This is a genomic window from Microbacterium sp. CFBP 8801, assembly GCF_014839455.1.
Classification (GTDB): Bacteria; Actinomycetota; Actinomycetes; order Actinomycetales; family Microbacteriaceae; genus Microbacterium.
In genome coordinates this window covers 1-56,232 of the sequence record NZ_JACYNU010000003.1, presented here as the reverse complement: position 1 = coordinate 56,232, position 56,232 = coordinate 1, and the positions used below count along the sequence as shown (strand labels likewise).

Sequence of the window (56,232 nt, the reverse complement as noted above, 5' to 3'; positions counted from 1 at the left end):
GCGGCGAAGGGCTCGAGGTGCATGCGCATGTCGAACAGCTCCCTCGCGTCGTCGACCGTGAAGCGGTGCACGACGGCCGCACGGCGATGGGCCGACGACACGAACCCCTCGGCCTCGAGCACGTGCAGCGCCTCTCTGACGGGCACCCGCGAAACCCCGAGCTCCTCGGCGATGTCGCGTTCGCCGAGCTTGTCGCCCATGTCGATCTCACCGGTGATGATGCGCTCGCGCAGGATGTGCGCGATGCGCCGGCCGGTCGCGTCGATGTCGTCGTCCACGCCTCCATCCTGACAGGGGTGAGACGTGGGAGGAAACCGTCGTTTGGTATTCCAAACGACGCAATATGGGTCGCTCAAATGGCTTGAATCGCAATTTGGTACTCCAAAGTGACGCCCGCGTAAGGATCACATTGCGTGTTCGTTACATCGCCTTGGTATACCCGTTGCGCGCCGTAGCGTCACCTCCGTGCTCGCCTTCCTCCTCCGCCGCCTCGCCCTGGCCGGCGCCATGGTCTTCCTCGTGGTCACGATCGGCTTCGTCCTCGGTCGCCTCACCGGCGCCCCCGGCGCACTCCTGCTCCCCGACAACGCCAGCAGTGCCGACGTCGACGCGCTCAACGCCAGCCTCGGCTTCGACCGCCCGGTCATGGTGCAGTACCTCGACTTCCTCCGCGGAGTCGTCGTCGGCGACCTCGGCGACTCGTACCGCCTGCACGAGTCCGCGCTCGGGCTCGTGTGGGAACGCCTCCCCGCCACGGTCGAACTCGCCTTCTGGGCGTTCCTGGCCGGCTTCGCCCTCGCGCTCGTGGCAGCCGTCGTCATCCACCTCAGTGGCAGCCGGATCCTGCGCGCCGTCGTCGGCTGGCTCGGCGCCACCCGGCAGGCGGTGCCCGACTTCTTCTTCGCTCTGCTGCTCGTGCTGATCTTCTCGGTCACGCTCGGCCTGCTGCCGTCCTTGGGCCGCACGAGTCCGGCGAGCCTCGTACTCCCGGTCGTGACCCTCGCCACCGGCCAGTTCGTGATGTATCTCCGCCTGCTCGACGCCGCGCTGAGCGATCAAGCCGAGCAGGACTACGTGCGCACGGCCTTCGCGATCGGCCAGTCGCGACCGACCATCCTGTTCACGCAGATGCTCCCCAACGCCCTGCCGCCGGTGCTCGGCATGGCCGGCCTCAACCTCGGCGGTCTGCTCGGCGGCACCGTCGTGGTCGAGGTGGTGTTCGCCTGGCCGGGGCTCGGCAGCCTGCTGACGGCCGCCGTGAGTCAGCGCGACTTCCCGATCGTCCAGGCGGGGCTCCTCTTCGTCGCCGTCGCCTTCGTCGTCGTCAACACCCTCGTCGACCTGCTCGTCGCCCGCATCGACCCCCGAACGGCCACCTCATGACCACCGTCGCCCTGCCCCCGCTCCCCGAGGCCGCGACCTCGGCACCGCCCCCTCGGCCCCGTCGTCGGCGCCTGCGCCCCTCGGCCGTCGTCGGCATCGTGATGCTCGCCGTCGTGGTCGGCGCGACCGCGCTGCGTCCCGTGCTGCCCGGCTTCGACCCGTTCGGGCAGGACCTGTCGCGCGTCCTTCTCCCGCCCTTCGTCGACCCGGCGCACCCGCTGGGCACCGACCCGCTCGGGCGCGACCTGTTCAGCAGGATCGCCCTCGCCTCCGCCGTCACCCTCGGCATCACGGTGGCCATCGTGTGCCTCAACGCGGTGATCGGCACCACGGTCGGCATCCTGGCCGGCTTCTTCGGAGGGCGGATCGAGTCCGCTCTGTCGGTGCTGTCGAACACCGTGCTGGCGATGCCCGTCGTGCTGCTGCTCATCGCCGTCTGCGCCGTCGTCCCGCCCAGCGCGGGGCTTACGATCCTCGTCGTCGGCTGCACCTGGTGGGTGGGCTACGCCCGGGTCACCCGCAACGTCGCCGCGGCCCTTCGGGCGCAGGACTTCGTCGTGGCACCGCGCACACAGGGTGCCGATCGCTTCTGGTCTCTCACCCGACACGTGCTGCCGAACGTCTGGCCGCACACGCTCATCATCGCCGCGACCGACATCGCCACGATCGTGCTCGTCGAGGCATCTCTGGAGTACCTCGGTCTCGGCGTGCAACCGCCCACGCCCAGCTGGGGCGCCATGATCTACGACGGCCAGAAGTACCTGGCCACCGACCCCTGGCTGGTGATCCTGCCCGGGATCGCGATGTTCCTCGCCGTGGGCGGCGTGCAGTTCCTCAGCCAGCAGTTCACCGCCGAGGCGCGTGGCGCCTTCCTGCGCAAGGGAGCCCGACGATGACCCGTCCCGTCCTGTCCGTCGAGAACCTGCGTCTGGATGCCACGACCGACGAGGGCCACCGCACCGTGGTTCACGACGTCTCGTTCGAGGTGGCGCCCTCGTCCGCGCTCGGCGTCGTCGGCGAGTCCGGCTCCGGCAAGAGCCTCACGATGCTCGCCGCCCTCGGCCTGCTGCCCCCGGGCGTGCGCGTCGCCTCGGGGAGCGTCTGCATCGACGGCCGCGACGTGACGTCGATGAGCGAGCGGGAGCTCCGCAGCATGCGCGGCCGGGTGACCGGGATGGTGTTCCAAGACCCGATGTCGGCGCTCAACCCGCTGCGCTCGGTGGGTGCGCAGGTCGCCGCCGCGGTGCGCGCCCACTCCCCCGCCACCTCGCGCACCGCCGCCCGCCGACGCGCGGTCGAGCTGCTGCAATCGGTGGGCGTCCGCGACGCCGCCGACCGCGCGGCGTCGCGGCCCCACCAGTGGTCGGGCGGCATGCGCCAGCGCGCGGTCATCGCCATGGCCATCGCCAACGACCCGCTGCTGCTCATCGCCGACGAGCCCACCACGGCGCTCGACGTCACGGTCCAGGCGCAGGTCATGGCCCTGCTCGACGACGTGCGCGAACGCACCGGGTCGGCGTTGGCGCTCATCAGCCACGACCTGGGCCTCGTGGCTCAGCACACCGACGACCTCGTCGTGATGCGGTCGGGACGAGTCGTCGAGCACGGTGAGACCCGCGCGGTGCTGTCGGCCCCCGCTCACGAGTACACGCGGCGGCTGCTCGCGGCGGCGCCGTCGACCCGCACCGGGGCGGACCGCCCGGCGCTCGTCGAAACCGCCGAGGAGCCCGCCCTGGAGGTGACCGACCTCGTCGTCGAGTACCCCGGTCGACGAGGCCGACGCACCCGGGCGGTCGACGGCGTGTCCCTGCGCATCCGCGCCGGAGAGACCGTCGCCGTCGTCGGGGAGTCCGGATGCGGCAAGTCGTCGCTGCTGCGCGCCATCCTGGGCCTCACCCCGGCGAGCGCGGGCACCATCCGCTTCGAGGGGCGCACCGTGTCCCCCGACATCGCCGGACGTAGCGCCGAGATCCGCTCGCGCGCCCAGGTGGTGTTCCAAGACCCGTCGTCGGCGCTGGACCCGCGCATGAGCGTCGCCCGCTCCGTCGGCGAACCGCTGAAGATCCGCCGGAGCTTCACTTCGGCGCGCGTGCGCACGCTGCTCGACGGGGTCGGCCTCGACAGCTCGTTCGACGACCGTCTTCCCACCCGTCTGTCGGGCGGGCAGCGCCAGCGCGTCGGCATCGCCCGCGCTCTCGCCCTCGACCCGGCGATCGTGCTGCTCGACGAGCCCGTCTCGGCGCTCGACGTCTCGATCCAGGCGCAGGTGCTCGACCTGCTGGGCGGTCTGCAGCGCGAGCAGCGACTCGCCTACCTCTTCGTCTCGCACGACCTCGGCGTCGTCCGCGGCATCGCGGACCGCGTCGTCGTGATGCAGGCCGGACGCATCGTCGAAGAGGGCCCGACCGAGCGCGTCTTCGCCGAGCCGCGGCATCCGTACACCCGCACCCTGCTCGACGCCATCCCGCATCTCTTCTCCGACTCACCCACCCGGCCCGCGTCACCCACCCTCGCCGACTCACCCGCCCTCTCTACGTCGCCCACCCGAAAGGCCCTCTCATGACCCGCTCGACAGCCCGCCGCGCCCTCGCAGGCGCCGCCGCCCTCACCCTCGGCAGCGTGATCCTCGCCGGATGCGCCGGCGGATTCGACTCCCCCACCGGCTCGGGCGAGACCGCCCGCACGAGCCTGACCGCCGCTCTGCCCACCGATCCGAGCTCCATGGACCCCATCCGTTCGGGCGCGCTGGTCGTACTGTCGGTCTTCTTCCACACCCACGATCAGCTGGTGAAGATCGCCGCCGACGGCACCCTCGAGCCGAAGCTCGCGACGGACTGGAAAGCCAACGACGACCTGACCCAGTGGGAGTTCACGCTCACCCCCGACGTGACCGCCAGCAACGGCGAGGCCATCGACGCCGACGACGTGGTCTTCACGTACGAGACGATCCTGGGCGATCCGAGCGGCGAGAACTACGCCTACCTCTCGTCCCTCGACAGCGTCGAGGCGGTGGATGCCACCACCGTGCGCTTCACCCTCAAGCAGCCGTTCTCGGCCTTCCCCCGCAACACCTCGCTCATCTCGATCGTGCCCGCCGACACCTACCAGCAGATGGGGGCCGACGCCTACGCCCGGGAGCCGATCGGATCGGGGCCCTACGTCTTCGACAACATCACCACGGGCGTGTCGTACGACCTGAAGCGCAACGACGACTACCGGGGTCCGGCCCCGGTCATCGAGGAGATCTCGCTGCAGCCGGTGTCGTCCACCGAATCGCGCGCGAACGGCGTGCTCTCGGGCAGCCTCGATGTCGCCCAGATCGGACCGACGCAGGTGGCCTCGGTGCAGGCCGCGCCGTCGGCGCAGACCTTCTCGGCCGCCTCGAACGGGGTCGTCTTCCTCGGCGTGAACTCCACCGCCGGCCCCCTGCAGGACGTGCGCGTGCGCCAGGCGGTGGCCAAGGCCGTCGACACCCAGGCGATCGTCGACTCCCTGCTGTCGGGACTCGCCGAGCCCGCGAAGGCCATGATCGCGCCGGCGGTGGAGGGCTTCTCCGACTCCGTCCAGCCCATCGGCTGGGACCCCGACGGCGCGCGTGCGCTGCTGGCCGAGGCCGGCTACGACGGCACACCGATCCCGTTCGACTACGCCACCGACGGTCGCATCCCTCTCTCGAGCGAGGTGGCCCAGAGCATCCAGGGCTACCTGCAGGCCGTCGGCATCGCCGTCGACATGCGCGGCGCCGACCAGCAGAGCCACACGCTGAAGGTGCGCGGCCGCGAGATGCAGGGCGTCTACCTCAACACCTGGGCCCCCTCCACGCTCGACGGCGACCTGCCCCTCACCGACTTCTACGAGACGGCCGGCAACAACAACTACGCGCAGGATCCCGCCACCGCCGCCTGGGCGGCGGAGCAGCGCGGGGTCGAGGGCGACGCACGCCAGCAGGTCTTCGAGGAGCTGTTGGACTACAGCAACACGCAGGGCTACTTCGTTCCGCTGTACGTGCCCTTCAACAACTTCGCCGCCGTGAGCGGACTGCGCTGGACCCCGCGCGCCGACGGTCTGTACGACTTCACCGGAACGAGCTTCGAATGACCTCCACCGTCCTCACCGACGTCCGCCCCTGGGGCGGTCCCCTCTCCGACGTCGTCCTCGCGGACGGCCTGATCGCCGGCATCCATCCGGCGGGCACGGAACCCATCGACCCCGCGACCGAGACGGTGTCGGGCCGCGGACGCATCCTGCTGCCGTCGTTCGCCGACGTGCACGTGCACCTCGACTCGACGCGCATCGGCCTACCGTTCCGGCCGCACACCGGGGTGCCCGGGGTGTGGGGCATGATGCTGAACGACCGCGACAACTGGCGCCACGCCGAGCGGAGCATGGAGCACCGCGTGGCGACGACGCTCGAGGGCGCGATCGCGCGCGGCACGACCCAGGTGCGCACCTACGCCCAGGTCGACGTCGACGCGGATCTCGAGAGATTGGATGCCGTGCTCGCGGCGCGCGAAGCGAACCTCGACCGGTGCGAGGTCGAGATCATCGCGTTCCCTCAGGCGGGTCTGCTGCGCGAGGCGGGATCGATCGAGGTGCTCGATCGGGCGATGGCCCGCGGGGCCGATGTGGTCGGCGGGATCGATCCGTGCGCCCTCGATCGCGACCCGGTCCGGCATCTCGACGCCGTGTTCTCCATCGCGGAGCGCTACGGCGCCCCCATCGACATCCACCTGCACGAACCGGACCAGCTGGCGAAGTTCTCGGCCGAGCTGATCGTCGAGCGTACCCGCGCCCTCGACATGCGCGGTCGCGTCACGATCTCGCACGGCTACGGCCTGGGGCGCCTGCCCGAGGCGCAACTGCGCGGACTCCTCGAGCAGTTCCGCGACCTCGGCATCTCGATGGCGACAGTGGCGCCGCAGACGCCGCTGCCCACGCGCCTGCTCGACGAGTACGGCATCGCGCTGGGCCTGGGTCAAGACGGCCAGCGCGACTACTGGTCGCCCTACGGCAACACCGACATGCTCGACCGCACCTGGCAGCTGGCCTTCACCAACGGCTTCCGCCGCGACGACCACATCGAGCACTGCGTCGCGATCGCCACGGTGGGGGGTCGCGCGGTGATGGGCCGCGCGGCCATGCCCGCCCTCGGCGCCGACCGCCCCGGCGTCAGGATCGGCGACCCCGCCGACCTCGTGCTGGTCGCCGGCGAGACCGTGACGGCGGCCGTGATGGACCGCCCGAGCGACCGCACCGTGCTCTTCCGCGGTGTCGTCGTCGCCGACGCCCTCGAGCTGACCGACGGGAGCCGCGCCTGATGCTGCTGCTGAGCACGCCCCAGCTGGAGGGTCTCGTCGACCGCGAGGCCATCGCCGAGGCCGTCTCCCGCGGGTTCGCCGAGATCGCCGAGGGCCGCGCCGATCAGCCCGGCCCGACCTCGATGTCGACGCCGGCGGACTCCAACCGCTTCATCCTGATGTCGGCGGTGTCCGAGGCCTCCGACCTCGCGGGCGTCAAGCTCCTCGCCGACGTCCCCGACAACGCGGGGCGCCGGCTGCCGACCCAGCGCTCGATGATCCTCGTCGTCGATCGCGTCGACGGGTCGCCGGTCGCGCTGCTGCACGGCGCCGTGCCGACCCGGGTGCGCACCGCCGCCGCCAGCGCGGTGGCCACCCGCACGCTCTCCCGCCCCGACAGCCGGACCCTCGGCCTGATCGGCGCCGGGGCGTTGGCCCGCGAGCACGCCCTGGCGCTGCGCGACGTGCGGCCCTTCGACCGCGTCGTGGTGTGGTCGCGCACGCGCGAGCGCGCCGAGGGCCTCGCCGCCGAGCTTCGAGACGAGGGATGGCCCACGACGATCGACGTCGTGGCATCCCCTCGCGAGGTGCTCGAGGAGGCCGACGTCGTCTGCACCCTGACCCCGTCGGTGGAGGCGATCGTCGAGGGCGCGTGGCTGCGCCCGGGGCAGCACCTCAACGTCGTCGGAGCCCGCCCGCGCGCGGATGAGCGCGAGGTCGACGGTGCGGCCATGGCCCGATCCTCGATCTGGGTCGACGACCGGGCGACGGCGCGCACGAAGTCGGGCGACCTGCTGCGGGCGATCGCCGAGGGCGCGATCTCCGAGGCCGACGTCGTCGGCACGATCGGAGAGGTCGTCGCCGGTCTGGCGCGGGGCCGCCGGTCGCCGGAGGAGATCACGCTGTTCGACTCGGTGGGGATCGGCGCGCAGGACGTCGCGGTCGCCGACGTCTTCATCCGCGCCGCCCGCGCGCAGGGCCTCGGCACGACGGTCGATCTGAGCGCCTGAGCATCGGTCGCTCGCCGGCTGCGCCCACGCGCGGCGGCGCCCACGCGGCATCCGCGATGCCGATGAACGCTGTTCGTGCGCATAAACGCGGTGACGGAGCGTTTATGCGCTCGAACAGCGTTTATGGACGCATCACACCACCGCGACTCCTCGCCCGCTGGGAGCCGTGCGCCATTGCGGCACCGCGCACCTCGCTCGCGTCGGGCTGGCCCGTCGATCTGTCGTGCGAGCGGTGCACCCGCCCATAAACGCGATTCGTGCCGATAAACGCGGTGACAGAGCGTTTATGCGCACGAACAGCGTTTATGGATGCCGAACGCAGCGCCCCGCGCCGACGGAGGACGCCACGCCCACCGCGGGGCCCCACGACCCCACGCCCACCGCACGACCTCTACCGCCCGAGGAAGCGACCGGAACGCCCCGCTCAGTCCAAGAAGATGTCGGGGTACATCGCGGCATCCGGCGTTCCGGGCACGGCGGCGTAGCCCGAGAAGTCCGTCACCCCGGCGGCCCGCAGCACGTCCTCGACGATCAGCGTCTGCCCGGTCCGCTCGCGCGACGGTGCGGTGAGCACCTCGTACGCCGCGTCGGCGTAGATCTCGGGCGTGCGCGACACGGCCATGAGCCGGTCGCCGCCGATGACGTTCTGCACCGCCGCGGTCGCGATCGTCGTGCGCGGCCACAGGGTGTTGGCGGCGATACCGTCGCCCGCGAACTCCTCGGCGAGGCCCAGCGTCGCCATCGTCATGCCGAACTTCGCGAGGCTGTACCCGGTGTGCGCCCCCAGCCAGCGAGGAGTGACGTTCAGCGGCGGCGAGAGCGACAGGATGTGGGGGTTCTCGGCATCCTTCAGCGAGGGGACCGCGGAGCGCGAGAGCAGAAACGTGCCGCGGACGTTCACGTCCTGCATGAGGTCGTACTTCTTCGTCGCGAGCTCGAGCGAACCCGACAGGTCGATGACGCTGGCGTTGTTCACGACGATGTCGATGCCACCGAACTCCCCCACGGTGCGCCGCACGGCCTCGGTGATCGACTCCTCGTCGCGCACGTCGCCGACGATGGGCAGCGCCTGACCGCCCGCCGCGCGGATCGCCTCGGCGGCGGTGTGCACCGTGCCCTCGAGCTTGGGGTGCGGGGTGTCGGTCTTGGCCAGCAGCGCGATGTTCGCCCCGTCGCGCGCGGCGCGCAGCGCGATGGCGAGGCCGATGCCGCGGCTGCCGCCCGACATGAGGATGGTCTTCCCGGCGAGCGTCACGAGCGTCCTTTCGCGGAGGCAGCGGCGAAGGCGGCGACCCGCGCTTTCGCCTCGGGGGTGTCGAAGGCGGCGCCGATCGTGGCGGCCTCGTCGGCGAGGTTCTCGGCCAGGGTGCGTCCGGCGCCCACGCGCACGAGGCGCGTCGCCTGCCCGAACGCCGCGGTCGCGCCATCGAGCCAGAACCGCGCGATCTCCTCGGCCCGCGACGCCAGATCGCCGGATGCCACGACCTCGGCCACCAGCCCCCAGTCCAGGGCCTCGGCGGCCGAGAGCATGCGGTCCTGCAGCAGCAGCTGCAGCGCACGCCGCTGACCGATCGCCGCGGGCAGCAGGGTGGAGACGCCGAGGTCGGGGGTGAGGCCGATGTTGGCGTAGCGGCTGACGAAGCGGGCGTTCTCGCTCGCGACGACGTAGTCGGCGGTGAGCATGAGGCCGAGGCCGCCACCGGCGACGGCGCCCTGGACGGCGGCGACCATCGGCAGCGGCGCCTCGGCGAAGGTGCGGATGCCGTCGTGGATCGCCTCGGCCGTCTCGGTCACCTCGCGACCCGACGCGCCGGTCGTCGCCATGGCCACGACGTCGCCGCCCGCGCAGAACGCGGGGCCGACGGCATCCAGGATCACCGCTCCGACGGACGCGTCCGACGTCACCTCGTGCGCGACCTCGCGCCAGCGGCGCGCCATCGGGAAGTCCATCGCGTTCAGCGACGCGGCGCGGTCGAAGGTGACGCGCGCGAGCCCGTCCTCGACGTGGAGCAGGATGCCGTCGGTCATTTCGGCGCCATCCGGATCGCGCCGTCGAGGCGGATCGTCTCGCCGTTGAGGTAGCCGTTGTCGGCGATCGCGAGCACGAGACGCGCGTATTCGTCGGGGGTTCCGAGGCGGGAGGGGTAGGGCACCTGCTGGCCGAGCGAGTCCTGCGCCGCCTGCGGGAGGCCCTTCAGCATGGGGGTCTCCATGATGCCGGGGGCGATCGTGACCACCCGGATGCCGTAGCGGGCGAGCTCTCGCGCGAGGGGCAGCGTCATTGCGTGCACGCCGCCTTTGCTCGCCGCGTAGGCGGGCTGGCCGATCTGTCCGTCGAAGGCCGCGACACTCGCCGTGTTCACGATGACGCCGCGATCACCGCTCTCGGTCGCTTCGGTCTTCGCCATGACGGCCGAGGTCTGCGCGACGACGTTGTAGGTGCCGATGAGGTTGACGCGCACGACGCGCTCGAAGTCCTGCAGCGAGGTGGGCGCGCCCTCGCGGTCGAGCACCTTGGCGGGAGGCGCGATGCCGGCGCAGTTCACGACCACGCGCAGGGGGCCGGCTTCGGCGGCGCGGGCGGCGGCGTCCGCGATCTGGTCGGCATCCGTGACGTCGGCCGCGACGAAGGAGCCACCGAGCCCCTCGGCGACGGCGGCGCCGTTCGAGGAGGGCAGGTCGACGATCGTGACGTTCGCGCCCGCTGCGGTGAGGCGGCGGATGGTGGCCAGGCCCAGGCCCGAGGCACCGCCGGTGACGAGGGCGGAGGCTCCTGCGATATCCATGCATTCTCCTTCGAAGCTGAAACCGGGTCCCACCCTAGTCGAGACTCAGGATCGCGACGAGCCCCGCCCGCGTGTGCGCCCGGGGTGGGTGCGGATGGCCGCGGTGGCCGCTCCGTCGACGAGCAGGATGACCTCTTCGGGATTCCAGTCGTACGCGGTGCGCAAGCGTTCACCGAGCGCCGTCGTCGCGTTCGGCACCGACGTCTCCACCCCGCCCGCCACGTCCGCCGCCTCGGGATCGAGGTCGCGTGCGGCGGCGCGCAGGTCGACGAGAAGAGCGCGCATGCGGTCGGGTCCGTACGCCGCGGATGCCAGATCCCAATCGCCGATGACGACGGCGGCGCCGGGTGCGCACCGCGTCGGGGGCTCGGCAACCCGGGGACCGAAGCGCAGACGCACCACCGACGCGCCGTTGAACAGCACGGCGAGCGCGCCCAGCACGGTGGCCGGAGCGAACGAGAAGGCCGTGAGATACAGCGGGGAGTCCCAGCCCGCGCCGAACCCGACCACGACGCGCGCGAGGCTGTACAGCGCGTAGACCGCGGTGACGACGGCGATGACCCGTAGCGGCCCCGACGGTTCCACGCGCGCGCGGATCGCCGCCCACGCGCAGGCCCCGCTGACCACCGTCAACGCCAACGCCTTCACCGCGAGCGACGTCGGCAACGGCACGGTCGCGGTGACCGTGGCCACCAGCAGCGCCAGGGCGAGCGTCGCCATCGAGGTGCGAATGGCCCGGGACCCGTCGAGCACGCGCACCGCCACCAGGAGCAGGGCGGGCGCGAGCACCATCGCCACGTCTCCCGCGACCAGGGTGATCATGCCGCCACCCGTGCCGTAGATGAGGTACATCGCGCTCGAACCGACCGCGCACACTCCCGACACCGCGGCGAAGCGCAGGAAGAGGGTCATCGCCCCGGGGGTCGCGACCCGCGGCAACGCCACGAACAGCACCGCGGCCGCGACCGCGACGCTGACCGCCAACAATCCGATCGACAATTCCATGGCATCCCCCGTGCTCATTCTGCCGCGCTCCGACCCGCCGCACGTACCCCTCGCCCCGCCCCGCTCTCTCCCCGCTCTGTCCCCGCCCGCGCCCCGCCCAGCGCCCCGCCCGCTCCCTCGTCGAGTGTCCAAGACGCGCCGCGCCGCCCGGGCCCACCCCGGCGTGTTCTGGACACTCGACGGCATCGCCGCCGTCCGCGGGTCGCGGGGGTGCGCCGGGCACGCGAGGGTCGTGCGACGAGCATCCCCGTTGTCGGAGAACGGCACGCGACCTGAGCGTTCTCTTCCCCCCTCACCCCCCGTTGAGTGTCCAAAACACGCCGCGCGGGGCCCCCGGGCCGCGGCGTGTCCTGGACACTCAACGGAAGTCGGTCACGTCCCCACGACGCGGAACGCCCCCGTCACCGCCGCCGCCGCCAGCGCGACGGCGATGAGTGCGACCGCGCCGGCGAGGGCCACGGCATCCCGACCCGACAACGTCGACGCGCGCGACCACGTGCGCTCGACGTCGGCGCCGAAGCCGCGGGCCTCCATGGCCGTGGCGAGGGTCGTGCCGCGGCGCACGGCGAAGACCAGCAGCACGAACGCCATCGACAAGAAGCGGCGCACGGCCCCGCGATCGCCCAGACCGCGGGCACGGCGGGCGAGGGTCATCGTGCGCCAGTCGTCGACGAAGAGTCCGACCGTGCGGGCTCCGGCGAGCACGCCCAGCACGAAACGGCTCGGCAGTTTGGCGATCTGGGCGAGGGCGTCGGCGACCTCGGTCGGGTCGGTGCGGGCGAACAGCAGCAGGGTCGGTAGAGCCAGGGCGAACACGCGCAGCAGCACGGCCACCGACAGCGAGAGGGAGTCGTCGCTGATCGTGGCGAAGAGGAACGAGCCGTACACCGTTCCTCCGGGACGGGCGTACAGCAGCATGCTGACCGCAGCGACCGGGGCGAACAGCGCGATCGGCAGCAGGCGTTTCGCGAGCGTGCGGTAGCCCACGCCCGTCAGCGGCACGAGCAGCAGCTCGAGCACGATCGCGGTCGCGGCGCTCACCACGTCGATCGAGGCGAGCAGCGGAACCGACAGCACGAGGGCGATGGCGATCTTCGTGACGGGGTTCACGCCGTCGAGCCAGGCTGTCCTGCGCACCTCGACGGTTGCGCCGGTCACGCCGCGCCCCCGAGCGTGATGCGGTGCTGCCCGAGGTGGCGCACCACGTCGGCGTCGTGCGTGACGGCGACCACCGTGCGCCCGCGCGCGATCTCGCGCTGCAGCAGTCCCACCAGCTCGCTCCAGCCGCGGCGGTCCTGCCCGAACGTCGGCTCGTCGAGCACGATCACCTCCGGAGACGCCGCGAGCACCGTCGCCACCGACAGCCGCCGCTTCTGCCCGCCCGACAGGGTGAAGGGGTTGGCCAGGGCGAGGGATGCTAGATCCAACCGCTCCAACAGCTCGTCGACGATCGCGTCGACCTGGGCCGCCGGCATCCGCAGGGCTCTCGGTCCGACGGCGAGCTCGTCGCGCAGGGTCGCCGCGAGGAACTGGTGCTCGGGCTCCTGGAAGACCGTGCCGATCCGTGTGAGCAACTCGGTCGACCGCCACCGCGAGGGCCGTCGCACCCCGCGGGCGGCGAGCGACTCGGCGGCGACGACCTCGCCCGACAGCTCGGGCAGAAGTCCCGCGAGCGTCAGCGCGAGCGTCGACTTGCCCGCGCCGTTGGGGCCGGTCACGACCGTGCCCGCGCCACGAGGGACGACCACGTCGAGCCCGGATGCGACGACCGTGCGCTTCTCGCGCCCGATCGACAGCGCCGCGGCCGAGAGCACGGCATCCGGGGCCTCGATCGGAGCGAGCACGGGGAGGTCGACCGGGCGACCGGGCACCCAGACGCCCGCCGCGGCGAGCGCGTCGCCGTGGTCGGCGAACACCCGCGCCGGCGGGCCGTCGGCCAGCACGCCGCCGCCGGGGGCGAGCACCACCACCCGCGTCATCAGGTCGGCCCAGACGGCCGTGCGGTGCTCGATGAGCACGACGGTCGTCCCGTCGCTGCGCGCGATGTGCTCGACCGCCCGGCGCACCTCGGCCACGCCGTCGGGATCGAGGTTCGCCGTCGGCTCATCGAGCAGCAGCAGTCCGGGACGCATCGCGAGCACGCCCGCCAGCGCCAGACGTTGCTTCTGCCCGCCCGACAGCGCCTTGGTGGGGCGGTCGAGGGGAACGTCGAGACCCACGGATGCCACGGCCTCGGCCACCCGCGCGGGGATCTCGGCCGCGGGGAGGCCGAGGTTCTCGCACCCGAAGGCGACGTCGTCGCCCACCTTGGACAGCACGATCCCCGCCTCGGGGTCTTGCAGCACCAGGCCGATGCGGCCGCGCTGCGACTCGGGGGCGGCGCCGTCGACGAGGATGCGCCCCGTGCGCTCGCCCTCGTCACTGCCGCCGAGCAGGCCCGCGAGTCCCGCGAGCAGCGTCGACTTACCGGCCCCCGAGGCACCGAGCAGCAGCACGCGTTCGCCGGGCTCGACGATCAGGTCGACGTCGCGGGTGGCGGGGAGCTTGCGGCCGGCGTAGCGCCAGCCCCATCCCTCGACGTCGACGCGGGCGGGGCCCGTCATCAGACGTCGCGGCGCAGTTCCCGCCCCACGGCGAATCGGCTGAGCGCCCCGGTGGCGGCGAGCGCACGCACGAGCAGCCAGCCGACGAGGCCCGCCAGCAGCGCGCCCGAGATCACGAGGGTGCCGAGGTACAGCAGGTTGAACTCGACGGTCTTGGCGATGTTCGGCGAGCTGCCGACGAAGAACTCCAACACCCAGGCGCCGACACCGGCGCCGACGCCCGCGAGCATCGCGACGGGGAGCGTGAAGCGCAGGTAGAGGAAGGCGAGGAAGATCAGCTCCGCACCGAGGCCCTGCGCGAGGCCCGAGAAGATCGTGCCGATGCCCCAGACGTTGCCGATCAGGGCCGACACGACCGCCGCGATCAGCTCGACGAGAAGGGCGGCGCCGGGCTTTCGGATGATGAGCCCGCCGATCACCCCGCCGATCAGCCAGATGCCGACGGCGATGCCGCCGAGGCCGGGGGTGAGGCCGTCCATGGCGGCGAACCACAGCCCTCCGACGGTGTTCCAGCCCCAGAACACGAGACCGATCGCCACGCCCAGCACGGCGGCGACGACGATGTCGACGACGCGCCACTGAAAGCGGTTCGCCGGGGCGACCGCCGAGCGGTTCGCGGGGGCAGACGTAGACGTGTGCATTGTGCTCCTCCCTGCGCCGGCATGATCCGGATCAGGTTCGACGGTCGAAGCGTGGATTCGCTTCCTCTCAGCCCGGCTCACCGGACTCCCGTGGTTGTCGTGACGAGTATAGGGGTGCGCCCGGGGTAGCGTGGGCGGGTGCACGAGCAGACCCCGGAGACACGGCGCGCGCGGCGTGACCCGGCGGACCCCGCGCCCGAGGGCGAAGCGACACCGGATGCCGGGATCCCGCCCGTGACGGCGGACGGCACGGCCACCGCAGGGCCCGGTGCAGAGGCAGCCTCTTCCGGCTCGGACACGTCAGCTCCCGTCGCGGCCGGGGACCCGGCATCCACGCCGCCCTCCGACGCACCGACCTCCGACGCACCGCCCTCCGACGCACCGCCCTCCGACTCACCGGCCGCGGAGCCCACCTCGGCCGCCTTCGCCGCCCTGGGCTGGGTCGATCCCGCCGAGGCCGGCGCCGCGCGACCCGCACCGGCGTTCGTGGTCTCGGGTGCGACCGTGCGTCAGGCCGACCTGCTCGCCGGCACCCGCCGCCGCATCCTGCGACCGGCCACCGTCGTGCCGACGGTGCTGCTGATCCTGCTCGTCGCCGGCTACGCGGCGGCGACCCTGCTGTGGCCGCTGACCGCCGTCGCCCCCACCGTGCGCGCCGTGGCCCTACAGCCCACGGCTGCTCCCTCGGCCGTGCCCGCCTGGCCCGCACAGGGAGAAGCCGCGATCGCCATCGACGGCGTGCCCGAGACGCTGTCGTCGTCGGCGAGCGCACCGGAGTCGATCGCGAGCATCACCAAGGTCGTCACCGCCCTCGTCGTGCTCGACCGACTCCCCCTGGCTCCCGGCGAGCAGGGCAAGTCGTACGCGTTCACTCAGGCCGACAGCGCCGATTACTGGCAGTACCGCGCCCGCGGCGAATCGTCGCTCGACGTTCCCGTCGACGGCAGTCTCACCGAGCTGCAGATGCTGCAGGGCATGCTCATCGCCTCGGCGAACAACTACGCCCAGCGGTTGGCATCCGACCTCTTCCCCTCGGATGCCGAGTTCGCGGCCGCCGCGAACGCGTACCTCGCCGAGCGCGACATCACCGGAGTCACCATCGTGAACCCGACGGGGATCGAGGCGGGCAACACCGCCACCCCCGCCGCCCTCATCGCGCTGGCGGAACGGGCACTGGCCAATCCCGTGATCGCCGAGATCGTGCGGACCCCCGAACTGACGCTCCCCGGTGCGGGCACGTTCAAGAACGGCAATGCACTCTTGGCCGATCCGGGAATCGTCGGGGTGAAGACCGGCACCCTCGACGCGTGGAACCTGCTCACCGCCAAGGACATCGCGGTCGGCGGCACGACGGTGCGCGCCTACGCCGCGGTGCTCGGCCAGCCCGGACCCGACACGCGCAATCAGGCGGCGCGTGACCTGTTCACGCGCATCGAGCAGGAACTGCAGCCCAGCCCCTCGGTGACCGCCGGCACCGTCGTCGGCAAGGTCGAGACACTGTGGGGCCCCGACATCGACGTCGTCACCGACGCCGACGCGACCGTCGTGCTGTGGAACGGCGGCGCCGCGAAGCACACCGTCGACTTCGACCTGGGCGACGCGCGGGAGCCCGGCACCACGATCGGCACGCTGACCGTGACCGGCCCCGTCGACGCCGACACCGTCGACGCGCAGCTCACGGGCGAGATCGAACCACCCGACCCGTGGTGGCGCCTCACCCACCCCCTCGACCTCTTCGGACTGAACGGCTGACGGTCATGGACTTTCGACTGGATGCCGCTTCCCCCACCCCGCCGTTCGAGCAGGTGCGCGCGCAGATCATCGCCGCGATCGACGACGGAACGCTCGTCGCTGGCACCCGGCTGCCTCCGGTGCGCACTCTGGCGGGCGACCTGAACCTCGCGGCGAACACCGTCGCCCGCGCCTACAAGGAGCTGGAAGAAGCGGGGTACGTCGAGACGCGCGGCCGCGCCGGCACGCTCGTCAAGGGCACCGACGCCGCATCGTCGCGCGCCGCCCAGGCGGCACGGACGTACGCCGAGACGGTGCGCCGCCTCGGCGTGGATCCGGGCGACGCGCTGGAACTCGTGCGCGCGGCCCTGCGCGACGGCTGACGGGATCGCGGCGCTCGGCCCCGGGGCGGAGCGTACGCTGCGCGGGGTCTGTTGCCCGGCTCGTTCGCGCGTGAGGACCTGTCGCCCCGCTCCCGCGTGGCGGGGGCTCTGCCGCGCGGCTCGTGTCGTCGTGGCGGTCCCGGAGCGCGCCGAAGGGACCGGACTCGCCCCGGCATCCCGAGGTCCGCGGTGCACCTGAAGCCCGCCTCCTGCGATAGACATCTCCCATGCCCGATCACCACGAGCCCGGGAGCGGCACGGAGCCGGAACGGCGCGCAGAACTGGCGCGCATCGAGCGCCAGCTCTCGGAATCGGTCGAGGCCGCCCTGCGCTATCCCCACAGCCGCCGGTTCGCGATCCACCAGGACGAGCTGCAGGCGCGCGCCAATGTCATCCGGTCGCAACTCGGCGAGCCCGAACGACCCCTGGGGCCCGTGGGGGGACGCCCGGGCCGCTGGCAACGGGCGCTTCTCCTCGCCTCGCTGGCCGCGGCCGTCCTCGTCGTCGTCTGGCTCGTGGCGTCGAGCATGCTCTGACGGCCGCACGAGACGGACGACGCCCCAGCCCGGCCACGCACCTGTCCTCCACAGGCGAGGAAAGTGCAGATCCGTCCCCGGAACGCTCCTCGCGGACCGCCGAATGTCGGAGGTCCGCGCTAGCATGCACACATGCACATCGACACCTCACCGACGGACCCGAAAGGCGGGGCGAAAGCCCTCTCCGCGGTGCTCGCCGAGGTGCTCCGTACCGGTGCCGATCTGGCCGCGGCCGAGGTTCAGCGCACCCGCGCGCTGGCCGAAGCGGGGCACCTCGCGCTCGGCGCCATGGCCGACCGACCCCCGTCGGGGCGGGTGGCCGAGATGGCGTTGCGCGAAGTGGCGTCCGAGCTCGCCGCCGCCGAGAATCTCTCGGACCGCAGCATGCAGACGCAGATCAACGCGGCGATGACCTTGGTCGACGACTACCCCGCCACCCTCGCGGCATGGGAGGCCGGCGCGATCGGTCGACCTCACGTCCGCACGATCCTCGACGCCGGCGAGCCCCTTTCTCCCGACGTCCGCGGCGAGTTCGACGTGCTGGCCGTGGCGACCGCCGAGGGACTGAGCCCCGGGCGCCTGCGTTCGCGTCTTGCTGTTCTCGCCGAGCGGCTGCAGCCGACCACCCTCACCGAGCGCCATCAACGGGGTCGAGAGACGCGGGGCGTGCGCATCGTGACCGGTCGCGACGGCATGTCCGATCTGGTGGCGACCCTGCCGACCGTTCTGGCCGTGGGCGTCTACGACCGGCTCACCCAGCAGAGTCGGGCGCTGATCGACGCGCGCGGCGAGACCACGGTGTCGGTCGCCGACGAACGCACCATGGCGCAGGTGCGGGCCGATGTGCTGGCCGATCTGCTGCTGACCGCCGCACCCGAGGCCGATCCGACGCGGGGCGATGACGGCCCCGGTGTCCTGGGGGCGATCCGCGCTCGGGTGCAGGTCGTCGTGCCCGCGCTCACCATGATCGATCCGGGCAACGAGAACCTCGAGCCCGCCGAACTCGTCGGGCACGGCCCCATCGACGCCGACACGGCACGCGGCCTGGCCGAGTCGACGACCGTTCCGTGGGACCGCCTCATCACGCACCCCGTCACGGGCTCCGTGCTGTGCACCGACACCTACCAGCGCACCTCCGCGATCGACCGGTTCCTGCGGGCCCGCGACCGACACTGCCGCTGGCCCGGGTGCACCGTCCCCGCGGTCCGCTCCGAGGTCGATCACACCCACGACTACGCCCTCGGCGGCGCCACCGAGGTGAGCAACCTCAGTCACCTCTGCCAGCGACATCACACGCAGAAACAGTTCACCCGCTGGACGGTCAGACAACTGGCCGGCGGGGTGCTCGAATGGACGAGTCCGACCGGCCGGGTCTACAGCGACGAACCGCTCCCCTACTCGCCGGCGGTGAGGTTCCTGCCCGACGACCCCTCCCCGCCCGAACGAGAACGCGCCCCCTTCTGAGCCCTCTGGGGTGCACGCCCACTGCCCGCCGGTCTCCGCACCCGAACCGACGAGCCGCACTCCCCAGCGCCCACGCCCCACCCCCGAGTGCTCGCGCACCCCCGAGCACCCGCCCTACGCTCGACTCCATGCCCCTCGCCCTCGTCACCGGCGCCGCGCGCGCGAACAGCATCGCCGCGGGCATCGTCCCACGCCTCGAGGCCGACGGATGGGAGGTCGTCACGAGCGACCTCGCGACCGGCGACTACCCGTGCGATCTGTCGAGCCCCACCGCCCCGACCGACCTGGTCGCCCGGATCTCGAGCGAACGCGGCCCCCTCCACGCGCTCGTGCTCAGCCACGCGCACGACGTGGAGACCGGCATCCTCGACACCACCGCCGAGAGCTTCGACCACCACGTCGCCGTCAACGCCCGCGCCTCACTGCTGCTGATCGCCGCGTTCGCCCGCCAGGTCGATGCCGGCGGCGGCGCGATCGTCGCCTTCACGAGCGACCACACCACGGGCAACCTTCCCTACGGCGCATCGAAGGGCGCCCTGGATCGCATCGTCATCTCGGCCGCCCGCGAGCTCGGACCCCGCAACATCTCGGCCAACGTCGTGAACCCGGGCCCCATCGACACCGGATGGATGGATGCCGAGACCCGAGACGCTCTGACCGGGTACCACCCGCTCGGCCGCATGGGCACCCCGCGAGACGTCGCGGGTGTCACGGCCTTCCTGCTCTCGGAGCCGGGGCGCTGGATCAGCGGTCAACTGCTGCAGACGGACGGCGGGTTCTCGGCGCGATACTGAGCGGCGCGGTACCGACCGTCGCCGTAGTGGCCGTCGCGGTACTGGCCGTCGCGGTACCGACCGTCGCGGTACCGACCGTCGCGGTACCGACCGTCGCGCCTGTGCTAGCGTCACCGGCAGTGACACGGGGTGCCCTTCGGGGCTGAGAACACACCCGTCGAACCTGATCTAGTTCGTACTAGCGAAGGGATGTCGCGAATGGTCGTTCGCACGTCGTCGTCTCCGTCCGCCCCTCTCACCGCCCCCGCACCCGCCGAGGCGCTCGCGGCTCTGCGCGAAGCCGCGCCGCTCACGCAATGCATCACCAATGCGGTGGTGACGGGCTTCACCGCCAACGCCCTGCTGGCCCTCGGCGCCGCCCCCGCGATGTGCGACATCCCGGGCGAGGCGGGCCTGTTCGCCGGCATCGCGGGCGGAGTGCTCGTGAACCTCGGCACCCCCACCGCCGAGCAGCGCGAAGCCGCCCGCGAGGCCGTTCGGGCGGGAACCCCGTGGGTGCTCGATCCGGTCGCGGTCGGTGCGCTGCCCGTGCGCACGGCGCTCGCGCACGAGCTGCTCGACGCACGCCCGGCGATCATCCGCGGCAACGCGTCCGAGATCCTCGCCCTCGCGGGATCCGGCGCCGGCGGGCGGGGCGTCGATGCGACCGACTCCACCGACGACGCCCTCGAGGCCGCTCGCGCGCTCGCCCTCCGCACCGGCGACACGGTCGCCGTCTCGGGAGAGACCGACCTGATCGTGGATGCCGAGCGCACGGCGTCGGTGCCCGGCGGCAGCGTCCTGTTGACCAGGGTCACCGGCGGCGGCTGCGCCCTGGGGGCGGCGATGGCGGCCTTCGTCGCCGTCGTGCCGCCCTTCGACGCGGCCGTGGCGGCGAGCGCGGTCTGGGCCGTCGCGTCGGAACGCGCGGCAACGCTCAGCCGGGGACCCGGGTCGTTCGCGGTGGCGTTCCTCGATGAGCTGGCCGCCGTGCGCCCCGCCGATCTCGACGGCCGGGTGCGACTCTCGTGAGCGACCTGTCGCTCCACCTCGTCACCGACCACCGCGTGCCCTTCGCTCGACTGCGCGACATCGTCGACGCGGCCGTCGACGCGGGCGTCACCGTCGTGCAGCTGCGCGACAAGGTCGCCTCGGGCCGCGAGCTGTTCGCCCGCACCCTCGACCTCGCCGATGTGGTGGCCGGTCGCTGCGCGTTCGTCGTCGACGATCGCCTCGACGTCGTGCTGGCCGCCCGCGACCGCGGCGCCCGGGTCGACGGCATCCACCTCGGCCAGGACGACGTGCCGATCGGTTCGGCGCGCGCCCTGCTGGGAACCGACGCCCTGATCGGATGGACGGCCCACACCCCCGCGCACCTCACCGCCGCGGCCGCGTTGCCCGCGGGCACGGTTGACTACCTCGGCGTCGGCGTCATCCGCGCGACGACGACGAAGCCCGACCATCCGCGACCGCTGGGGGTCGACGGGTTCGCCGAGCTGGCGGCCTCGACCGCGTCGCCGTGCGTCGCGATCGGCGGGATCGACGTCGACGACGTCGCCGCCCTGCGCGCGGCGGGAGCGGCGGGGGTCGCGGTGGTGTCCGCCGTGTGCGCGGCCGACGACCCGGGCGCCGTCGTGCGCCGACTGCGTGCGGCGTGGGGAGCCGAAGGATGAACGGGTCGAGCCCGCGCGTGCTGAGCATCGCCGGCACCGACCCGACGGGCGGCGCCGGCATTCAGGCCGATCTCAAATCGATCGCCGCGTTCGGCGGCTACGGCATGGCGGCGGTGACGGCGCTCGTCGCGCAGAACACCTCGGGCGTCCGCGACGTGCACGTGCCCCCGACGGCGTTCCTCGACGCACAGCTCCGCGCCGTGAGCGACGACGTCGAGATCGACGCGGTAAAGATCGGCATGCTCGGCTCGGCCGAGGTGGTCGCGACGGTCGACGCGTGGCTCGCCGACGTGCGTCCGCCCGTCGTCGTGCTCGACCCCGTCATGATCGCCACCAGCGGCGACCGCCTGCTCGACACCGATGCCGAAGCGGCCGTCCGCGCCCTGTGCCGACGCGCCGACCTCGTCACCCCGAACCTCCCCGAGCTCGCGGTGCTCGTCGACGAGCCCGTCGCGACGACGTGGGAGGCCGCCGTCGTCCAGGCGCAGACGCTCGCCGCCCGCGCCGACACCGCCGTGCTGCTGAAGGGCGGGCACCTCGGCGGTGCGGAGAGCCCGGATGCCATCGTCGACGCCACCGGCGTGCACGTCGTGCCCGGCCCCCGCGTCGCCACCCGCCACACCCACGGCACGGGATGCTCCCTGTCGTCGGCGATGGCGACCCTGGCCGCTCACGGGCTGAGCTGGCCCGAGGCCCTGACGCGGGCGAAGCGGTGGCTCACCGGCGCGCTCGAGCACGCCGAGGCGCTCCACGTCGGCGCGGGGAACGGCCCCATCGACCACCTGCACGAGCTCCGTCCGCACATCGACCTCGGCCGCTCGTGGAGCAGCGAGCGGTGGGAGGCCACGGCCTCGACCCGCGCCGACGTCGACGCGTGCGCGTTCGTGCGGGGCTTGGCATCCGGAGACCTCGACCGCGGCGCCTTCGAGTGGTACCTCGGCCAGGACCTGCTGTACCTGCGCGAGTACGCGCGGGTGCTCGCGCGCGCCGCGGCCCTCGCCCCCACGGTCGACGAGCAACGCTTCTGGGCCACGGCGTCGGTGTCGTGCCTGGTCGAGGAGGCGGCGCTACACCAGTCGCACGTCGACCCCGCGGGTCTCGCTCCCGCTCCCGCGACCTCGGCGTACACGGACCATCTGCACGCGGCATCCACCGCCGGGTCCTACGCGGTGCTGGTCGCCGCGATCCTGCCGTGTTTCGTGCTGTACACCGACATCGGCGTGCGTTGGCGCGGCACGTTCACCGACGGGCATCCCTACGCCGACTGGCTCACGTCGTACGGCGACGAGACGTTCGAGACGTCGTCGGCCGAGGCGTCGCTCATCGTGGATGCCGCGGCCCGCGAGGCCTCCGCCCGCACCCGCGCGGCGATGGCCGCCGCGTACGACCGGTCGATGCTCCTCGAGCTGGCGTTCTTCGAGGCCCCGCTCGCGACGCGGGATGGGATCATCCCCCGCTCTTGCGGCGGAACTCCCTCTTGGTGACGGCTCCGTGCGTTCCCTGCACGGCGGAGTTTCCGTCGAGGTGCGCCTGACCCGAACGGTGCTGGCCGTTCTTCTTCTCGAGCGCTTCTTTGAACTTGCGCTTCATGTCGTCGGATGCCGAGGCGTCCGATGTCTCGTCGGTACTCATGCCTCCACCCTAGGCACGTGCGCGCGGGGTGTCTCGCGGGCCGGGCGAGAACGCCGCGACCGGCGGAGCGGCGGGACAGCCCCGGGAGCCCCTCGGGAGACGCCCCTCAGACGTGACGCACGCGCTGCTGCAACCGCGTGCGGATGTCGAACAGCTCCGTGCCGCCGACCTCGCGCGCCCCGGTGATGCCGCGCCGCAGCAGGGTGGTGAGGGCGCTGCGCGTCACCAGCGCGACGGGCGTTCCGCGCACCTTGCCGAGCTCGGTGATGGCGTCGAGCACGGCGTCGTCGGGCAGCACGACCATCGCGCCGCTGAAGCGCACACCGGCCGCCCGTGCGATCACGCGGGCGCGCGACACGAGCTCGGTCACGGGCGACCCGATGACGTGGGCCCCCGAGATCTCGCCGCGGCGCACCCCGACGGGGCCGCCGAAGTCCTCGCTCAGCAGGGCGTACAGGCCGCTCGGGCCGAGCACGAGATGGTCGAGCTTCTGCTCGGGATCGCGCCCGTCACGATCGGCGAACACGTCGTGCCACACCGTGTAGCCCATGCCGAGCTCCGAGACGAGACGCGCGGTCTCTTCCTCGGCGAGCGCGTCGGCGAGGATGTGCCGGATCTCGGGCGGCGCCGAGCGCACGAGCGCCGGGTCGTACGGGTCGGCGATGTCGACGCCGCGGCCCACCCACTCGCGGATGAGGTCGAGGTACCTCTCGCGCCGCCATCCGCCGGGCTGACCGTGCGATCGGGCGCGCGGGCGCGTGTCGGCGGGGCGGGAGGGACCGGATGCCGAGACCCCGCCGCCCCACTCCCCGGTCACCGTCCCGCGACCGCGGTCGTAGGCGCTTCTGGCCTCGGGCGTGCCGATGAGCTCCCACGCGCGCTGCACCTGCACGAACAGGGCCGCGTCGCCGCCCGTGTCGGGGTGCGTCTCGCGCAGGCGCACGCGATACGCGCGACGCAGGCCTTCGTCGTCGACGTCGGGCGCCACGCGGAGCACCTCGTATGCCGAGGACGACATGGGGCTGTCGAACACGTCCGTCTTCCGTTCCGCCGCGGGCGAGCGGCACCTCTCAGGCTAACCCGCCGAGATCCCCCGGGGTCGCGAGCGCCACCCGCTCGCTCAGCGCCGCCGATCCTTCCGTCGCGCGTACGCCGCCGCATCGCGGCTCGATAGGGCCAGCAGCACGAGCACGTCGAGGCTCAGGGTCGCCAGCGTCGTGCGCACCGTGATCTCCTCCCCCAGCTGCCACCAGCCGGTGAACGCCGCCGAGATCGACACCACCGAGATGAGCATCACGGCCACGCGGGCGAGGTTGCTCCCCCACAGCAGCAGGATGCCGAACACCACCTGCACCACGAAGATCGTCGCGAGCACACCCGCGAACAGACCGAAACCGACGTCGAGGTCGGACAGGGTCAGGGTGTCGGGCTCGATGGCCGAGCCGTTCGCCGCTCCCGCCACCGCCCGCATCCACGAGGGGAGCCCGAACACGACGGTCGCCCCCCAGAGCACCCCGGCCACCGCTCGCAGCAGCACCAGCACCGCACCGGCGACCGTCGCGACGGGGCGACGCATGGCCGGGTCGACGGGCACGGGGGCGGCGAGGGGTTCGAAGGCCGCGCGCTTGCGGGGGTGCCGGGTGATCACGGTCGCACCTCCGTCGGCGCGGCGGGGGTCGCGGCATCCGGGATCTGCACGGCCCGCACGTCGACGATCGGCAGGTCGCCGTCGGTGGTGATGCTGTCGCCGCCGCCGTTGCGCGAGTGGTACCCGGTCGCGAAGTCGCGGATGACGTCGACCGCCACCGCGGGCACGGCGGTGACGCTGGCGACGATGTGGTCGCGCTCGATGTCGGTGTCGGCGTCGATGCGGTGGGTCACCTGCAGCGTGAACAGCGACAGGCCCACGGCCCGGTCGAACGTGCCGGCGGCGAGCCAATCGACCCGGCGCCCTCCCGGCAGCAGCCATCCCTCGGGGCACCTCCACAGGCGCACGTGGTGGCGTTGGGCGGGAGAGCCCGCGACCTCCTGCTGGTAGGCCAGGTCCTGCATGCGTCCGAAGAGGAAGAGCGGGCTGACGGGGGCTCGCGGATAGCTGCGGCGCCGCAGCGTCGAGGCGATGATGCGCCATGACGAACCCAGGCTGACCGGGTCGGCGGGGATCCAGCCGGCCTCGGCCATGACCGCTTCGATGCGCGCCCGGTCGCCCTGGAACGCGAGGTTGACGGGGTCGCCGAGCAGACCGTCGGAGGTGCGGGTGCGGCCCATGAAGTAGTCGGGCACGTAGATCGCGGTGAGGATCCGGTGCAGTCGCGGCAGCACCAGGTAGGCGAGCAGACCCCAGAACGCGATCGCCATGAGCACCCCGCCCCACCCGAGCCGGAACGACTGCGTGAAGCTCAGGTAGGCCAGCCAGATCGCGGCGAGACCGGCGAAGACGAAGAAGAACCCGTCGAGGGCGTGTCCGAACGACCAGCGTCGTCGCGGCGCGGTCATCTCGTCGCCGCCCGCGGGTCGCTCCCCGCGCCGGAGGCCGGGGACACGGCGATCACGGGAACAGAAGACGTCACGGCCGAGGGCACGGCGATCACGGGAGAAAGAGAGATCATGGCCGGGTCACCACAGCGCCGGGTTCGGCTCGTACGCGAAGGCCTCGGCCACGCGGTCGGCGGGGAGATCGTCGAGGCGGGCCGGCGACCACGACGGCGAGCGGTCCTTGTCGACGACCTGCGCGCGGATGCCCTCCACCAGGTCGGGCTGCGTCTGGGCGAACCACATCACGAGGCCGTATTCCTGGGCGAGGGCCGCGCGCAGCGACGGCAGGGCACGCGCCCGACGCACCGCCTCGAGCGTCACGGCGAGCGCGGTCGGCGCCGATGCGGCCAGCAGCTCGGCCGTCTCGCGGGCCTCGGGCTCGGGCCGCGCACGCAGACGGTCCACGATGGCGGGAACGTCGTCGGCCGCGAACGCGTCGTCGATCCATTCCCTCGCCGCGATCAGCCTCGACGGCTCGGGGCTCTCGTCGAACAACAGCACGAGCTCGGTCGGGCTCGACGGGTCGGCGCGGTTCTCGAGGGCTTCGTACAGGGCCTCGAGGTGGGCGGCGGGCACCATGTGGTCGGCGAAGCCGGCGTAGATCGCGTCGGCGGCATCCATCGACCCCCCGGTCAGCCCGAGGTACTCGCCCAGGCGACCGGGCGCGCGACCCAGCAACCAGGAGCCGCCCACGTCGGGAGTGAAGCCGATGCGCGTCTCGGGCATGGCGAGCCGCGAACGTTCGGTGACGACGCGGATGGCCGCGTGGCCGGCGAGGCCGATGCCGCCGCCCATGCACACGCCGTCGGCGATCGCGACGACGGGCTTGGCCGAGGTGGCGATGAGCTGGTCGAGCGCGTACTCCTCGCGGAAGAACGCGTGCACCTCGTCGCCGCGCCCTCCGACGACCATCTCGTGCAGAGCGCGCACGTCGCCGCCGGCGCAGAACCCACGCTCGCCGGCCCCGTCGAGCAGCACGACGTCGACGTCGGTGTCGCGCTGCCACCGGTCGAGGGTGAGGGTCAACGCGCGGATCATGTCGAGGTCGAGCGCGTTGATCGCGCGCGGACGATTCAGCGTCAGACGACCGAGGCCGCGCCTCGACCGCACGAGGACGCTGTCGTCATCGGTTCGCTGAGCGTGCACGGTGCCACGTTACACACGCCCCGAGATGGGTTTTCGGCCTCGGATCGGGGAAGATAGGCGGAACGCCCATCGAACGAGAGGTGCCCGATGCCCGACGGACAGGTGCTCGAGCTCAACGGGCTCACCAAACGCTTCGGAGCCGTCTCGGCGGTCGACGGTCTCGACGCCCGCATCGAGCCCGGCCAGGTCACCGGCTTCCTGGGTCCGAACGGCGCCGGCAAGACCACGTCGCTGCGCATGCTGCTGGGCCTCGTGCAGCCCACCGCGGGCACCGCCACCATCGGCGGCAAGCGCTACGCCGACCTCGCCTCTCCGCTGCAGAGCGTCGGCGCCGCCCTCGAGGCGTCGAGCTTCCACCCCGGCCGCTCGGCCGCCAACCACCTCAAGGTCTATGCGCGCGCGGCGTCGCTGCCCGTCTCGCGCGTCGACGAGGTACTGGGCCTGGTCGGTCTCGCCGACGTCGCCGGGCGCCGCGTGGGCGGCTTCTCGCTCGGCATGCGCCAGCGCCTGGGCCTGGCCACCGCGCTGCTCGGCGACCCCGGCGTGCTCGTACTCGACGAGCCGTCGAACGGCCTCGACCCCGAGGGCATCCGGTGGATGCGTTGGCTGCTGCGTCACCTCGCCGAAGAGGGACGCACGGTGCTCATCTCGTCGCACCTGCTCGCCGAGGTGCAGCAGACCGTCGACGCGCTGCTGATCATCTCGCGCGGTCGCCTGGTGTTCCAGGGCGGGGTCGAAGACCTCGCCGACCCCGAGGAGTACGCCACGGTCGTCGACTCCCCCGACCGCACCGCCCTGTCGAGCGTGCTCGACGAGCGCGGCATCGACTACCAGCTGCTGCGCAACGGCTACACGATCCGCCACCACGAGCCGGTCGAGATCGGCGCCCTCGCCGCGGGCGCCGGTATCGCCCTGTCGAACCTGCAGAGCAAGGGCGCCAGCCTCGAAGACATCTTCCTCGAGCTCGTCAGCGGCGTGCGCGTGCACGCGAGCGCTGCGGCGGGCGGCGCTGCGGCGGCTCCTGCTTCGACTCCGGATGCCGAGACCCCCGCCCCCGCGCCCACGCCGGCGCCCGAGCCCGTGCTCGCACCGACGGCGGCCGCGACGGCGACGACTGCCACAGCCGATGAGGTCTCCCCCCGACCCGACGAGTTCGACGACGACGATCCCCGCCCCTCGACCGCGATGGTCGCCGTCATGGCCCCGCCGCGATCCGCGCGCCTCACGGCGTCCGACGGGGCATCCTCGAGCGACGACTCACCCCGCCGCTCGTACTCCGTCGCCTCGACCGGAGTGATCGACATCGTGCCCACCGCCGACCTCGACCACACGGACCAGACAGACCACACGGGGGTGCAGCGGTGAGCCTCGTCGCAGCGACACGATCCGAGTACACCAAGCAGTTCACCACCGCCGGCTGGTGGGTGCTGGCGATCGTCCTCGTCGCCTACGTCGCCTTCACGGCCGGCGTGCTCGCCTTCGTCTTCGGCGGAGTCGCCTCGGGTCGCCTCGGCGGCGCCACCGGCCCCGCGATGTCGGCCGAGGGCGTTCCGGGCCTCGTCTACAGCTCGGCGAGCGCCGTCGGGTACGTGTTCCCCCTCCTCGTGGGCACGCTCATGGTCACGACCGAGTTCCGTCACAAGACGCTCACGCCGACGTTCCTCGCCACCCCGCGCCGCGGCGTGATCCTGGGCGGCAAGTTCGTCGTGGGCGTGCTGGTGGGCCTGCTCTACGGCATCCTCGGTTCGGCCGCCGCGATCGGGGCGGGCGCCGGAGTGCTGAGCATCTTCGGCATCGACACCGCCCTCGGCTCCGCCGACACCTGGGAGCTCGTGGGCCGCATGCTGCTGGCCTTCGCCCTGTGGGCACTGGTGGGCATCGGCGTGGGCACGGTTGTGCGCAACCAGGTCGCCGCCATCGTCATCGTGCTCGCCATCACCCTCTTCATCGAGCCGATCGTGCGCACCATCGGCGGCGTGGTCGAGGGTTTCGACGACGTCGTGAAGTGGTTCCCCAGCGCCGCGAGCGATGCCCTGGTCGGCCAGACGATCTTCAGCTCGGTGTCGACCACCGGGGCGTCGACGCTCGACTGGTGGGTCGGCGGCCTCGTGCTGCTCGGGTACGCGGTGGTGCTGGTGGTCGTGGGGATGCTGACCACCTGGCGCCGCGACATCGACTGATCGGCGATCGCCCGGCGCGCACCGACGCCGCTCGCCGACCGCCGCGCCCGTGACGGGCGACGCCGCGCATTTGGCGCCGCCGCCGGCACCGGCGAGAATCAACCGTGCTCGATGGACCGGTGATCGCCGAATGGCTCCCCGTGTCGGTGGCATCCCTCCTGCTGCTGCTGGTCGCCGCGGGCGTCGCCGGATGGGTCGACGCGGTCGTCGGCGGCGGCGGACTGATCCAGTTGCCGGCGTTGGTCATCGCCGTGCCGAAAGACGTCGCGACCCCGTTCATCCTGGGCACGAACAAGCTGTCGTCGTTCTTCGGCACGCTCTCGGCGAGCGGGGTGTACCTGCGCAAGATCAGGGTGCAGCTCGTGCTCCTGCTGCCGCTGGTCGCCGGCGCGTACGCCGGTTCCACGGTCGGTGCCGCCCTCTCGCGCTTCGTCCCGCGCGAGGTGCTGACGCCCGTGGTCCTCGTCGCGGTGATCGCGGTGGCGCTGTACACGCTCTTCAAGCCCCGCATGGGACTGCACCACGAGCCGCGGCACACCCGACCGGCGGCCATCGCCTGGAGGGCGGGCGTGATCGGTCTGCTGGTAGGTTTCTACGACGGCATCCTGGGTCCGGGGACGGGGTCGTTCTTCGTCATCCTGATCGTCGCCGTGCTGGGGTACGGCTTCTTGCAGGCGAGCGTGAACGCCAAGATCGCGAACCTCACCACCAACCTCGCCGCCCTGGCCGTCTACGGCGTGCACGGCGAGATCCTGCTCGCCCTGGGCTTCGCCATGGCCGCGATGAACATCACCGGCGGGTTCATCGGCGCGCACATGGCCACCCGCAAGGGCAGCGGCTTCGTGCGGATCGTGTTCCTGGTGACCCTGTCGCTGCTCGTGGTGAAGCTCGCGTGGGACACCGTGGTGCAGTTCACGGCGTGAGCGCGACCGCCGGGCGCATGGAGCGGGCGCGTGTTCCGGCGCCTCAGCGGACGATGTCGGCCACGTCTTCGGGCTCGGATGCCACGTCGAGACGCAGCGCCCGCAGCAGCGCCACCCCGTGCTTGGTGGTGAGCACCAGACGCTCGTACTCGTCGTGACCCGTGAGGTCGACGACGACGCTGGGCTTGCGGCCGCGGATGACGACGAAGTCGTTGCCGCTCGCCGACTTCCACGTGCCCATTCCGACGGCCACCGGCAGGTTGATGCCGGGATTCGGCACGCCGCGCAGCCACGTCCAGGCGTCGTCGGTCAGTTGCACGCGCTCGATGTGCTCGCGCGGCACGACGATGTTGGTCTTGCGGAAAGACATCGCTCGCTCGGTCGGCGACAGCACGACTTCGAGCTGCGTCGAGTCGAGCAGCAGGGTCACCATGCCTTCCATCCTGCCAGCGTCGACGGGGCGCGACGGGCTCGTCACCTCACGAGAGCGCAACGATCACCCGCCGCACGCACGCACCGCGCGACGCCCCGTCTCACCGGCCCGGATGTCGGAGGCGAGGGATAGCCTGGGACGATGAGTACGGGCAGTGTTGCGCCGCGAGTCGCACCGGCCCGCGGCACGTCGATCGACGACCTCCTGGCGCGCATCCGCGCCGGGCACCGCCCCGACGTCGACGAGACCGACGCCCTTCTGCACGCACCGCTCGACAGCCTTCTGCCCGTCGCCGCCGCGCTCCGCGACGAGGGGCTCGTCGCCGCCGGCCGCCCCGGCGTGGTCACGTACTCGCGCAAGGTCTTCGTGCCGCTGACGACCCTGTGTCGCGACCGCTGCCACTACTGCGTCTTCGTCGACACCCCCGGCCAGCTGAACCTGCTGCGCAAGCCCGCGTACATGAGCCCCGAGCAGGTGCTCACCGTCGTGCGGCAGGGACAGGCCCTCGGCTGCAAAGAGGCGCTGCTCACCCTCGGCGACCGCCCCGAAGAGCGGTGGCCCGAGGCCCGCGCCTGGCTCGACGCGCACGGCTTCGCCTCGACCATCGACTACGTCGCCCACATCGCGCGTCTCATCACCGCCGAGACCGGCATGCTGGTGCACGCCAACCCCGGCGTCATGCACCCCGACGAGCTGGTGGCGCTGCGGCCCGTCTCGCCCTCGATGGGCATGATGCTCGAGACCACGTCGCGACGCCTGTTCGAAGAGCCCGGCCAGGTGCACTTCGGCTCGCCCGACAAAGACCCCGACCTGCGCCTCGGCGTCATCGACGACGCCGGCGCCGCCGGCATCCCGTTCACCACCGGCATCCTGGTGGGCATCGGCGAGACGGTGCGCGACCGGGCCGAATCGCTCGTGGCGATGCGCGACCGGCACGACCGGCACGGGCACGTGCAAGAGGTCATCGTGCAGAACTTCCGCGCCAAGCCCCGCACGGCCATGCAGGGCGCGCCCGACGCCGACCTGGCCGAGTACGTCGCGGCGGTCGCCACCGCCCGGCTCGTGTTCGGTCCGCGCATGCGCATCCAGGTGCCGCCGAACCTGTCCGACCCGGGCGAGCTGGGTCTGCTGATCGCGGCGGGCATCGACGACTGGGGCGGCGTGTCGCCGCTCACGGCCGACCACGTCAATCCCGAGCGTCCCTGGCCGCAGATCGACGACCTCGCCGCCCAGACGGCCGCGCACGGCTACACGCTGCGCGAACGCCTCACCGCGCATCCGGAGTTCGTGCGCGACGCGGCGCGCTGGATCGACCCCGCCCTGCACACTCCCCTGCGGGCGCTGGCCGATGCCGAGGGGCTCGCGGCCGACGTGACGCCGCACGCAAGCCTGCCCGAGGGCACGCACGCCGTGACGAGCGGAGGACGAGGGACGGAGGGAGGACTCCCTCTCGACGTCGCGTCCTCCGCCCGTCCCTCGTCCTCCGCCCATCCCGGCTCGACACCCTCAGCCCACCCCGGGAGCCCCGGCGGAGTGCCCGGCGGAGTGCCCGGCAGCGACCTGGGCGTCCGCCGTCTCGCCGAGCGGGCGGCATCCGATCCCCTGTCCCTCGACGACGCCGATTGGGTGCGCCTGCTGCGCACGACCGGCGCCGAGCTCGACGACCTCACCGCCGCCGCCGACGACGCGCGCCGCTACACCGTCGGCGAGCCGATCACCCTCGTGCAGAACCGCAACCTCACCTCGACGGGCTTGCGCCGCACCGGCCGCACCGCGCCGGGCGAGTTCGACCTCGACGACGCCACGGCCATCGCCGCCGACGCCGCCGCCCTCGGCGCGACCGAGATCTGCATCCAGGGCGCGCTCCGAGGCGACGAAGACCCCGCCGGCTATCTCGACCTCGTGCGGGCAGTCAAGCGCGGGGCTCCCGGCATCCACGTGCACGCTTACCGTCCGCTCGACGTGCGCGACCTCGCCGACCGCGGCGGACTCGGTCTCGCGGGCGCCCTCGCGGCCCTGCGCGAAGTGGGCGTCGACACCGTGCCGGGCACCGGCGTGAAGGTTCTCAGCGAGCGGGTGCGCGCCCTCGTCGCGCCGGGCGACCTCGAGATCGACCACTGGGTCGAGGGCATCACCGCGGCGCACCGCGCCGGTTTCCGCTCGACCTCGGTGCTGTTCTACGGCCACGTCGAGACCGCCCAGGAGCGCATCGCGCATCTGCGGCGCCTGCGCGAGATCCAGACCGAGACCCGCGGCTTCGCCGAGTTCGTGCCCATCCCCCTGCCCGGCGGCGACGTGCCGCTGGTCGCCGACCGCGCCCCGATCGACGAGCATCGCGCGATGGTCGCCGTGTCACGGCTGATACTGTCGGGCAGCATCCCGCACGTGCAGATCCCCTGGACCCGCGTGGGCCGAGACACCGCCGCCGTGCTGCTGCGCTCCGGCGGCGACGACCTGGGCGGCACGTTGTACGACGGACGCGTGCGGCCCGACACGGGCATCGAGCAGGGACTCGAGCTCCCCGTCGCGGCGGCCGAGCGCATCGCCCGCAGCCTTATGCGACCGTTCCGCCTGCGCACGACCGACTACCGCGTCGCCGCAGAGGGCGGGGCCCGCGCGTGAGGGTCGTCGACGTCGCGATCGTCGGCGCAGGCTTCGCCGGCCTCGCGATGGCCGGGGCGCTCCGCCGGGCCGGGCGCGACGACTTCGTCGTGCTCGAGCGCGCCGACGACGTGGGCGGCACCTGGCGCGACAACACCTACCCCGGCGTCGCGTGCGACGTGCCCGCGCACCTGTACAGCCTCGCCGCGCACCCGAACGCCGGGTGGACGCGCACCTTCGCCCCCGGCGGCGAGATCCAGGCCTACCTGCGTGACGTCGCCGATCGCGAGGACCTCGGCGATCGGCTGCGGCTGCGCACGCCCCTGCTTGGAGCGGAATGGGATGCCGCCGACGCCGTCTGGCACCTCGACACGGGCGGCGAGACCCTCGCCGCGCGCTCCCTCGTCCTGGCCTGCGGACGCCTCACCGAGCCGCACGTGCCGGCCATCGACGGCCTCGAGTCGTTCGACGGGCCCCTCTTCCACTCCGCGCGGTGGGACCACGGCACCGACCTCGCCGGCATGCGGATCGCGGTCGTCGGCACCGGCGCCAGCGCCGTGCAGCTGGTTCCCGAACTGGCCCGCCGTGCCGCCCACGTGACGCTCTTCCAGCGCACCCCCGCGTGGATCGTGCCGCGCGGCGGAGGCGACATCGCGCCCGCCGAGCGCGCGCACCTCGCCGCGCACCCGGGGGATCTCGCGCGCCTGCGCGCCGAGCTGTACGCCGAGGGTGAGGCGCGCTTCGCGTCACGCTCGGGCGACGCCGCGGCCTCCGCCGACGCCCGCGCCCACGCGCTCGCGCACCTGCACGCTCAGGTCGCCGACCCGGCTCTGCGCGCAGCCCTCACCCCCGACTACGCCTTCGGCTGCAAACGCGTACTGCTGTCCGATGCGTTCTACCCCGCCGTCGCGTCCGAGGCCGTGAGCCTCGAGCCCACCGCCCTGGCCGCGGTCGACGGCTCGACGCTGACGGCGCAGAGCGGCGCGACGTACGAGGCCGACGTGCTGGTGCTGGCCACCGGGTTCACCGCCGCCGAGCAGCCCTACGCCGACCTCGTGCGCGGCGAAGACGGCACCCTCGCCGCGCACTGGGCCGAGGGCATGACCTCGTTCGGTTCCACGGTGGTCGCCGGCTTCCCCAACCTGTTCGTGCTGAACGGCCCGAACGCGAGTCTCGGGCACAACTCCTCGGTCCTCATGGCCGAGGAGCAGTCGGCGTACGTCGTGCGGGCCCTGGCCGAGCGCGACCGCCGACCCGAGCGGGTGCTGCGGGTACGCCCCGAGGTCGAGGCGGCGTACACCGACGAGATCGCCGCGGCCGCGGCATCCACCCCCTGGCTCACCGGCGGATGCCGCAACTGGTACGTCGACGACCGGTCGGGGCGGCTGACCCTGCTGTGGCCGGGCACCGTGCAGGCGTTCCATGAACGACTGGCCGGCACCGACGGGTCGGAGTTCGAACCCGCGCGCACCCCCGTGCGCGGTGGCGAGGTTGAAGGAGAGAAATGACCGTTCCCCTGCGTTTCGGATACAAGGCTTCGAGCGAGCAGTTCGGACCCAACGAGCTCCTCGACTTCGGCGTGCTCGCCGAGAAGATGGGTTTCGACTCGGTCTTCCTCTCGGACCACCTCCAGCCGTGGATGCACGACGGCGGGCACGCCCCCAACGCCCTGCCCTGGCTCGGGGCCCTCGGCGCGCGCACCGAGCGCGTCATCATCGGCACGAGCGTGCTCACCCCGACGTTCCGCTACCACCCCGGCGTCATCGCCCAGGTGTTCGCCACCCTCGGCGTGATGTACCCCGGCCGTGTCGTGCTGGGCGTCGGCACGGGTGAAGCCCTCAACGAGGTGACCCTGGGCCTCGACTGGCCCGAGGCGCCCGGGCGCTTCCAGCGCCTCAAAGAGGCCATCGCGATCATCAACGAGCTCTGGGCCGGCGAGCGGGTCACCTACGAGGGCACCTACTACTCGGTGAAGGATGCCACGATCTACGACCGCCCCGAGCAGAAGGTGCCGATCTACATCGGCGCCTCCGGCCCCGCGGCCACCCGCCTGGCCGGACGCATCGCCGAGGGCTACATCACCACGAGCGGCAAAGACCCCGCGCTGTACACCGACACGCTGCTGCCCGCGCTCGACGACGGTCTCGGCAAGGCCGGCCGCACCCGCGACGACGTCGACACGCTCATGGAGGTCAAGGTGTCGTACCACCCCGACCACGACACCGCGCTCGAGAAGACGCGGTTCTGGGCCCCGCTCGCGCTCAGCGCCGACGAGAAGATGAGCGTGCACGACCCCCTCGAGATGCAGCGGCTCGCCGCCGAACTGCCGATCGAGCGCGTCGCGTCGCGGTTCATCGTCTCGACCGACCCCGACGAGCACGTCGAACGCATCGCACGGTACGTCGACCTCGGCTTCCGTCACCTCGTGTTCCACGACCCGGGCCACGACCAGGAGGAGTTCCTGCGCATGTACGGCGAGGAGATACTGCCGCGCCTGCGCAAGCGCTTCGCCTGAGCCGGATCGGCGGGGCGACGCGGCGAGTCCGGCGACGCTGCGGGGTCCGGCGGCCCAGCGGCGCCGCGGGGTCCCGCGGCGCCGCGGACGGGAGCCGCGCGAGCGGCCCGCTTGCGGGGCGCCGGTGGGGCCACACTCCTGAGAAAAGGTCCCCCACGCTGCCCCCCACCCTTCGAAAGCACGACCCCCAGCCAGATATCTCAGGAGTTCGGCACACAATGGAGGCGATGAACATGCCTGACGTCCCCGCCTGGACGATCATCGTGCCGGTCAAACCCGCCGCGGTGGGCAAGACGCGCCTGACCGACGTCGGCGTCGACCGCGAGGCGCTCGCGCGCGCCATCGCGCCCGACACCGTGACCGCGGCAGCCGCGGCGGCCGGGGTCGCCCGCGTCATCGTCGTGACCGACGACGCGGGGGTGCGCGCCGAGCTCCGCCGCGCCCGCAAGGTCGAGATCGTGCCCGAGGGAGACACCCGCGGTCTCGACGCCGCGATCGCCCTCGGCGCGGCCGCGGCCGGGGTCGCCACCGCGCGCGCCGCCCTGCTCGGCGATCTGCCGGCCCTGCGTCCCGCCGATCTCGACGCGGCCCTCGAGCTCGCGGCATCCGTCGAGCGGGGAGTGGTTCCGGATGCCGAGACTACCGGCTCCACCCTCGTCACCGCCCGAGCGGGGGCGGTGTGGGTCTCGGCGTTCGGCGAGGACTCCGCCGCCCGTCACCGCCTGCTCGGGTGCACCGACCTGGCCGTCGAGCGTGCGTCGTCGCTCCGCCGCGACGTCGACACGGCCGAACAGCTCTCGCAGGCGGTCGCGCTGGGCGTGGGCCCGCGCACGTCGGCCGTGTTGGCGTCGGCGGCGGCCTGACCGCTCGCCCGCGCGGCCGCTCGCCCGCCCAGGCCCCGCGCCCACGCCCCGCGCGCAGCGCTCGCGCGCGGCGCCCACCGCGAATGGCGGCTCAGGCCGCAGCGCCCACCGGCGAAGCGCATGCCCCGCGCAGAGCCCACCGGCGAAGCGCAAGTCCGCACACAGAGCGCACCCGCGAACGGCGGCTCAGGCGCGCAGCGCCGCCTCGGCGATCGCGGCCGAGGTCGTCTCGTCGCGCATCCACAGCGGCGCGACCACCGTGCGGATCCCCGCCGCCTCGACCTCGGGCGCGGCGGCGGCGTCTTCTTCCGCCAGCAGCCATGCATCGAGCACACCGCCGGCCGACCGTGCCGCGTAGTGCCGCGCGACGGCCGATGCCGAGGTCTCGACGCCGATCGCGGTGAGGCAGACATCCGCCATGCCGCGCACGACCCGCCCGGCGATGATCGGCGAGACGCCCACCACCCGCGCCGACGTCGCCCGCAGGGCCTCGCGCATTCCGGGGACCGCGAGGATCGGACCGATCGACACCACCGGATTCGACGGCGCCAGCAGCACCACGTCGGCCTGGGCGATGGCATCCACGACCCCGGGGGCGGGCACGGCGCCGGCGATCCCGGGATTCTCGAAGGCGCGTGGAGTCAGCGTGGCGCGGTGCCGCGTCCACCACTCCTGGAAGTGCAGCCGCCCCCCGTCCTCGAGCAGCACGTGCGTGTCGACCTCGGTGTCGGTCATGGGCAGCAGCCGCACGCCGAGCGGCCAGCGCTGCGCCATGCGGGCCAGCACCTCGGTGGGGGTGAGGCCGTCACGGAGCCAGCCGGTGCGGGCGAGGTGGGTGCCCAGGTCGAGGTCGCCGAGCGTGAACCACGGCCAGCCCGCCCCCCAGGCCTGAAGCTCTTCGTTGACCCGCTCCGTGTCGCCCGCGCGTCCCCACCCGCGCTCGGTGTCGTTGACCCCGGCGAGGGCGTAGGTGAGGGAGTCGACGTCGGGCTGCAGGCGCACACCCGACAGCCACAGGTCGTCGCCCGTGTTGACGACGACGGTCGCGTCGGGGGCGCCGAGGCGCCGCAGCGCCGCGCGGACGCCGAGCGTGAACTTCGACCCTCCGACTCCACCGGCGAGGACGACGACACGGGGCTGGGGAGAAGTCATGCGTCCAGTCTTCCATCGGGCCCGGGGACGAGCCCGTCGTCGAGCTCAGCTCGGTCGGGCGCCGCCCCCTCCGCGGGGGCAGGGCTGCCAGGTGGCGCGCCGACGCCGCGGGGCCATCGACGTGGGCCACCACGCCGCGAGTCGCGAGAGGAACGCCGAGAAAGAGGGCGGGGCGGCGTGGGCGGGGAGCATGATCCCAGCCTCGTCGCCCGGGTCCGCCCGCACATCATCACGAAGGACGAAACCGCTCCCTCGCGAGGATGACCCCGGCGCGGCCGCCGTTACTGGGCGAGCAGCGTCGGGTCCAGGGCCTCCGCCGCCGCCTTCGCCGCGCCCGGCAGGGCGTCGACCACGTGCGCGAGGGCGTCGTCGTCGTGCGCCGCGGTGAGGAACCACGCCTCGAACACGCTCGGGGGCAGCGAGATGCCGGCATCCAGCATCGAGTGGAAGAACGCGGCGTACCGCCACGACTGCTGGGTGAGCGCCGTGGCGTAGTCGAGGGGGATCTCGGGCAGGAACGCGACCCCGAACAGCGAGCCCGCGCGCGGGATCGCGTGCACGACCCCCTCGGCGCTCAGGGCGGCGTCGAGCGCGTCGGCGACCCGCTCGGCCGCGGCGTCGACGGTCGCGTAGACCTCGGGCGTCGCGAGGCGCAGCGTCGCCAGGCCCGCGGCGACCGACAACGGGTTCCCCGACAGCGTGCCCGCCTGGTACACCGGGCCGAGGGGCGCGAGGTGGTCCATGATCTCGGCGCGACCGGCCAGGGCGGCCAGCGGCATACCTCCGCCGACGACCTTGCCGTAGGTGAGGATGTCGGGCAGGTACGTCTCGCCTCGCGAGGCCTGGAGCCCCCAGAAGCCGGCGGGGTGCACGCGGAAGCCCGTGAGCACCTCGTCCATGATGAGCAGCGAGCCGTGGCTGTGCGCGATCTCGGCGAGCGCGGCGTTGTAGCCCGGCAGCGGCGGCACGACGCCCATGTTGGCCGAGGCCGCCTCGACGATGATCGCGGCGATGTTCTCGCCGTGCACCGCGAACACCTCGCGCACCGCGTCGAGGTCGTTGTAGGGCAGCACGAGCGTCTGTGCGGCGATGGGCGCGGGAACGCCGGCCGAGCCGGGCAGGGCGAGCGTGGCGACCCCCGATCCGGCGGCCGCCAGCAGCCCGTCGGAGTGACCGTGGTAGTGCCCGGCGAACTTGATGAGCAGGTCGCGGCCGGTGACTCCGCGCGCCAGTCGGATGGCGGTCATGGTCGCCTCGGTGCCGGTCGAGACCAGGCGTACCTTCTCGATCGGTGCCAGATCGCCGACCTGCACGCGGTGGGCGATCAGGTCGGCCAACTCGACCTCGGCCCCCGTCGGCGCGCCGAAGGACAGACCCCGGGATGCCGCCGCCCGAACCGCCTCGACCACCTCGGGGTGCGCGTGGCCGAGAAGGGCCGGACCCCACGAGGCGACGAGATCGACGTACTCGCGCCCCGTGGCATCCGTGATGCGGGGCCCCGACGCCGACTGCATGAACCGCGGCGTTCCGCCGACGGACCCGTAGGCGCGAACGGGTGAGTTCACCCCGCCCGGGATGACGTCTTTGGCGCGGGCGAACCACTGGTCGTTGAGATCGGTCATGCGTCAATTCTCCCGGGTGCACGCGCGTGAGTCGCCGAGATCTGTCGCTTCCGCGGACAGCGAAGCGACAAATCGTGGCGACTCACGCAAAAAGAAGGGGGGCTCAGAGCTCGGCGCGCAGCCAGCGGGCCGCCTCGACGGCCCAGTAGGTGAGGATCGCGTCGGCGCCGGCGCGGCGGATGCCGAGCAGGCTCTCGAGGATGGCACCGCGGCGGTCGATCCAGCCGTGCGCCGCGGCGGCCTCGACCATCGCGTACTCGCCCGACACTTGGTAGGCCCACACCGGCACGTCGACCGAGGCCTTCACGTCGGCGAGCACGTCGAGGTACGGCAGTGCGGGCTTGACCATGACCACATCGGCGCCCTCTTCGACGTCGAGCAACGCCTCGCGCACGCCCTCACGCCCGTTGCCGGGGTCGAGCTGGTACGAACGGCGGTCGCCCTTCAGCTGCGAGTCGACCGCCTCGCGGAAGGGTCCGTAGAAGGCTCCGGCGTACTTGGCCGAGTAGGCGAGGATGAGCGTGTCGGTGAAGCCCTCGGCATCCAGCGCCTCGCGCACCGCGCCGACCTGGCCGTCCATCATTCCCGACAGGCCCAGCATCGCCGAGCCCGCCCGCGCCTGTGCGAGACCCATGGCCGTGTACCGCTCGAGGGTCGCGTCGTTGTCGACGGCACCGTCGTCGCGGAGCACACCGCAGTGCCCGTGGTCGGTGAACTCGTCGAGGCACAGGTCGGTCTGCACGACCAGCGCGTCGCCCACCTCGGCCACGACGGCCTCGGTCGCGACGTTCAGGATGCCGCGGGGGTCGTCGGCTCCCGAGCCCACGGCGTCGCGCGTCTCGGGGACGCCGAACAGCATGACGCCGCCGATGCGCTGCTCGGCCGCCTCGGCCGCGGCGCGGCGAAGCGAATCGAGCGAGTGCTGCACGATGCCGGGCATCGAGCCGATCGGACTCGGCTCGGTGATGCCCTCGCGCACGAACATGGGCAGCACGAGCTGCGACGGCACGAGGTGCGTCTCTCGCGCGAGACGACGGACGGCGGGGGTGCGACGCAGGCGCCGCGGGCGGTGCTCGGGAAAGCTCATGAGGTCGATTCGTCGGGGGCGAGGGTGAAGCGGGCGACGGCCTCGATCAGCGACTCGACCGTCTGCGTGTCGGCCACGACGTCGACGCTGAGACCGGCGCGCTTGGCGTCCTTCGCGGTGCGCGGGCCGATCGCGGCGATGACGGTGGATGCCGGGATCTCGGGGAACTGATCGACCACCTGCTCCGCGACCGAACCGCTGGTGACGAGGATGGCGTTGATGCGACCGGAGTGCACGTCGCCGGCGATCTTGTCGGACACCGGCACACCGACGGTGCGATACGCGACCACGCTGCGCACGTCGTGCCCCGCCTCGATCAGCAGGCGCGTGAGCACGGGCTTGGCGATCTCGCTGCGCAGGGTCAGCACCTTGCGCGGCTCGGACTCGAGGTCGATCATCTGCTCGGCCATGCCCTGGGCCGAGTTGTCGCGCTCGGGAACGAGGTCGACGTGGTAGCCCACGGCCTGCATCGCCGCGGCCGTGGTCTCGCCGACGACGGCGACCTTGGTGCCGGCGGGGATGACGGCCTTGTAGGCGTAGAGGACGTCGACGGTGGTGGCGCTGGTGAGCGTCAGCCAGTCGAACACCCCGTCGGCCAGCTCGGCGAGCGCCTGCTCGAGGGTGGCCTGGTCGTTCGTGGGCGCGAAGTTGATCAGCGGTGCGATGACGGGAACGGCCCCGCGCTGACGCAGACTCGCCGCGACGCCATCGCCCCAGGGACCACCGCGCGGTACGAGGACGCGCCGGCCCGCGAGGGGCTTGGGCGTGCTGCCCGTCGTGGGGTGCGGCGTGTGCCGGTGGCCTTCATTCATGTGGTCGACTCTCGTGGTACCAGGTCGGCCGCCCCACGTTCGAGCAACCGACGCGCGGCTTCTCGGCCCGCTCGCGTCGCTCGCGCGATCGGACCCCCGTCGTCGGCAGCATCCGCTCCATTGCCGCTGCCCGTTTCCCCACCATACCCCGGTGCGAGACGCACAGTTCGGTCTATGCCGATCCTTCGTGCACCGTCGAGCGCGTAGACCACCGCGCGCAGCCGCAGGTCCCCGTCGGCGAGGGCGGCGTGCGTGCCGACGGGAGCACTGCACCCCGCGTCCAGCGCCGAGAGCACGGTGCGCTCCGCGGTGATCGCGACGCGGGTGTCCTCGTCGTCGAGCTGCACGAGCGCGGCCAGGATGTCGGGATCGATGTCGTCGCGCGTCTCGATGGCGAGCGAGCCCTGCCCCGGGGCCGTCGGCCACTCCGCGAGCCCGAGCGCCTCGGCGTGCAGCCCGCCCAGGTCGCCCCCGAGGCGCGAGATGCCCGCGGCGGCGAGGATGACGGCATCCAGTTCCCCATCGCGCACGCGCCCCAGACGCGAGTCGACGTTGCCGCGGATGTCGCGGATGTCGAGACGGGGGTTGTGCCGCCGGGCCTGGGCGATGCGGCGGGGCGAACCGGTCCCCACCCGCGCGCCCGCGGCCAGCGAGCCGAGGGGCGCGCCGTCGCGGGTCACGACCACATCGCGCGCGTCTTCGCGCGGGGGCGTGGCGGCGATGACGAGCCCCTCGGGCTGCGCCGTCGGGAGGTCTTTGAGCGAGTGGACGAGGAAGTCGCAGCGGTCGGCGGCGAGAGCCTCGCGCAGACCGTTCGCGAAGACGCCGCGCCCGCCCAGCTGAGACAGCGAGGCGCGGTTGACGTCGCCCTCCGACACGATGGGCACGAGTTCGACGGGGCGACCGGATGCCGCGGCCACGGCATCGGCGACCATCTGCGACTGCGCCATCGCCAGCGTGCTGCGACGAGTCCCCAGCCGCAGGGGCGCGCTCACTGCAGGATCTCGGGGATCTCGTCGAGCGCGACCAGACGGCCGGTGTAGAACGGCACCTCCTCGCGGACGTGGCGACGAGCCTCGGTGTAGCGGAGGTCGCGCATCATGTCGACGAGGTCGGTGAGCACGTCGGCCTCCATCGGCAGGAGCCACTCGTAGTCGCCGAGGGCGAACGAGGCCACCGTGTTGGCGATGACGCCGCGGTACTGCGACCCCTTCTTGCCGTGCTCGATGAGCATCTCGCGGCGCTCCTCCTCGGGGAGGAGGTACCACTCGTAGCTGCGCACGAAGGGGTACAGGCAGAGCCACTGCTGCGCCTCGATGCCGCGGAGGAAGCCGGGGACGTGCGAGCGGTTGAACTCCGCGTCGCGGTGCACGCCCATGGCGTTCCAGGTGGGGAGGAGGTTCTTCAGCAGCTCCGTGCGGCGCAGGCGCCGCAGGTCGCGCTGAAGGGCCTGGGGGTCTTCGCCGTGGAGCCAGACCATGAGGTCGGCGTCGGCGCGGAGGCCGCTGACGTCGTAGAAACCGCGGACGGTGACGCCGTCGGCCTCGACGAGCGAGACGAGGTCGGCGAGCTCGGTCGCCTCGGTGGCGGTGACCGGGTTCTCGGGATCGCGGCGGAAGACCGCCCACAGCGTGTACACGGAGGAGGAGCTGTCGTGGGACATGCCTCCAGTTTCGTCCCGTCGGGGCGGGGGGCCAAACCGGTTGACTCGCCGCCGAAGCACACTCTTGCGTGCACGCGTCGACGCGCATTGATAATGTGCGTCGACGGCGTCGGGGGACGCCGCCCGCGAAAGGGTGCCCGATGTGGCTGTACGACCTCCCCATGGCTGTGGGGTTGCCGATGTTCATCCTGCTCGTGGTGGGAGGCTCGTGCGGAATCCTGCTGGTGCTGCGCAAGTGGGTCTTCAGAGTCGCCCCGCAGGGTGACGAGTGGGACCGCGTGCTCAGCTACGCGGTCGGCGCCTACGGCGTCTTCTACGGCGTGACGCTCGCCCTGATCGCGGCCGCCGCGTACGGCAACTTCACCGAGGTCGACGGCGTCGTGCTCGATGAGTCGTCGTCATTGGCCACGCTGTACCGCAGCGCCACGCTGCTGCCCGAGCCGCAGGCCGACGAGCTGCAGGAGCAGATCGTGCAGTACACGCGCAACGTCATCGACGAGGACTGGCCGATGCAGCGGCACCTGGAGATCCCGATGGAGACGGATGCCAACATCACCGCCATGCAGAGCGCCATCGAGGCCGTGGAGCCGACCTCGGCGGTCGAGGTGGTCTACGTGCAAGAGGCCCTCGAGCAGTTCCAGCAGTTGGTGCACGACCGGCGCGACCGCATCGCGCTGACCCACCTGGCCCTTCCGAGCGTGCTGTGGATCGTGCTCGGGGTGGGCGCGGTGCTCAACGCCATCCTCATCGGGCTGATCGAGGTGCGGAACCTGCGCGTGCACCTGCTGATGTCGGGGATGCTGGCGCTGTTCGTCGCCCTGCTGCTGTACGCCATCGCCGGGTTCGACCACGCGTACGCCGGTCCGATCGCGGTGACGCCGGAGTACTTCCAGGATCTTCTGGACGGGTTGTTCGCGAACGAGCCGTAGACGGACTCGGATCGGCGCTCGGGCCGGTCATCCTGCGAACGACGAAGCGGCCCGCCCCGACGGGGACGGGCCGCTTCGATGAGTGTCAGCGCGTGTAGGCGCGGACGATGCTCCAGACGGCCAGGCCGACGAGGCTCGCGACCCCCGCGACGACGGCGGCAGCCGCGGCGGGATTGCGCTGCGCGCTCTCGCGCACCTCACGGACCTTGTCGTCGACGGCCTCGCTCGCGCGGCGCGGGATGTTCGCCTTGTCTTCGAGGGCGGCCAGGGCGGCCTTCAACTCGGCGCGGGCCGACTGGACGGGATCGGTGATCCCCAGTGGCACGGCGGTGCGGGGCACGGGAACGGGACGATCAATACTCATCGCGGGCCTCCTTGACGATGCGGACGTCTTCGGCGATCGCTTCGCCGGGGTTCTCGCGCTTCGACAGCTTCTTGAAGCGCAGGTAACCCAGCAGAGCCAGGATCGCGGTGATGACGATCATCACGCCGAACACGACGATCGCCGAGAGCCAGACCGGCCACCACGACGACAGTCCCGCTATGACGAACGCGAAGAACACCGGCACGGCCCAGAACAGCACGATGAGCGCGCCGACGAACCAGCCGGCGCCGATCCCGGCGTCTTTGGCCGTGCGCTGCGCCCACGCCTTGGCGCCGTTGATCTCGGCGACGACGAGGTTGCGCACGAGCTCGGGGATGTCGCCGACCAGAGTGAACAGGCTGTCGTCGGAACGATCGCGGAATCCGCGAGGAGTGGTCATGCCTCAGCTCCCGGACGAGGTGGAGCCGCTCTTGGACGCGCGCGCACGCGTGGTCGCGGCCTTCTCGGCTTCCTTGGCGTCGTCGACGGAATCCTCGACGACGTCGGCGACCTCGGAGGCCGACTGCTTCGCCGCCCGCGTGGCGCGCTCCGCGCGCTCCTGGGCGGTGCCGGACTGGGTCGCGGCGCCGGTGACCGACTTCGCGCCCTTCCACACCACACCGGGGACGGACTTGAGGGCCGAGACGCCGAACGCCTTGACCTTCTCGACCTGTCCCTGGACGACGGGCTGGTCCCAGACCTTCTCGGCCTGCGTCTTGATCTGCTCGTACCGGTCGCGGCCTGCGCGTGCACCGAGCACGTAGCCCGCCACGAGTCCGACGACGAGTGCTGCTTTGCCCCTCATGGGGTCTCCTCACGCTCGAACGAGTGCTGGTCGACTCTCACAGTAGCCATGTATTCCCATTACGGCATCCACCCTTGACACACGGCGGCGGATGACGAAGAACGGCGCCCGTCAGTGTCGCCAGAGCGCGTCGCTGCGCACACGGTCGGCCTCGTCGCGCGCATCGGGGATCACCTGCGCCAGCCCGGTGCCCGAGATCCAGGCGCCCGTGGCCCCGAGCCCGGCGACGGAGCGGATCGCCCCGCGCGCGGCGGCCGTCTCGGCGGCCCGCCCGATGGTCGCCGCCGGCTGCGACTGCACGTAGCGCACCCGGTGCGCGGCACGCAGGGTCGAGCTCGGCAGCTCGACGCCGAGCAGGGCGGCGGCCTCCGAGAGGGCGAGGGCGGCGGCGGCATCGTCGTCGAGGGCGGAGGTGGCGGGCTCTTCACCCTGTGCTCCGAACGAGACCCGCACGACGTGGACGCCGGGCTCGGTGGCATCCCGTACCCAGTCCCACTTCGCACTCGAGTGGGTGAGCGCTTTGGCGATGTGGCTGCCGGGCACGGTCAGCACGCCGGTGCCGCGCGGCGCGCGATCGAGTTCGGGCGCGTGCACGACGAGGGTGACGACCTCGACCACCGGCGCCACGGGGTCGCCCAGGTCGAGGCCCGGGACGACCGGGGCGAGCAGGGCGCGGGCGGCGCCCTCGGGGAGCGCCACGATCACGGCGTGCGCGTGGAGGGGCTCATCGTCGGCCGAGGTCGCCACGGTCCATTCGCCGCCGCCGCGCGGGTCGAGGCGCTCGGCGGCGACGCCGGTGCGCAGCTCGACCCCGCGCTCGACGAGCTGATCGACGAGGGCGTCGACGAGGCGCGACATGCCGCCCGCGATCCCCTCGACCGCCCCGCCGGGCGCCGCGGTCTTTGACGCGGCACCGCCGGCGACGGGGACATCGGATGCCGGGGCATCGGCGGGCCGCGGAGCCGAACGACGCGCCCGCAGGTCGGCGACGGCGCCGGTGAGCGAACCGACGCGGGTGAGGGCGGCGTTCAGGCCCGGGGCGGCCAGGTCGACGTCGATGTCATCGGGGCGGGCGGAGTACACCCCGCTCGTGACGGGGGCGACGAGGCGGTCGAGCACGCGCGCGCCGAGGCGCGAGCGCACGAGCTTGCCGAGGCTGTGCTGGTGCCCGATGGTGAGCGGGGGCCGCAGGCGGTCGACGTAGGCACGCCACGCTCCCGACCATCCGATGACACGGCGCACGTCGGGCGCCCAGGGATTGTCGGGGATGCCGAGCACCCCGCCCTTCGGCAGCGGGGCCGCCCCGACGCCCGGCACGCCGACCACCCACGCACCGGCCGGATTCGGCGACACGATGTCGTCGGCGAGGCCGAGGTCGTCGAGGAGCTCGCGCACGATGCCTCCGCGGGTCGCGAAGCTCTCGGCCCCCACGTCGAGGGTGATGCCGGCGACCTCGGCGGAACGCACGACACCGCCCACCGCGTCGGACGCCTCGAGCACCGTGACCCGCAGGCCGACCTTGGCGCACTCCCGCGCCGCGACGAGACCTGACACTCCCCCGCCCACGACGACCACGTGCGTCTCGTGCGCGTGACGCGCCAGCCGCTCGAGGGGCTCGCTCACGCGTCTGCGCCGTGCGCGCGGGCGACGATGCGCGTCAGCACCTCGGGATCGGTGTCGGGGGGCACGCCGTGGCCGAGGTTGAGCACGTGCGCGCGGGCCGCGCGGCCGCGGGCCAGCACGTCGTCGACGTGCGCGGCCAGCACCGGCCAGGGCGCGCCGAGCAGTGCCGGGTCGATGTTGCCCTGCAGGGTCACGTCGGGACCGACCAGGGCCGCCGCCTCGTCGAGCGGCATGCGCCAGTCGACGCCGACCGCGTCGGCGAGCCCGCCGAGGCGCATGTCGTCGAGGAAGGCTCCGGTGCCCACGCCGAAGTGGATGCGCGGCACGTCGATGCCCTCGAGCGCCGCGTGCGAGTGCGGGGCGATGAACTCGCGGAACGTGGCCGGCGAGAGCGATCCGGCCCACGAGTCGAACAGCTGCACGGCCTGCGCTCCCCCGTCGATCTGCGCGTCGAGGAAGGCGCGCGAGACTTTCGAGAGCCAGCCGGCCAGGCGGTGCCACGACGCCGGGTCGGCGTGCATCATCCCGCGAGCCCGCAGGTGCTCCTTCGACGGACCGCCCTCGACCAGATAGGCGGCGAGGGTGAAGGGCGCCCCCGCGAAACCGATCAGGGGCACCGCGTCGTCGAGCTCGGCGGTCACCAGGCGCACGGCCTCGCGCACGGGCTCCGCCGCGGAAGCCACTTCGGCCGGGTCGATCGCGGTGATCCGCGCCACGTCGTCGGCCGTGCGCACGGGATCGGCGAACACCGGCCCGCGACCCGGCTCGATGACGACGTCGACACCCGCGAGCCGCAGGGGCACGACGATGTCGCTGAAGAAGATGGCGGCGTCCACGTCGTGGCGGCGGATGGGCTGCAGCGTGATCTCGGCCGCGAGGTGCGGGGTGAGGCACGCGTCGAGCATGCGGGTGCCCACGCGCAGCTCGCGGTACTCGGGCAGGGAGCGCCCCGCCTGTCGCATGAACCACACCGGCTGCCGCTCGGGGCGGTCGCCGCGGAGGGCACGGAGCAGGGGCGCGTCGAGGGAGGCCATGGCATCCATCCTCCCACTGGGCGACGGCCGACCAGGGGGATGCCTCGACGTCGAGCGGCCCACCGGAATACCCCACGGGGCGCGGGCGTAGAATATGAACGTGCTGCTGTGCGTCAGCGCGAGTCATAAGACCGCGTCCTTCGAGCTCCTCGAGCGGCTCAGCGTACCCGCGACCCCGGTCGCGCCTCTCATCGCCGAGCACGACGAGTGCGTTCAGGGCGCCGTCGTGGTGGCGACCTGCAACCGCTTCGAGGCGTACGTCGACATGGACGAGCCCGTCACCGCGGGCGTCGCCCTCGGCATCGAGGCCACCCTCGCCGCCATCGAGACCGCCACCGGCGTTCCGGTCAGCGAACTCGAGGGCTCGTACACCGTGCTGGGCGGAAGCGACGTGGCCGAGCACCTGTTCTCGGTGGCATCCGGCCTCGAATCCGTCGTCGTCGGCGAGGGCGAGATCGCCGGCCAGGTGCGCCGCGCGCTCACCGAGTCCCGCGCCCTCGGCACCACCTCCGCCGAACTCGAGCGTCTGTTCCAGCGGGCCTCCGAAGCGCAGCGCGGCGTGAAGAACTCCACCGCCATCGGCCGCGCCGGCCGCTCGCTCGTGCGCCTGGGCCTCGAGCTCGCCGACAGCCGCATCGCCGACTGGTCGACGCAGCGAGTGCTGCTCGTCGGGACCGGTGCGTACGCCGCGGCCACGGTCGCCGCCCTCCGCGATCAGGGCGCCGCCGACATCTCGGTGCACTCCCCCTCAGGTCGGGCGACCAAGTTCGCGACGAAGCACGGCCTGCGCGCCGTCTCGGCCGAGACGTTCCCGATGGCGGTCGCCCACGCCGACCTCGTCATCACCTGCACCACCAGCGAGCACCACGTCGTCAGCGCCGCGACCTTCGCCGCGGGCCGCACCCGCGCCGAAGCCGCCGTCGAGGCGACCGCCGGCGGATGCCCCGTCGACCACACCGCGCGGCGCCTGGTGATCGACCTGGGCCTGCCCCGCAACGTCGACCCCGACGTCGCGACCGTGCCGGGCGTCGACCTGCTCGACCTCGAGACCATCCGCCTGCACGCCCCGCTCGAAGAACTGCAGGCCACCGACGCCGCGCGCGACCTCGTGCGCGACGCCGCCCGCCGCTTCGTCTCGGTCGGCGAGCGCAAGAACATCACCCCCGCCGTTGTCGCCCTGCGCGCCCACGTGTTCGGCGTGCTCGACGCCGAGGTGGCACGCGTACGCGCCCGCGGCGACGAGGGCGGACAGACCGAGCAGGCGCTCCGCCACCTCGTCGGCGTGCTGCTGCACACCCCCACGACCCGCGCGCACCAGCTGGCCGAGACCGGCCGCGCCGACGAGTACGTCGACGCCCTGTCGGCGCTGTTCGGCATCGAGGTCACCGAGCCCCTCGTCGAGCGCGGCACCGCCCGCCCCGACGGCATCGCCGACGCGGGCTGAGGCACGCAGGCTCGCGCTGAGGCGCGGGCGTCCGTCGGGCAGGATGGATGCCGTGAGCACACCGGCATCCGAGGTCTACGTCGTCGCGGGAGAGGATCGCGCCCGCAACGGGCTGCGGTGGGCGAGCACCGTGGTGCTCGGCCTGTTCGACGCGGGCAGCGTCGCGCCATCGGTGAGCGAGGTCGTGATCCGGCGCGTCGACGGGTCGATCGTGAAACGCCTGCCTCCCGGTGACGTCGACGACTTCACCGCGCAGCTGAACGAGATCACGGCCGACCTCGCGACGATGTCCGCCGTGCCCTTCGCCGAGAAGTGGATCGCCGAGCCGGCGTGAGCGGAGACCGACCGCGAGACCGCCCCCGCTGATACCTCGGGTGCACGATTCCCGGGCCGCACCCCTCGCGCGGGGAACGCGCGAGAATGAACGCATGAGCCTGCGCATCACCGACGACCCGGCCGCGGACGAGCTGCTGTCGAGCAACCCGCTCGCGCTGCTGATCGGCATGCTCCTCGACCAGCAGGTCGCGATGGAGACCGCGTTCGCCGGTCCGCTGAAGATCCAGGAGCGCGTCGGATCGATGGATGCCGCGACCCTCGCCCACGAAGACCCCGACGACTTCGCGGCCACCTTCTCGCAGTCGCCCGCCGTGCACCGCTATCCGGGCTCGATGGCGGGGCGCGTGCAAGCGCTGTGCGCGGCCCTCGAGGAGGACTGGGGCGGCGACGCCGAGAACCTCTGGACACGCGACGATCCCGACGGCGCCACGGTGCTGAAGCGCCTGAAGGCGCTTCCCGGCTTCGGCGAGCAGAAGGCGAAGATCTTCCTCGCCCTGCTCGGCAAGCAGTGCGGCTTCGACGGCGCCGGGTGGCGCGAGGCCTCAGCGCCCTACGGGGAAGACGGATCGTTCCGCTCGGTCGCCGACATCACGAGCCCGGAATCGCTCACCCGGGTGCGCGAGCACAAGCGCGCGGCGAAAGCCGCAGCCAAGGAAGCGAAAGCCTGAGGCTCGCCCGCGGGCGCCGAGGGGCAGCCTGCTGGTCCTCGCGTTCGGCTGGCTGGACGTGCTGATCCCGCTCGGCACATCGCGGACACTCACATGAGGGTTCTCTCATAGGCCTCGCCACCGTGATGTTCACTCACTATCCTGGACCGCTGTAGACATCGGGCGATGGCCGCCCGGGGTGTGCGACGAAAAGGTTGGGGGACCATGTCGGGGGATAACGAGCATCTCTTCGCGCTCCATGACGAGGTGACGCGCAAAGCGGATCAGATGCAGGCCGCGCTGTCCAGCGAACAGTCGACGGTGACGGAGGATCCGCACCACCAGGTTGCCGTGCGCTGGGTCGACGACGGCCCCGAGATCGAGATCGGACAGTTCTGGCGATCTGCGATCGGTCCCGACGAACTCGCCACCGTCATCCTCACGACGGTCGGCACCGCCGCGATCGAACGTCTCTCGGCCTGGACGCAGGCCTTCAGAGCGGACGCACCGACAGTCCCCACCCGTTCCACCCTCGCCGCGACGCAACGCGGAGGAGAGATCGATCGCCTCATCGAAGACGCCGACGGTGACGTCCTCCACCGAAACGTCAACCGTTTCCTCGAGGACTACTCCGAGCGCCTGCGTGCCAGCCTCCAGATCGTGAGAGAACGCGCGTCGAGCGTGACGACGGCGAGCGACCAGGCGGGGCACGTCCGCGTGGTCATCGGACCGGCAGACGACCTGCGCGAACTGGAGTTCGATCGCGAGTGGCTCGCCTCAGCCGACGGCGCAGAGGTGACAACGGCTCTGCGCGCCGCCCTGGCGGCTGCACGCGTGGCGCCGGAAGACTCCACGCCGCACGGGCTCTTCGACGGGACGCCGTTGGACGTGTACGCCACCGAGCTGGCCGATCCGGTCGAGCTCGTTCGCCTGCTGACCAAGGGAGAGTGACCATGGCCGATCCGGACCAGATCGCCGTCGCCGCCGACGCGCTCCAGAACGACGCCGCCGTCTGGGATGAGGTGGGAGAGAAACTCACGACAGCCGCCAACGCCGTCATCGGCCTGCGCTCGAGCGACGCCGTGTTCTGTTGGAAAGGCGACGCGCTCTTCGCGAGCTATGGAACCGTCGTCGACGCGGTGAGCGCCTATCTTCAAGACGGGTCGGCCACCGCGACCGCTGGCGCGACAGAGTTGCGCAACGTCCGGGAGATGTACATCCGAAACGAAGAAGACAACGTGAGCACCACGACCGGTCTCTGGGAAGCGCAGTACTGACACACTTCCCGACACCGTCGGGACAGCGGAAGGATGAACACATGACAACGGTCACCGGCGGCGCGGACACCCCCGAATGGGTCGAACTCGTCCGCGACATCGAGCGGCACCTCGAGGACGCCCGCTCCACGGTCAACGGCATCCTGTCGAACGTCCCGGTCGTCTTTCGCTGGGCAGCCGACGCGGTCCAGGACGCGTGGAACTGGCTGATGGACCGGGCCGACGAATTCTGGCAGGTCATCAGCGACCCCTACCGCCGGCCCGGCAACCGGGTAGAGCTCCGGTTGATGATCGGTCGCTGGCGGACCGAGGCCGCCTCGGAGCTGGCGAACCTCACCCGGCGGATCGATCCCAACACCCTCGCCACCGATGACGAATGGGCGGGCAAAGGCGCCGAGAAGTATCAGCAGGCCGTCGCCGCGCAGCGAACCACGCTGACCGGGTTCGAGTCCGCCATCTCGACGCCGGTGACCGCGTCGCTCGAGAAGCTTGCCGGGGGCCTCGACGTGTTCACCACCCTCATGTACACCACGCTCGGCACCCTGATCGGCGGATTGATCGCCGGCATCGGATGCCTGGCGGGCATCGTGACGGCACCCGCCGCGATCATCGCGATGGTCACGGCGATCGCGGGCGCTCTCGTGCAGATCATCAGCGCCAATGTGCAACTCGACAACGCGGTCAGCGCCGCACAGAGCCAGATCGAGGGCGTCGCTGAGCGCGCGACCGCGTGGCCCGGGTTCGCGAGCCAGTGAGCGATCCGGTGCAGCGGGCGATCACGCGCTCCGCCCTCTGGCGTGGCGTGATCGCCGCGGTTCTCGTTCCGATCACGCTCGTCATCCTGCTCGTGGCGCTCGACGTGTGGCGCGCCTCGGTCGGTGCGGCCTTCCTCGCCCTCCCCGGCAACCTGCTTCTCGCCGTGCTTTTCGCCGTGGTGGCGATTCGGGCGTTCCTCCTGGCCCGTCGAGGTGCGCAGACCGAGCGGGGGGCGTCCACCGATCGCGCGCTCGTGCTCGTCTGCCTGGTCGTCGGCGGCTTCATGCTGGTGCTTCCCGCCCTCACGGCGCTCGGCGCCCCCGGCGGTATCGCCGTGGCGATCTACGCCGTGGCGATCACCGCGGTCCTGGTCGTCCTCTGCCGCTCGAACTGGAGGACCCCCTCTTCCGGGGCTCCGCTCGCCGCCCACGGCCCCGTGATCTGAACCCTCCGGGCGACTGGGGCTACCTGTCGGTCGCCCCGAAGCGCACTCAGCGCAGGGAGCGGATCGCCAGCGCCACCGCCTTCACCTCGCGGATGCGACGCTCGTACGTCGCGGCGACGACGATGAGCAGGACGCCGGCGATACCGAGCCACAGCCACCAGAGACCCGTCGCGCTCTCGTAGAGCGCGGTGATCCCCGGCCACAGCTGGGCGACGGCGTGGACGATGAGCACCACCCCGCCGAGCAGCACGGGGGCCTGCCAGCGCAACCGTGCGCCGATGAGGAGCACCGCGAGAGCGACGACGCCGAGCGCGAGCACGCGCCAGAGGGCGTTGTCGGCGCCGAAGTCGAACAGCAACGAGGGGACGAGAAGCAGCCCGAGACCGATCCCCAGGGCGGGCCAGGTGCGCAGCTCGGGATGCCGATGCAGGGCCCGGATGCCGTGGAAGACGACGGCTGCGGCGAGAGGAGCGGTGGCCGCCTCGACGGGGTCGGCGCTCCCGAGGACCATCGCGGTGAGGGCGAGGACGGTGGACAGGGCGATCACGGCCCAGAACACGATCCGGCCGCGCCACCACAGCCCCAGGGTCAGGACGGCGACAAGCGTCACGACCAGGCGCACAGCGCCCTCCCCCGTCGCCGACAGACGCGCCAGGGTCAGCGCGACCGCGACCGAGGGGGCGGCGAGGGCGAGGACCACCGGTATCCACGAGGCAACGGCTGCGCGGCGCCGGAGCAGCAGCACGGCCACACCCGCCAGCGGGACGGTCGCGAGGAGCATCCAGACGTCGAAGAGCGGTGTGGCGAGTTCGCGCAGGGCGCGGAGCGACGCGGCGACGATCAGCGCCAGTCCCGCGACCGCGATGACGGGCGTCAGGAGCGGGGCGAACACGTGCCGCAGGAGGAGCACCGCCCCCACGAGCACGGCGATCGCCGCGACGGCGACGCCGATCGCCCGGGCCGGCGACGTGTCGGCGAGCACGGCGGAGGGCAGCAGCCCCACGGCCAGCCCCGCCGCGGCGAGCAGCACGAAGGGCGGCGTGATCGGGCGGCGGCGCTCGAGCAGGGCGGCGGCGATCCAGGCCAGGGCGAGCGGGATCGTCATCCACTCGATCGGGCGCACGTCGACTCCCACCCCGGCGACGGCGACCAGACCCGCGCCGCCGAGTCCGGCGATCGACAGAGGGATGCCGAGCAGCGGCGATGCGGATCGGAGAGCGCCGACGCCGAGGGCGCCGAGCACGACGATCGCTCCCACCGTGCGGACGATCGGCCCCCCGTCGGCGGCGACGAGCGCCGTCGAGCCCAGGGCGAGGATCGCGGCCGCCGTCACCGCGGCGATGCGCGCCGATGCCGGCGCCCACGGCGCGGGGCGACGGGTCACTCCCCGCGCGGCCACCCCGATCGCGACCGCCGTGACCATCAAGACGAGATCGGCGAGACCGATGCCCCCGCGACCGGCCGCGTGCCCGAGCTGCGAGACCGTCAGCAGCACGAGGGCGAGCGCTCCCGAGGCACCGACGGCGACGGGCAGCTCGTCGGGAGTGCGCGCGGGGCGCACCCAGGCTCCGGCGACGAGCACCGTGGCCGAGACAGCGCCGACGACGAGAGTGCGGACGGCGTCGTCGGGGGTGGCCAGGGCGCTGGGGGCGAGAGCGACGGTGATTCCCGCGGCGGCGATGACCGCGGGACCGGCCACGGAGCGACCGTCGACGAGACGTCGCGCACGCTCGTGACCGGCGGCCAGAGCGAGGAGCGCAACGCCGACGGGCACCGTGAACGCCTCGACGGCCTCGGTCTGCTGCCAGAACAGCCGGGTCCATAGAGCCAGCGTTCCCAGCAGGAGCGCGAGCCAGACGAGATGACGCCGCGGGCCACGGGAGCGGAAGAGGCCATCGAGGTCGGTCGCCCAGATCATCGCGGTCACCGCGGCGAGCAGGAGGGGGATCCACCGCACGCCCTGCGACGGAGCACCGGCGATCGACAAAGCCACGACGATCGCCGTTCCGGCGTCGAGGAATGCGCGGGTGAGAGCGTCGGCGCGCAGCAGGCGGAGCGCCGCCGCAGCGACCACGAGGGCGATCGCCGCGAGAACGACCACGCGCGCGAGCGGGGCCGCGTCGACGAGACGCAGTGCCGCCCCGGCCGCGCCCGCCACGAGCAGGGGAGACAGGAGGGCCGCGGCCGGCCTCGCCACACGCCATGACCGGTAGGGCGCCGTGAGCACGGCTGCCGACGCCCCCGCCGAAACGGCCGCCGAAGCGAGTATCCAGACGTCGGCCGCCACCCCCGTGCGGAACAAGAGCGCCAGTGGTCCCACGGCAGCGATCACCGCGAGGGCCGAGACGATTCCGGATTGGCGTTGCGCCGCGGTGAGCCCCACCCCGCGGGCGAGCGGGAGCACGAGGACGATCAGGCACAGGGAGGCCATGACGAGCGACGCGATGAAGAGGGAGAACCCCTCGATGACGACATCGGCGCCGATGCGCATCGCCGGGGGCACGAACGGAGCGCTCCCCGACACGAACAGCACGACCGACACCGTGGACGGCACGCGGAGCCCCGGGTGCACGCCCGCGGCGGCCGCGAGGACGGCGGCCACGACGATCGAAGCGAGCCCCCAGGCGAGCGGAGACGCGAACGACAGCAGCCAGCCGATGCCGAGGGCCATCGACCCGGCCACCGCGGCGAGCGCGATGTCGCCGCGCCGGCGCCGGAGGACGATGAGGGCGACGACGGCCAGCACGAGGTACCAGCCGACGACGAGCAGGAGCACCCGCAGCTGGGGCCCGACGAGCAGGGCGACGGTCGCCGCGGCGATGAGCGCGGGCGATCGGCGTTGCGGCCACGACCCCGAGAGGCGCCAGACGACGGCGGCGAGGGCGACGATGGCGGCGAGCGCGATGACGGCGGCGGTGCTCGTGGCATCCGGAGCTGTGGTGTCGACGGCGGACTGCCCGAACGTCGAGATGATCGAGCGCACCGGGGCGCCGAAGGCGGTCAGCGCCCAGAAGAACGGGACGACCGCGGCGACCGCGGTGGCGAGGGCGGCCGCCCCGGCTGCGGTCACGACGGTGGTCCGACCCACGCCGGGGGTGGCGCGGCGCGCAGCGGCGTCGAGACCGAGCGCGAGAGCGGCGGCGATGAGCACGGGAACCGTCGCCGACGGCGCGGCGTCGGCCGTGCGGACGGCGGAGGCGGCGACGCCCACGCCCAGGACGAGCACCGACAGCACGGCCGCGGTGGGGGCGAGACGCGCGGCACCGCGCCGGGCGAGCGAGCGGGCGTGCAGCGCGAGAGCCACCGCGAGGGCGGCCGACAGCAGAGCGGGACTCGCGGTATTCCGCGGGTCGACGAGCAGGGCGGCGGTCACCGCGACGGCCGCCCCGACGGCGGCGAGTCCCCGTACGACGGCGACCTCGACGGCGAGCGACGGCCGCGGGCGGCGGGCGAGGAGCGGGGCGAACGGGGCCGCCAGGGCGACGACGAGGAGCGCGAGGCCCCCGGCGTACCCGCCGAGGGCGGCATCTCGCTCGACAAGGCCGGTGACCAGCACCGCCGGGCCGATGGCGAGCGACACGACCGCGGTCGACAGCGGGGCACGGAGCCGCGAGAGCCGCGCCCACCCGACGAAGGCTCCGCCCGCGACGATCGAGGTGACTCCCCAGAACACGCGGGGCTCGACGTTCATCGCCCCGCCCAGGTCGTTGGCGCGCACGGCCCAGACGTCGAGGGCGACGAAGGCGATGCCGAGCAGAGCGATGCCCTCGGCGGTGGCGCCGAGACCGCGTCGGCGCAGGATCGACGCGGCGGCGATGATCGCGGCGGTCACCAGCCCGATGATGATCGACCGCAGCACGAGGCCACCGCTGATCCACGCGACGGTGAGGAAGAAGGCCGCCGCAACCGCGAGCAGCACCACACCCACCGACAGCAGGAACACCTGAACGCTCGAGCGGCGCGGCTTCGCCGGCGCGGACGGGGCCGGCGGGGACGGGGGCGGCGGGGGCGGGGGCGGCGGGGACGCGGCGGGCGGGGACGCGGCCGGCGCCGCGACGGCGGAGGGCGGACCCGCGACGAACGGCGGGGCCGGGGCGGGGGCGGGCGGCGTCGGCGCCGCGGC

55 protein-coding genes and 2 riboswitches (1 of these 57 only partly in view) are annotated in these 56,232 nt (G+C 72.6%); of the genes, 29 read left to right on the top strand and 26 right to left on the bottom strand.

The window, feature by feature from the left end; translation table 11 throughout:
• On the bottom strand, positions 1–278 hold the start of the coding sequence (locus IFR11_RS05020; protein WP_055832800.1) for a GntR family transcriptional regulator. It extends 424 nt beyond the left edge of the window; only the first 278 of its 702 coding nucleotides appear in the window; the start codon lies at positions 276–278; the stop codon falls past the left edge of the window.
• Positions 279–465: 187 nt separating this feature from the next.
• On the opposite strand from IFR11_RS05020, the gene IFR11_RS05015 reads away from it, so the two are divergent.
• The 6 genes from IFR11_RS05015 to IFR11_RS04990 are packed head-to-tail and all read left to right on the top strand — an operon-like array spanning position 466 to position 7,690.
• Positions 466–1,383 (top strand): ABC transporter permease subunit, encoded by a 918-nt coding sequence (locus IFR11_RS05015; protein ID WP_191915422.1) that lies wholly within the window; start codon positions 466–468, stop codon positions 1,381–1,383.
• Entirely contained in the window at positions 1,380–2,279 is a 900-nt protein-coding gene (locus tag IFR11_RS05010; RefSeq protein ID WP_055832798.1) for an ABC transporter permease, read from the top strand. Before IFR11_RS05015 ends, IFR11_RS05010 begins: the two co-directional genes overlap by 4 nt.
• Positions 2,276–3,946 carry a dipeptide ABC transporter ATP-binding protein gene (locus IFR11_RS05005; protein WP_191915421.1) on the top strand — a complete coding sequence of 557 codons (1,671 nt, stop codon included), beginning with the start codon at positions 2,276–2,278 and terminating at the stop codon, positions 3,944–3,946. Before IFR11_RS05010 ends, IFR11_RS05005 begins: the two co-directional genes overlap by 4 nt.
• Positions 3,943–5,481: an ABC transporter substrate-binding protein gene (locus IFR11_RS05000; RefSeq protein ID WP_191915420.1), complete on the top strand. Its 1,539-nt coding sequence runs from the start codon at positions 3,943–3,945 to the stop codon at positions 5,479–5,481. Before IFR11_RS05005 ends, IFR11_RS05000 begins: the two co-directional genes overlap by 4 nt.
• On the top strand, positions 5,478–6,701 hold the full coding sequence (locus IFR11_RS04995) for an amidohydrolase family protein (protein ID WP_191915419.1): 1,224 nt from the start codon (positions 5,478–5,480) through the stop codon (positions 6,699–6,701). Before IFR11_RS05000 ends, IFR11_RS04995 begins: the two co-directional genes overlap by 4 nt.
• Complete coding sequence (locus IFR11_RS04990) at positions 6,701–7,690, top strand: ornithine cyclodeaminase family protein (RefSeq protein WP_156459345.1); 990 nt, start codon at positions 6,701–6,703, stop codon at positions 7,688–7,690. The genes IFR11_RS04995 and IFR11_RS04990 overlap by 1 nt, the downstream gene beginning before the upstream one ends.
• A 424-nt stretch (positions 7,691–8,114) precedes the next feature.
• On the opposite strand, the gene IFR11_RS04985 is transcribed toward IFR11_RS04990, so the two are convergent.
• The 7 genes from IFR11_RS04985 to IFR11_RS04955 form a co-directional block, all read right to left on the bottom strand.
• Positions 8,115–8,945: an SDR family oxidoreductase gene (locus IFR11_RS04985; RefSeq protein ID WP_191915418.1), complete on the bottom strand. Its 831-nt coding sequence runs from the start codon at positions 8,943–8,945 to the stop codon at positions 8,115–8,117.
• Positions 8,942–9,718, bottom strand: a complete 777-nt coding sequence (locus tag IFR11_RS04980; RefSeq protein ID WP_191915417.1) for an enoyl-CoA hydratase/isomerase family protein — start codon at positions 9,716–9,718, stop codon at positions 8,942–8,944. Before IFR11_RS04980 ends, IFR11_RS04985 begins: the two co-directional genes overlap by 4 nt.
• The gene (locus tag IFR11_RS04975) at positions 9,715–10,476 is read right to left on the bottom strand and encodes an SDR family NAD(P)-dependent oxidoreductase (RefSeq protein WP_191915416.1); all 762 of its coding nucleotides are present in this window, start codon (positions 10,474–10,476) and stop codon (positions 9,715–9,717) included. The genes IFR11_RS04980 and IFR11_RS04975 overlap by 4 nt, the downstream gene beginning before the upstream one ends.
• Positions 10,477–10,521: 45 nt before the next feature.
• Entirely contained in the window at positions 10,522–11,481 is a 960-nt protein-coding gene (locus tag IFR11_RS04970; RefSeq protein WP_191915415.1) for a hypothetical protein, read from the bottom strand.
• A 372-nt stretch (positions 11,482–11,853) separates the two neighbouring features.
• Entirely contained in the window at positions 11,854–12,639 is a 786-nt protein-coding gene (locus tag IFR11_RS04965; protein WP_191915414.1) for an energy-coupling factor transporter transmembrane protein EcfT, read from the bottom strand.
• Positions 12,636–14,084, bottom strand: coding sequence for an ABC transporter ATP-binding protein (locus IFR11_RS04960; protein WP_191915413.1), 1,449 nt, complete (start codon positions 14,082–14,084; stop codon positions 12,636–12,638). Before IFR11_RS04960 ends, IFR11_RS04965 begins: the two co-directional genes overlap by 4 nt.
• Positions 14,084–14,725: an ECF transporter S component gene (locus IFR11_RS04955; RefSeq protein WP_191915412.1), complete on the bottom strand. Its 642-nt coding sequence runs from the start codon at positions 14,723–14,725 to the stop codon at positions 14,084–14,086. The genes IFR11_RS04960 and IFR11_RS04955 overlap by 1 nt, the downstream gene beginning before the upstream one ends.
• A riboswitch (TPP riboswitch) is annotated at positions 14,717–14,827 on the bottom strand. Its footprint overlaps the gene before it by 9 nt.
• A gap of 36 nt (positions 14,828–14,863) precedes the next feature.
• On the opposite strand from IFR11_RS04955, the gene IFR11_RS16725 reads away from it, so the two are divergent.
• From IFR11_RS16725 to thiD, 8 genes are all read left to right on the top strand, one after another.
• Entirely contained in the window at positions 14,864–16,477 is a 1,614-nt protein-coding gene (locus IFR11_RS16725) for a D-alanyl-D-alanine carboxypeptidase (protein WP_191915411.1), read from the top strand.
• A gap of 5 nt (positions 16,478–16,482) precedes the next feature.
• Positions 16,483–16,839, top strand: coding sequence for a GntR family transcriptional regulator (locus IFR11_RS04945; RefSeq protein ID WP_191915410.1), 357 nt, complete (start codon positions 16,483–16,485; stop codon positions 16,837–16,839).
• A gap of 227 nt (positions 16,840–17,066) precedes the next feature.
• On the top strand, positions 17,067–17,375 hold the full coding sequence (locus tag IFR11_RS04940; protein ID WP_191915409.1) for a hypothetical protein: 309 nt from the start codon (positions 17,067–17,069) through the stop codon (positions 17,373–17,375).
• A gap of 132 nt (positions 17,376–17,507) precedes the next feature.
• A complete protein-coding gene (locus tag IFR11_RS04935; protein WP_191915408.1) occupies positions 17,508–18,839 on the top strand; it encodes an HNH endonuclease in 1,332 nt (443 codons plus the stop codon).
• Between the two features lie 128 nt (positions 18,840–18,967).
• Positions 18,968–19,633: an SDR family oxidoreductase gene (locus tag IFR11_RS04930; protein WP_191915407.1), complete on the top strand. Its 666-nt coding sequence runs from the start codon at positions 18,968–18,970 to the stop codon at positions 19,631–19,633.
• A 115-nt stretch (positions 19,634–19,748) separates the two neighbouring features.
• A riboswitch (TPP riboswitch) is annotated at positions 19,749–19,840 on the top strand.
• A complete protein-coding gene (gene thiM / locus IFR11_RS04925) occupies positions 19,832–20,644 on the top strand; it encodes a hydroxyethylthiazole kinase (protein WP_191915406.1) in 813 nt (270 codons plus the stop codon). It overlaps the preceding riboswitch by 9 nt.
• Positions 20,641–21,285: a thiamine phosphate synthase gene (thiE, locus tag IFR11_RS04920; RefSeq protein ID WP_191915405.1), complete on the top strand. Its 645-nt coding sequence runs from the start codon at positions 20,641–20,643 to the stop codon at positions 21,283–21,285. The genes thiM and thiE overlap by 4 nt, the downstream gene beginning before the upstream one ends.
• Positions 21,282–22,769: a bifunctional hydroxymethylpyrimidine kinase/phosphomethylpyrimidine kinase gene (gene thiD, locus IFR11_RS04915; RefSeq protein WP_191915404.1), complete on the top strand. Its 1,488-nt coding sequence runs from the start codon at positions 21,282–21,284 to the stop codon at positions 22,767–22,769. The genes thiE and thiD overlap by 4 nt, the downstream gene beginning before the upstream one ends.
• Here thiD and IFR11_RS04910 read toward each other — a convergent pair.
• From IFR11_RS04910 to IFR11_RS04890, 5 genes are all read right to left on the bottom strand, one after another.
• Positions 22,732–22,917, bottom strand: a complete 186-nt coding sequence (locus IFR11_RS04910) for a DUF5302 domain-containing protein (RefSeq protein ID WP_055832781.1) — start codon at positions 22,915–22,917, stop codon at positions 22,732–22,734. The two genes, thiD and IFR11_RS04910, sit on opposite strands and share 38 nt — an antisense overlap.
• A gap of 106 nt (positions 22,918–23,023) precedes the next feature.
• Positions 23,024–23,950 (bottom strand): DnaJ domain-containing protein, encoded by a 927-nt coding sequence (locus IFR11_RS04905; protein WP_191915403.1) that lies wholly within the window; start codon positions 23,948–23,950, stop codon positions 23,024–23,026.
• An 87-nt stretch (positions 23,951–24,037) separates the two neighbouring features.
• Positions 24,038–24,565 (bottom strand): hypothetical protein, encoded by a 528-nt coding sequence (locus tag IFR11_RS04900; protein ID WP_055940929.1) that lies wholly within the window; start codon positions 24,563–24,565, stop codon positions 24,038–24,040.
• Positions 24,562–25,413 (bottom strand): LssY C-terminal domain-containing protein, encoded by an 852-nt coding sequence (locus tag IFR11_RS04895; protein WP_191915402.1) that lies wholly within the window; start codon positions 25,411–25,413, stop codon positions 24,562–24,564. Before IFR11_RS04895 ends, IFR11_RS04900 begins: the two co-directional genes overlap by 4 nt.
• 120 nt (positions 25,414–25,533) lie before the next feature.
• A complete protein-coding gene (locus IFR11_RS04890; protein WP_191915401.1) occupies positions 25,534–26,598 on the bottom strand; it encodes a 3-hydroxyisobutyryl-CoA hydrolase in 1,065 nt (354 codons plus the stop codon).
• Between the two features lie 87 nt (positions 26,599–26,685).
• On the opposite strand from IFR11_RS04890, the gene IFR11_RS04885 reads away from it, so the two are divergent.
• The 3 genes from IFR11_RS04885 to IFR11_RS04875 all read left to right on the top strand — a co-directional run bounded on the left by IFR11_RS04885 (position 26,686) and on the right by IFR11_RS04875 (position 29,701).
• Complete coding sequence (locus IFR11_RS04885; RefSeq protein WP_191915400.1) at positions 26,686–27,963, top strand: ABC transporter ATP-binding protein; 1,278 nt, start codon at positions 26,686–26,688, stop codon at positions 27,961–27,963.
• Entirely contained in the window at positions 27,960–28,778 is an 819-nt protein-coding gene (locus IFR11_RS04880; RefSeq protein WP_070409079.1) for an ABC transporter permease, read from the top strand. Before IFR11_RS04885 ends, IFR11_RS04880 begins: the two co-directional genes overlap by 4 nt.
• A gap of 104 nt (positions 28,779–28,882) precedes the next feature.
• Positions 28,883–29,701 (top strand): sulfite exporter TauE/SafE family protein, encoded by an 819-nt coding sequence (locus IFR11_RS04875; RefSeq protein ID WP_055832774.1) that lies wholly within the window; start codon positions 28,883–28,885, stop codon positions 29,699–29,701.
• 43 nt (positions 29,702–29,744) lie between these two features.
• Here IFR11_RS04875 and IFR11_RS04870 read toward each other — a convergent pair whose 3' ends face one another.
• Positions 29,745–30,134 (bottom strand): hypothetical protein, encoded by a 390-nt coding sequence (locus IFR11_RS04870; RefSeq protein ID WP_055832773.1) that lies wholly within the window; start codon positions 30,132–30,134, stop codon positions 29,745–29,747.
• A gap of 141 nt (positions 30,135–30,275) precedes the next feature.
• Between IFR11_RS04870 and cofG the strand changes: the two genes are divergently transcribed.
• From cofG to cofC, 4 genes are all read left to right on the top strand, one after another.
• Entirely contained in the window at positions 30,276–32,756 is a 2,481-nt protein-coding gene (gene cofG, locus IFR11_RS04865) for a 7,8-didemethyl-8-hydroxy-5-deazariboflavin synthase CofG (protein ID WP_191915399.1), read from the top strand.
• Positions 32,753–34,243, top strand: a complete 1,491-nt coding sequence (locus IFR11_RS04860) for an NAD(P)-binding domain-containing protein (RefSeq protein ID WP_191915398.1) — start codon at positions 32,753–32,755, stop codon at positions 34,241–34,243. Before cofG ends, IFR11_RS04860 begins: the two co-directional genes overlap by 4 nt.
• Positions 34,240–35,250 (top strand): glucose-6-phosphate dehydrogenase (coenzyme-F420), encoded by a 1,011-nt coding sequence (gene fgd, locus IFR11_RS04855; protein WP_191915397.1) that lies wholly within the window; start codon positions 34,240–34,242, stop codon positions 35,248–35,250. Before IFR11_RS04860 ends, fgd begins: the two co-directional genes overlap by 4 nt.
• Before the next feature lie 233 nt (positions 35,251–35,483).
• Positions 35,484–36,113 carry a 2-phospho-L-lactate guanylyltransferase gene (gene cofC, locus IFR11_RS04850; protein ID WP_244630590.1) on the top strand — a complete coding sequence of 210 codons (630 nt, stop codon included), beginning with the start codon at positions 35,484–35,486 and terminating at the stop codon, positions 36,111–36,113.
• Positions 36,114–36,299: 186 nt separating this feature from the next.
• Here the strand turns inward: cofC and cofD are convergent, their stop codons facing one another.
• The 6 genes from cofD to hemQ form a co-directional block, all read right to left on the bottom strand.
• Entirely contained in the window at positions 36,300–37,265 is a 966-nt protein-coding gene (gene cofD, locus IFR11_RS04845) for a 2-phospho-L-lactate transferase (protein ID WP_191915395.1), read from the bottom strand.
• A 281-nt stretch (positions 37,266–37,546) separates the two neighbouring features.
• The gene (gene hemL, locus IFR11_RS04840; RefSeq protein WP_191915394.1) at positions 37,547–38,887 is read right to left on the bottom strand and encodes a glutamate-1-semialdehyde 2,1-aminomutase; all 1,341 of its coding nucleotides are present in this window, start codon (positions 38,885–38,887) and stop codon (positions 37,547–37,549) included.
• Between the two features lie 103 nt (positions 38,888–38,990).
• On the bottom strand, positions 38,991–39,974 hold the full coding sequence (hemB, locus tag IFR11_RS04835; protein ID WP_055832768.1) for a porphobilinogen synthase: 984 nt from the start codon (positions 39,972–39,974) through the stop codon (positions 38,991–38,993).
• Complete coding sequence (locus IFR11_RS04830) at positions 39,971–40,786, bottom strand: uroporphyrinogen-III synthase (protein WP_055832767.1); 816 nt, start codon at positions 40,784–40,786, stop codon at positions 39,971–39,973. The genes hemB and IFR11_RS04830 overlap by 4 nt, the downstream gene beginning before the upstream one ends.
• On the bottom strand, positions 40,783–41,781 hold the full coding sequence (gene hemC, locus IFR11_RS04825; protein WP_191915393.1) for a hydroxymethylbilane synthase: 999 nt from the start codon (positions 41,779–41,781) through the stop codon (positions 40,783–40,785). The genes IFR11_RS04830 and hemC overlap by 4 nt, the downstream gene beginning before the upstream one ends.
• The gene (gene hemQ / locus IFR11_RS04820) at positions 41,778–42,449 is read right to left on the bottom strand and encodes a hydrogen peroxide-dependent heme synthase (RefSeq protein ID WP_055832765.1); all 672 of its coding nucleotides are present in this window, start codon (positions 42,447–42,449) and stop codon (positions 41,778–41,780) included. The genes hemC and hemQ overlap by 4 nt, the downstream gene beginning before the upstream one ends.
• Before the next feature lie 140 nt (positions 42,450–42,589).
• On the opposite strand from hemQ, the gene IFR11_RS04815 reads away from it, so the two are divergent.
• Positions 42,590–43,378 (top strand): bestrophin-like domain, encoded by a 789-nt coding sequence (locus IFR11_RS04815; protein ID WP_055832764.1) that lies wholly within the window; start codon positions 42,590–42,592, stop codon positions 43,376–43,378.
• Positions 43,379–43,463: 85 nt separating this feature from the next.
• On the opposite strand, the gene IFR11_RS04810 is transcribed toward IFR11_RS04815, so the two are convergent.
• The 5 genes from IFR11_RS04810 to hemE form a co-directional block, all read right to left on the bottom strand.
• Complete coding sequence (locus IFR11_RS04810) at positions 43,464–43,742, bottom strand: hypothetical protein (RefSeq protein WP_055832763.1); 279 nt, start codon at positions 43,740–43,742, stop codon at positions 43,464–43,466.
• Positions 43,732–44,142, bottom strand: a complete 411-nt coding sequence (locus tag IFR11_RS04805) for a phage holin family protein (RefSeq protein ID WP_055832762.1) — start codon at positions 44,140–44,142, stop codon at positions 43,732–43,734. The genes IFR11_RS04810 and IFR11_RS04805 overlap by 11 nt, the downstream gene beginning before the upstream one ends.
• A 3-nt stretch (positions 44,143–44,145) precedes the next feature.
• Positions 44,146–44,547, bottom strand: coding sequence for a hypothetical protein (locus IFR11_RS04800; RefSeq protein ID WP_055832761.1), 402 nt, complete (start codon positions 44,545–44,547; stop codon positions 44,146–44,148).
• A gap of 111 nt (positions 44,548–44,658) precedes the next feature.
• On the bottom strand, positions 44,659–46,170 hold the full coding sequence (gene hemG, locus IFR11_RS04795; RefSeq protein ID WP_191915392.1) for a protoporphyrinogen oxidase: 1,512 nt from the start codon (positions 46,168–46,170) through the stop codon (positions 44,659–44,661).
• Positions 46,167–47,204, bottom strand: a complete 1,038-nt coding sequence (gene hemE / locus IFR11_RS04790) for a uroporphyrinogen decarboxylase (protein ID WP_082516427.1) — start codon at positions 47,202–47,204, stop codon at positions 46,167–46,169. The genes hemG and hemE overlap by 4 nt, the downstream gene beginning before the upstream one ends.
• Positions 47,205–47,304: 100 nt before the next feature.
• On the opposite strand from hemE, the gene IFR11_RS04785 reads away from it, so the two are divergent.
• From IFR11_RS04785 to IFR11_RS04755, 7 genes are all read left to right on the top strand, one after another.
• Positions 47,305–48,648: a glutamyl-tRNA reductase gene (locus IFR11_RS04785; protein WP_055833213.1), complete on the top strand. Its 1,344-nt coding sequence runs from the start codon at positions 47,305–47,307 to the stop codon at positions 48,646–48,648.
• 52 nt (positions 48,649–48,700) lie between these two features.
• Positions 48,701–48,982, top strand: coding sequence for a hypothetical protein (locus IFR11_RS04780; protein ID WP_055832758.1), 282 nt, complete (start codon positions 48,701–48,703; stop codon positions 48,980–48,982).
• 94 nt (positions 48,983–49,076) lie between these two features.
• On the top strand, positions 49,077–49,652 hold the full coding sequence (locus IFR11_RS04775) for an HhH-GPD-type base excision DNA repair protein (RefSeq protein WP_191915391.1): 576 nt from the start codon (positions 49,077–49,079) through the stop codon (positions 49,650–49,652).
• 204 nt (positions 49,653–49,856) lie between these two features.
• Positions 49,857–50,582, top strand: a complete 726-nt coding sequence (locus tag IFR11_RS04770; protein WP_191915390.1) for a hypothetical protein — start codon at positions 49,857–49,859, stop codon at positions 50,580–50,582.
• 2 nt (positions 50,583–50,584) lie between these two features.
• Positions 50,585–50,908 carry a hypothetical protein gene (locus IFR11_RS04765; RefSeq protein ID WP_206755294.1) on the top strand — a complete coding sequence of 108 codons (324 nt, stop codon included), beginning with the start codon at positions 50,585–50,587 and terminating at the stop codon, positions 50,906–50,908.
• A 41-nt stretch (positions 50,909–50,949) separates the two neighbouring features.
• Positions 50,950–51,663 carry a hypothetical protein gene (locus IFR11_RS04760; RefSeq protein ID WP_191915388.1) on the top strand — a complete coding sequence of 238 codons (714 nt, stop codon included), beginning with the start codon at positions 50,950–50,952 and terminating at the stop codon, positions 51,661–51,663.
• The gene (locus tag IFR11_RS04755) at positions 51,660–52,109 is read left to right on the top strand and encodes a hypothetical protein (RefSeq protein WP_191915387.1); all 450 of its coding nucleotides are present in this window, start codon (positions 51,660–51,662) and stop codon (positions 52,107–52,109) included. The genes IFR11_RS04760 and IFR11_RS04755 overlap by 4 nt, the downstream gene beginning before the upstream one ends.
• Before the next feature lie 46 nt (positions 52,110–52,155).
• Here the strand turns inward: IFR11_RS04755 and IFR11_RS04750 are convergent, their stop codons facing one another.
• Complete coding sequence (locus IFR11_RS04750) at positions 52,156–56,052, bottom strand: SCO7613 C-terminal domain-containing membrane protein (RefSeq protein WP_191915386.1); 3,897 nt, start codon at positions 56,050–56,052, stop codon at positions 52,156–52,158.
• Between the last annotated feature and the right edge of the window lie 180 nt (positions 56,053–56,232).

Bases quoted from the DNA above. Each gene is read 5' to 3' on its own strand.
- IFR11_RS05005 (WP_191915421.1), top strand. From the start codon at position 2,276: ATGACCCGTCCCGTCCTGTCCGTCGAGAACCTGCGTCTGGATGCCACG.
- hemE (WP_082516427.1), bottom strand. From the start codon at position 47,204: ATGGCCTCCCTCGACGCGCCCCTGCTCCGTGCCCTCCGCGGCGACCGC.
- IFR11_RS04945 (WP_191915410.1), top strand. From the start codon at position 16,483: ATGGACTTTCGACTGGATGCCGCTTCCCCCACCCCGCCGTTCGAGCAG.
- hemQ (WP_055832765.1), bottom strand. From the start codon at position 42,449: ATGTCCCACGACAGCTCCTCCTCCGTGTACACGCTGTGGGCGGTCTTC.
- IFR11_RS04800 (WP_055832761.1), bottom strand. From the start codon at position 44,547: ATGAGGGGCAAAGCAGCACTCGTCGTCGGACTCGTGGCGGGCTACGTG.
- IFR11_RS04980 (WP_191915417.1), bottom strand. From the start codon at position 9,718: ATGACCGACGGCATCCTGCTCCACGTCGAGGACGGGCTCGCGCGCGTC.
- IFR11_RS04970 (WP_191915415.1), bottom strand. From the start codon at position 11,481: ATGGAATTGTCGATCGGATTGTTGGCGGTCAGCGTCGCGGTCGCGGCC.
- IFR11_RS04930 (WP_191915407.1), top strand. From the start codon at position 18,968: ATGCCCCTCGCCCTCGTCACCGGCGCCGCGCGCGCGAACAGCATCGCC.
- hemL (WP_191915394.1), bottom strand. From the start codon at position 38,887: ATGACCGATCTCAACGACCAGTGGTTCGCCCGCGCCAAAGACGTCATC.
- IFR11_RS04935 (WP_191915408.1), top strand. From the start codon at position 17,508: ATGCACATCGACACCTCACCGACGGACCCGAAAGGCGGGGCGAAAGCC.
- IFR11_RS04940 (WP_191915409.1), top strand. From the start codon at position 17,067: ATGCCCGATCACCACGAGCCCGGGAGCGGCACGGAGCCGGAACGGCGC.
- IFR11_RS05010 (WP_055832798.1), top strand. From the start codon at position 1,380: ATGACCACCGTCGCCCTGCCCCCGCTCCCCGAGGCCGCGACCTCGGCA.
- IFR11_RS04990 (WP_156459345.1), top strand. From the start codon at position 6,701: ATGCTGCTGCTGAGCACGCCCCAGCTGGAGGGTCTCGTCGACCGCGAG.
- IFR11_RS04975 (WP_191915416.1), bottom strand. From the start codon at position 10,476: ATGGATATCGCAGGAGCCTCCGCCCTCGTCACCGGCGGTGCCTCGGGC.
- IFR11_RS04910 (WP_055832781.1), bottom strand. From the start codon at position 22,917: ATGAGTACCGACGAGACATCGGACGCCTCGGCATCCGACGACATGAAG.
- IFR11_RS04810 (WP_055832763.1), bottom strand. From the start codon at position 43,742: ATGAGTATTGATCGTCCCGTTCCCGTGCCCCGCACCGCCGTGCCACTG.
- IFR11_RS04765 (WP_206755294.1), top strand. From the start codon at position 50,585: ATGGCCGATCCGGACCAGATCGCCGTCGCCGCCGACGCGCTCCAGAAC.
- IFR11_RS04960 (WP_191915413.1), bottom strand. From the start codon at position 14,084: ATGACGGGCCCCGCCCGCGTCGACGTCGAGGGATGGGGCTGGCGCTAC.
- IFR11_RS04870 (WP_055832773.1), bottom strand. From the start codon at position 30,134: ATGGTGACCCTGCTGCTCGACTCGACGCAGCTCGAAGTCGTGCTGTCG.
- IFR11_RS04895 (WP_191915402.1), bottom strand. From the start codon at position 25,413: ATGACCGCGCCGCGACGACGCTGGTCGTTCGGACACGCCCTCGACGGG.
- IFR11_RS04955 (WP_191915412.1), bottom strand. From the start codon at position 14,725: ATGCACACGTCTACGTCTGCCCCCGCGAACCGCTCGGCGGTCGCCCCG.
- thiM (WP_191915406.1), top strand. From the start codon at position 19,832: ATGGTCGTTCGCACGTCGTCGTCTCCGTCCGCCCCTCTCACCGCCCCC.
- IFR11_RS04775 (WP_191915391.1), top strand. From the start codon at position 49,077: ATGAGCCTGCGCATCACCGACGACCCGGCCGCGGACGAGCTGCTGTCG.
- cofD (WP_191915395.1), bottom strand. From the start codon at position 37,265: ATGACTTCTCCCCAGCCCCGTGTCGTCGTCCTCGCCGGTGGAGTCGGA.
- IFR11_RS04760 (WP_191915388.1), top strand. From the start codon at position 50,950: ATGACAACGGTCACCGGCGGCGCGGACACCCCCGAATGGGTCGAACTC.
- IFR11_RS04885 (WP_191915400.1), top strand. From the start codon at position 26,686: ATGCCCGACGGACAGGTGCTCGAGCTCAACGGGCTCACCAAACGCTTC.
- IFR11_RS04805 (WP_055832762.1), bottom strand. From the start codon at position 44,142: ATGACCACTCCTCGCGGATTCCGCGATCGTTCCGACGACAGCCTGTTC.
- IFR11_RS04815 (WP_055832764.1), top strand. From the start codon at position 42,590: ATGTGGCTGTACGACCTCCCCATGGCTGTGGGGTTGCCGATGTTCATC.
- IFR11_RS04830 (WP_055832767.1), bottom strand. From the start codon at position 40,786: ATGAATGAAGGCCACCGGCACACGCCGCACCCCACGACGGGCAGCACG.
- thiD (WP_191915404.1), top strand. From the start codon at position 21,282: ATGAACGGGTCGAGCCCGCGCGTGCTGAGCATCGCCGGCACCGACCCG.
- cofC (WP_244630590.1), top strand. From the start codon at position 35,484: ATGCCTGACGTCCCCGCCTGGACGATCATCGTGCCGGTCAAACCCGCC.
- fgd (WP_191915397.1), top strand. From the start codon at position 34,240: ATGACCGTTCCCCTGCGTTTCGGATACAAGGCTTCGAGCGAGCAGTTC.
- IFR11_RS04770 (WP_191915390.1), top strand. From the start codon at position 49,857: ATGTCGGGGGATAACGAGCATCTCTTCGCGCTCCATGACGAGGTGACG.
- cofG (WP_191915399.1), top strand. From the start codon at position 30,276: ATGAGTACGGGCAGTGTTGCGCCGCGAGTCGCACCGGCCCGCGGCACG.
- hemB (WP_055832768.1), bottom strand. From the start codon at position 39,974: ATGAGCTTTCCCGAGCACCGCCCGCGGCGCCTGCGTCGCACCCCCGCC.
- IFR11_RS05000 (WP_191915420.1), top strand. From the start codon at position 3,943: ATGACCCGCTCGACAGCCCGCCGCGCCCTCGCAGGCGCCGCCGCCCTC.
- IFR11_RS04995 (WP_191915419.1), top strand. From the start codon at position 5,478: ATGACCTCCACCGTCCTCACCGACGTCCGCCCCTGGGGCGGTCCCCTC.